55 protein-coding genes and 3 pseudogenes (1 of these 58 running past the window's edge) are annotated in these 55,820 nt (G+C 71.1%); 24 read left to right on the plus strand and 34 right to left on the minus strand.

What is annotated here, in order from left to right; translation table 11 throughout:
- The 9 genes and pseudogenes from ABT116_RS03715 to ssd form a co-directional block, all read right to left on the minus strand.
- Window positions 1-204 (minus strand): helix-turn-helix domain-containing protein (locus ABT116_RS03715; RefSeq protein ID WP_351627274.1); only part of this gene is annotated, 204 nt, incomplete at its 3' end.
- Window positions 205-219: 15 nt separating this feature from the next.
- The gene (locus ABT116_RS03720) at window positions 220-621 is read right to left on the minus strand and encodes a hypothetical protein (protein WP_351627277.1); all 402 of its coding nucleotides are present in this window, start codon (window positions 619-621) and stop codon (window positions 220-222) included.
- Window positions 622-703: 82 nt separating this feature from the next.
- Window positions 704-901, minus strand: a pseudogene (locus ABT116_RS03725) (Rv3654c family TadE-like protein); the annotation flags it as partial.
- 53 nt (window positions 902-954) lie between these two features.
- Window positions 955-1,314, minus strand: coding sequence for a TadE family type IV pilus minor pilin (locus ABT116_RS03730; RefSeq protein ID WP_351627280.1), 360 nt, complete (start codon window positions 1,312-1,314; stop codon window positions 955-957).
- Window positions 1,301-1,510 (minus strand): DUF4244 domain-containing protein, encoded by a 210-nt coding sequence (locus ABT116_RS03735; RefSeq protein ID WP_351627428.1) that lies wholly within the window; start codon window positions 1,508-1,510, stop codon window positions 1,301-1,303. The genes ABT116_RS03730 and ABT116_RS03735 overlap by 14 nt, the downstream gene beginning before the upstream one ends.
- Before the next feature lie 71 nt (window positions 1,511-1,581).
- Window positions 1,582-2,373 carry a type II secretion system F family protein gene (locus ABT116_RS03740; protein ID WP_351627288.1) on the minus strand — a complete coding sequence of 264 codons (792 nt, stop codon included), beginning with the start codon at window positions 2,371-2,373 and terminating at the stop codon, window positions 1,582-1,584.
- Entirely contained in the window at window positions 2,370-3,242 is an 873-nt protein-coding gene (locus ABT116_RS03745; RefSeq protein WP_351627291.1) for a type II secretion system F family protein, read from the minus strand. Before ABT116_RS03745 ends, ABT116_RS03740 begins: the two co-directional genes overlap by 4 nt.
- Window positions 3,239-4,447 carry a TadA family conjugal transfer-associated ATPase gene (locus ABT116_RS03750; RefSeq protein ID WP_351627294.1) on the minus strand — a complete coding sequence of 403 codons (1,209 nt, stop codon included), beginning with the start codon at window positions 4,445-4,447 and terminating at the stop codon, window positions 3,239-3,241. The genes ABT116_RS03745 and ABT116_RS03750 overlap by 4 nt, the downstream gene beginning before the upstream one ends.
- On the minus strand, window positions 4,444-5,547 hold the full coding sequence (gene ssd, locus ABT116_RS03755; RefSeq protein WP_351627297.1) for a septum site-determining protein Ssd: 1,104 nt from the start codon (window positions 5,545-5,547) through the stop codon (window positions 4,444-4,446). Before ssd ends, ABT116_RS03750 begins: the two co-directional genes overlap by 4 nt.
- 583 nt (window positions 5,548-6,130) lie before the next feature.
- On the opposite strand from ssd, the gene ABT116_RS03760 reads away from it, so the two are divergent.
- On the plus strand, window positions 6,131-6,964 hold the full coding sequence (locus tag ABT116_RS03760) for an HAD family hydrolase (RefSeq protein WP_351627300.1): 834 nt from the start codon (window positions 6,131-6,133) through the stop codon (window positions 6,962-6,964).
- Between the two features lie 335 nt (window positions 6,965-7,299).
- Here ABT116_RS03760 and ABT116_RS03765 read toward each other — a convergent pair whose 3' ends face one another.
- Together ABT116_RS03765 and ABT116_RS03770 are read right to left on the minus strand one after the other, a co-directional pair.
- Window positions 7,300-8,124, minus strand: coding sequence for a Fic family protein (locus tag ABT116_RS03765; protein WP_351627303.1), 825 nt, complete (start codon window positions 8,122-8,124; stop codon window positions 7,300-7,302).
- A gap of 90 nt (window positions 8,125-8,214) precedes the next feature.
- Window positions 8,215-9,480, minus strand: coding sequence for a polysaccharide deacetylase family protein (locus ABT116_RS03770; RefSeq protein ID WP_351627306.1), 1,266 nt, complete (start codon window positions 9,478-9,480; stop codon window positions 8,215-8,217).
- A gap of 291 nt (window positions 9,481-9,771) precedes the next feature.
- Between ABT116_RS03770 and ABT116_RS03775 the strand changes: the two genes are divergently transcribed.
- The 6 genes from ABT116_RS03775 to ABT116_RS03800 all read left to right on the plus strand — a co-directional run bounded on the left by ABT116_RS03775 (window position 9,772) and on the right by ABT116_RS03800 (window position 18,028).
- Window positions 9,772-12,141 (plus strand): bifunctional SulP family inorganic anion transporter/carbonic anhydrase, encoded by a 2,370-nt coding sequence (locus ABT116_RS03775; protein WP_351627309.1) that lies wholly within the window; start codon window positions 9,772-9,774, stop codon window positions 12,139-12,141.
- Window positions 12,142-12,583: 442 nt separating this feature from the next.
- Window positions 12,584-14,539 carry an acetate--CoA ligase gene (acs, locus tag ABT116_RS03780; RefSeq protein WP_351627311.1) on the plus strand — a complete coding sequence of 652 codons (1,956 nt, stop codon included), beginning with the start codon at window positions 12,584-12,586 and terminating at the stop codon, window positions 14,537-14,539.
- 197 nt (window positions 14,540-14,736) lie between these two features.
- Window positions 14,737-16,173, plus strand: coding sequence for a Na+/H+ antiporter NhaA (gene nhaA / locus ABT116_RS03785; RefSeq protein ID WP_351627313.1), 1,437 nt, complete (start codon window positions 14,737-14,739; stop codon window positions 16,171-16,173).
- Between the two features lie 121 nt (window positions 16,174-16,294).
- Window positions 16,295-16,783: a phage holin family protein gene (locus ABT116_RS03790; RefSeq protein ID WP_351627315.1), complete on the plus strand. Its 489-nt coding sequence runs from the start codon at window positions 16,295-16,297 to the stop codon at window positions 16,781-16,783.
- On the plus strand, window positions 16,780-17,718 hold the full coding sequence (locus ABT116_RS03795) for an alpha/beta fold hydrolase (protein WP_351627317.1): 939 nt from the start codon (window positions 16,780-16,782) through the stop codon (window positions 17,716-17,718). Before ABT116_RS03790 ends, ABT116_RS03795 begins: the two co-directional genes overlap by 4 nt.
- Window positions 17,719-17,845: 127 nt before the next feature.
- Window positions 17,846-18,028, plus strand: a complete 183-nt coding sequence (locus tag ABT116_RS03800; protein ID WP_079129072.1) for a hypothetical protein — start codon at window positions 17,846-17,848, stop codon at window positions 18,026-18,028.
- Window positions 18,029-18,079: 51 nt separating this feature from the next.
- On the opposite strand, the gene ABT116_RS03805 is transcribed toward ABT116_RS03800, so the two are convergent.
- The 5 genes from ABT116_RS03805 to ABT116_RS03825 form a co-directional block, all read right to left on the minus strand.
- Window positions 18,080-19,279 (minus strand): MarP family serine protease, encoded by a 1,200-nt coding sequence (locus ABT116_RS03805; RefSeq protein WP_351627321.1) that lies wholly within the window; start codon window positions 19,277-19,279, stop codon window positions 18,080-18,082.
- A gap of 13 nt (window positions 19,280-19,292) precedes the next feature.
- Entirely contained in the window at window positions 19,293-19,934 is a 642-nt protein-coding gene (locus tag ABT116_RS03810) for an NUDIX hydrolase (protein WP_351627323.1), read from the minus strand.
- A 172-nt stretch (window positions 19,935-20,106) separates the two neighbouring features.
- Window positions 20,107-22,257 carry a SpoIIE family protein phosphatase gene (locus tag ABT116_RS03815; protein WP_351627326.1) on the minus strand — a complete coding sequence of 717 codons (2,151 nt, stop codon included), beginning with the start codon at window positions 22,255-22,257 and terminating at the stop codon, window positions 20,107-20,109.
- A gap of 171 nt (window positions 22,258-22,428) precedes the next feature.
- Window positions 22,429-24,510, minus strand: a complete 2,082-nt coding sequence (locus ABT116_RS03820; RefSeq protein WP_351627329.1) for a SpoIIE family protein phosphatase — start codon at window positions 24,508-24,510, stop codon at window positions 22,429-22,431.
- 165 nt (window positions 24,511-24,675) lie between these two features.
- Window positions 24,676-26,088, minus strand: a complete 1,413-nt coding sequence (locus ABT116_RS03825; protein ID WP_502983813.1) for an MFS transporter — start codon at window positions 26,086-26,088, stop codon at window positions 24,676-24,678.
- 431 nt (window positions 26,089-26,519) lie between these two features.
- Between ABT116_RS03825 and ABT116_RS03830 the strand changes: the two genes are divergently transcribed.
- Together ABT116_RS03830 and ABT116_RS03835 are read left to right on the plus strand one after the other, a co-directional pair.
- A complete protein-coding gene (locus ABT116_RS03830; RefSeq protein WP_351627332.1) occupies window positions 26,520-26,753 on the plus strand; it encodes a hypothetical protein in 234 nt (77 codons plus the stop codon).
- An 87-nt stretch (window positions 26,754-26,840) separates the two neighbouring features.
- Window positions 26,841-27,374: a GNAT family N-acetyltransferase gene (locus tag ABT116_RS03835; RefSeq protein ID WP_351627334.1), complete on the plus strand. Its 534-nt coding sequence runs from the start codon at window positions 26,841-26,843 to the stop codon at window positions 27,372-27,374.
- A 155-nt stretch (window positions 27,375-27,529) separates the two neighbouring features.
- Here the strand turns inward: ABT116_RS03835 and ABT116_RS03840 are convergent, their stop codons facing one another.
- On the minus strand, window positions 27,530-28,123 hold the full coding sequence (locus ABT116_RS03840; protein WP_351627336.1) for a TetR/AcrR family transcriptional regulator: 594 nt from the start codon (window positions 28,121-28,123) through the stop codon (window positions 27,530-27,532).
- A gap of 145 nt (window positions 28,124-28,268) precedes the next feature.
- Here ABT116_RS03840 and ABT116_RS03845 point away from each other — a divergent pair, with 145 nt between their 5' ends.
- The gene (locus ABT116_RS03845; protein ID WP_351627339.1) at window positions 28,269-29,153 is read left to right on the plus strand and encodes an NAD(P)-dependent oxidoreductase; all 885 of its coding nucleotides are present in this window, start codon (window positions 28,269-28,271) and stop codon (window positions 29,151-29,153) included.
- Between the two features lie 190 nt (window positions 29,154-29,343).
- Here ABT116_RS03845 and ABT116_RS03850 read toward each other — a convergent pair whose 3' ends face one another.
- From ABT116_RS03850 to ABT116_RS03860, 3 genes and pseudogenes are all read right to left on the minus strand, one after another.
- Window positions 29,344-30,105: a ZIP family metal transporter gene (locus ABT116_RS03850; RefSeq protein WP_351627433.1), complete on the minus strand. Its 762-nt coding sequence runs from the start codon at window positions 30,103-30,105 to the stop codon at window positions 29,344-29,346.
- Between the two features lie 159 nt (window positions 30,106-30,264).
- Window positions 30,265-30,792: pseudogene (locus ABT116_RS03855) on the minus strand (Type 1 glutamine amidotransferase-like domain-containing protein); the annotation flags it as partial.
- A 147-nt stretch (window positions 30,793-30,939) separates the two neighbouring features.
- Window positions 30,940-32,036, minus strand: a pseudogene (locus ABT116_RS03860) (barstar family protein).
- A 223-nt stretch (window positions 32,037-32,259) separates the two neighbouring features.
- Between ABT116_RS03860 and ABT116_RS03865 the strand changes: the two are divergent.
- Complete coding sequence (locus ABT116_RS03865; protein WP_351627342.1) at window positions 32,260-32,853, plus strand: dihydrofolate reductase family protein; 594 nt, start codon at window positions 32,260-32,262, stop codon at window positions 32,851-32,853.
- 15 nt (window positions 32,854-32,868) lie between these two features.
- Here the strand turns inward: ABT116_RS03865 and ABT116_RS03870 are convergent, their stop codons facing one another.
- Entirely contained in the window at window positions 32,869-33,162 is a 294-nt protein-coding gene (locus ABT116_RS03870; RefSeq protein WP_351627344.1) for a hypothetical protein, read from the minus strand.
- A gap of 174 nt (window positions 33,163-33,336) precedes the next feature.
- On the opposite strand from ABT116_RS03870, the gene ABT116_RS03875 reads away from it, so the two are divergent.
- A complete protein-coding gene (locus tag ABT116_RS03875) occupies window positions 33,337-35,913 on the plus strand; it encodes a hypothetical protein (RefSeq protein WP_351627346.1) in 2,577 nt (858 codons plus the stop codon).
- On the opposite strand, the gene ABT116_RS03880 is transcribed toward ABT116_RS03875, so the two are convergent.
- The 4 genes from ABT116_RS03880 to ABT116_RS03895 form a co-directional block, all read right to left on the minus strand.
- The gene (locus ABT116_RS03880; RefSeq protein WP_351627349.1) at window positions 35,873-36,505 is read right to left on the minus strand and encodes a hypothetical protein; all 633 of its coding nucleotides are present in this window, start codon (window positions 36,503-36,505) and stop codon (window positions 35,873-35,875) included. The two genes, ABT116_RS03875 and ABT116_RS03880, sit on opposite strands and share 41 nt — an antisense overlap.
- 42 nt (window positions 36,506-36,547) lie before the next feature.
- Complete coding sequence (locus tag ABT116_RS03885; RefSeq protein ID WP_351627351.1) at window positions 36,548-37,255, minus strand: hypothetical protein; 708 nt, start codon at window positions 37,253-37,255, stop codon at window positions 36,548-36,550.
- Window positions 37,256-37,353: 98 nt separating this feature from the next.
- A complete protein-coding gene (locus ABT116_RS03890; protein ID WP_351627354.1) occupies window positions 37,354-38,121 on the minus strand; it encodes a class I SAM-dependent methyltransferase in 768 nt (255 codons plus the stop codon).
- Window positions 38,122-38,361: 240 nt separating this feature from the next.
- Complete coding sequence (locus ABT116_RS03895) at window positions 38,362-38,658, minus strand: hypothetical protein (RefSeq protein ID WP_351627356.1); 297 nt, start codon at window positions 38,656-38,658, stop codon at window positions 38,362-38,364.
- A 101-nt stretch (window positions 38,659-38,759) separates the two neighbouring features.
- Between ABT116_RS03895 and ABT116_RS03900 the strand changes: the two genes are divergently transcribed.
- Window positions 38,760-39,158 carry a YybH family protein gene (locus ABT116_RS03900; protein ID WP_351627359.1) on the plus strand — a complete coding sequence of 133 codons (399 nt, stop codon included), beginning with the start codon at window positions 38,760-38,762 and terminating at the stop codon, window positions 39,156-39,158.
- A gap of 60 nt (window positions 39,159-39,218) precedes the next feature.
- Here ABT116_RS03900 and ABT116_RS03905 read toward each other — a convergent pair whose 3' ends face one another.
- The 3 genes from ABT116_RS03905 to ABT116_RS03915 form a co-directional block, all read right to left on the minus strand.
- Window positions 39,219-39,566 carry an antibiotic biosynthesis monooxygenase family protein gene (locus ABT116_RS03905; RefSeq protein WP_351627361.1) on the minus strand — a complete coding sequence of 116 codons (348 nt, stop codon included), beginning with the start codon at window positions 39,564-39,566 and terminating at the stop codon, window positions 39,219-39,221.
- A 252-nt stretch (window positions 39,567-39,818) separates the two neighbouring features.
- Window positions 39,819-40,289: a DUF488 family protein, N3 subclade gene (locus ABT116_RS03910; protein WP_351627364.1), complete on the minus strand. Its 471-nt coding sequence runs from the start codon at window positions 40,287-40,289 to the stop codon at window positions 39,819-39,821.
- 83 nt (window positions 40,290-40,372) lie between these two features.
- Complete coding sequence (locus tag ABT116_RS03915; RefSeq protein WP_351627366.1) at window positions 40,373-40,768, minus strand: RidA family protein; 396 nt, start codon at window positions 40,766-40,768, stop codon at window positions 40,373-40,375.
- 135 nt (window positions 40,769-40,903) lie between these two features.
- Between ABT116_RS03915 and ABT116_RS03920 the strand changes: the two genes are divergently transcribed.
- Window positions 40,904-41,875 carry a helix-turn-helix transcriptional regulator gene (locus ABT116_RS03920; protein WP_351627368.1) on the plus strand — a complete coding sequence of 324 codons (972 nt, stop codon included), beginning with the start codon at window positions 40,904-40,906 and terminating at the stop codon, window positions 41,873-41,875.
- 236 nt (window positions 41,876-42,111) lie between these two features.
- On the plus strand, window positions 42,112-42,639 hold the full coding sequence (locus ABT116_RS03925; protein WP_351627376.1) for a DUF4232 domain-containing protein: 528 nt from the start codon (window positions 42,112-42,114) through the stop codon (window positions 42,637-42,639).
- A 309-nt stretch (window positions 42,640-42,948) separates the two neighbouring features.
- Here ABT116_RS03925 and ABT116_RS03930 read toward each other — a convergent pair whose 3' ends face one another.
- The gene (locus tag ABT116_RS03930) at window positions 42,949-43,164 is read right to left on the minus strand and encodes a hypothetical protein (protein ID WP_351627379.1); all 216 of its coding nucleotides are present in this window, start codon (window positions 43,162-43,164) and stop codon (window positions 42,949-42,951) included.
- Between the two features lie 466 nt (window positions 43,165-43,630).
- On the opposite strand from ABT116_RS03930, the gene ABT116_RS03935 reads away from it, so the two are divergent.
- From ABT116_RS03935 to ABT116_RS03945, 3 genes are all read left to right on the plus strand, one after another.
- Entirely contained in the window at window positions 43,631-44,419 is a 789-nt protein-coding gene (locus ABT116_RS03935; RefSeq protein WP_351627381.1) for a restriction endonuclease, read from the plus strand.
- A 108-nt stretch (window positions 44,420-44,527) separates the two neighbouring features.
- A complete protein-coding gene (locus tag ABT116_RS03940) occupies window positions 44,528-45,895 on the plus strand; it encodes a Fic family protein (RefSeq protein WP_351627383.1) in 1,368 nt (455 codons plus the stop codon).
- A gap of 80 nt (window positions 45,896-45,975) precedes the next feature.
- Complete coding sequence (locus ABT116_RS03945; protein WP_351627386.1) at window positions 45,976-46,401, plus strand: DUF6003 family protein; 426 nt, start codon at window positions 45,976-45,978, stop codon at window positions 46,399-46,401.
- A 146-nt stretch (window positions 46,402-46,547) separates the two neighbouring features.
- On the opposite strand, the gene ABT116_RS03950 is transcribed toward ABT116_RS03945, so the two are convergent.
- From ABT116_RS03950 to ABT116_RS03960, 3 genes are all read right to left on the minus strand, one after another.
- A complete protein-coding gene (locus ABT116_RS03950; RefSeq protein ID WP_351627388.1) occupies window positions 46,548-47,153 on the minus strand; it encodes a hypothetical protein in 606 nt (201 codons plus the stop codon).
- A 181-nt stretch (window positions 47,154-47,334) separates the two neighbouring features.
- The gene (locus tag ABT116_RS03955; protein WP_351627391.1) at window positions 47,335-48,540 is read right to left on the minus strand and encodes a glycoside hydrolase family 64 protein; all 1,206 of its coding nucleotides are present in this window, start codon (window positions 48,538-48,540) and stop codon (window positions 47,335-47,337) included.
- A gap of 91 nt (window positions 48,541-48,631) precedes the next feature.
- Window positions 48,632-49,231, minus strand: coding sequence for a DUF998 domain-containing protein (locus ABT116_RS03960; RefSeq protein WP_351627393.1), 600 nt, complete (start codon window positions 49,229-49,231; stop codon window positions 48,632-48,634).
- 138 nt (window positions 49,232-49,369) lie between these two features.
- Between ABT116_RS03960 and ABT116_RS03965 the strand changes: the two genes are divergently transcribed.
- The 6 genes from ABT116_RS03965 to ABT116_RS03990 all read left to right on the plus strand — a co-directional run bounded on the left by ABT116_RS03965 (window position 49,370) and on the right by ABT116_RS03990 (window position 54,386).
- Window positions 49,370-50,368: an inorganic phosphate transporter gene (locus tag ABT116_RS03965; protein ID WP_351627396.1), complete on the plus strand. Its 999-nt coding sequence runs from the start codon at window positions 49,370-49,372 to the stop codon at window positions 50,366-50,368.
- Between the two features lie 19 nt (window positions 50,369-50,387).
- On the plus strand, window positions 50,388-51,002 hold the full coding sequence (locus ABT116_RS03970; RefSeq protein ID WP_351627399.1) for a hypothetical protein: 615 nt from the start codon (window positions 50,388-50,390) through the stop codon (window positions 51,000-51,002).
- A gap of 27 nt (window positions 51,003-51,029) precedes the next feature.
- Window positions 51,030-51,833: a DUF817 domain-containing protein gene (locus tag ABT116_RS03975; RefSeq protein ID WP_351627402.1), complete on the plus strand. Its 804-nt coding sequence runs from the start codon at window positions 51,030-51,032 to the stop codon at window positions 51,831-51,833.
- Between the two features lie 124 nt (window positions 51,834-51,957).
- Window positions 51,958-52,788 (plus strand): PP2C family protein-serine/threonine phosphatase, encoded by an 831-nt coding sequence (locus ABT116_RS03980; protein WP_351627405.1) that lies wholly within the window; start codon window positions 51,958-51,960, stop codon window positions 52,786-52,788.
- Window positions 52,789-52,839: 51 nt separating this feature from the next.
- Window positions 52,840-53,850, plus strand: coding sequence for an MASE1 domain-containing protein (locus ABT116_RS03985; protein ID WP_351627407.1), 1,011 nt, complete (start codon window positions 52,840-52,842; stop codon window positions 53,848-53,850).
- 38 nt (window positions 53,851-53,888) lie between these two features.
- Entirely contained in the window at window positions 53,889-54,386 is a 498-nt protein-coding gene (locus ABT116_RS03990; RefSeq protein ID WP_351627410.1) for a molybdenum cofactor biosysynthesis protein, read from the plus strand.
- 15 nt (window positions 54,387-54,401) lie between these two features.
- Here ABT116_RS03990 and ABT116_RS03995 read toward each other — a convergent pair whose 3' ends face one another.
- Together ABT116_RS03995 and ABT116_RS04000 are read right to left on the minus strand one after the other, a co-directional pair.
- On the minus strand, window positions 54,402-55,061 hold the full coding sequence (locus tag ABT116_RS03995) for a YceI family protein (RefSeq protein WP_351627412.1): 660 nt from the start codon (window positions 55,059-55,061) through the stop codon (window positions 54,402-54,404).
- Between the two features lie 191 nt (window positions 55,062-55,252).
- Window positions 55,253-55,820: the 3' portion of a transferase gene (locus ABT116_RS04000; protein WP_351627435.1), read on the minus strand. Its footprint extends 245 nt past the window's final position; the window shows 568 of its 813 coding nt (coding positions 246-813); the start codon falls outside the window, past its right edge; it ends in the stop codon at window positions 55,253-55,255.

The raw sequence follows: 55,820 nt of genomic DNA on the forward strand, positions 1-55,820 counted from the left end.
CCAAGATTTGGTGGCAGTGCGCCGGGCAGGGACACGACTACCAGGCCACCGTCGCACGAAATAGACACTCTGCACCGACACGCCCGCCGCCGCGGCGAGCTGCTTGATCGTGGCGGCCGCGTAGCCGGGATCGACAAAAACTTCGCGCGCTGCCTCGATGATCTTGCGCCGCGCCGACGTGTCTTCCCGAAGTACCTCAGTCATGATTAGAGTTTAACTCTAGAGTCGAACTCTAGCGACTCGGGAGGCGAAATAATGACGAAGGTTCTGGTACTCGGTGGCTACGGTGCCGTCGGGGTTCCCCTGATGAAACAACTCGCGAAGGTCCCCGAAATCTCCGCGTACTCCGCCGGGCGCGATCGTGCTCGCGCTGACGTCGTCGTTGATCTTAAAGAGCCCGGCGCGTATTCGGCTGTGGTTCGAGACTTCGATGTCGTGGTGAATGCCTCGGGTTTCGAGGACCTTCGCCTGGCAGAAGAAGCGGTACGCAGTGGGGCGGCATTCGTCGACGTCACCGCGACCTCGAACTACTGCGAAGAACTGGAAGCGGTCGACGGACCTGTCCTGATGGGCGTCGGGTTGGCGCCCGGATTGACCAGTGTCCTTGCCGCCGAGGCGCATCGACTCGGCGACGGACCCGTGGACATCATGATCGGCCTCGGCGGAGGAGAACTACACGGACCGGCCGCGACGGCGTGGACGTACGGGATGTTGGGGCGGCGCCATCGGCCCAGTGGTCCGCAGCGGCGAGCGCCGCGAGGTCGGCACCGCCCGCCGCACGATGCCGGACGACGACGGCCTGCCCGAGCGCGAGAACGACACCGAACACCACGCACAGGACGGCGACGGCCCCGATACTCCAAACGGTGGCGGACCCCCGATCCGAACCCGCGCCCCACACCCGGCCCGCGCCGGCCCGCCCTCGGCGCCCGGGCTCGGCGGCGACGCGCCCACTCACGTGCCCACCGCCTCCTCCACCGACGCCACGGCCTCCTCGCGCACGGCGAAGGACAGACCCCGCAGCACCGGCGGCTCGGCCACGACGGTCACCCGGACGTGCTCCGCGTCCCGGCTGACCGTCACCTTCGCGCCGGGCGGCGCCGCCTCGCGAGTCAGTTTCACGACCGCGCCCGGCGGGTCCTGGCGGGCCGCCGCACGCGCGCCCGTCCGCGCCGCGTCCACACACTGGATCTGCGCGGCCACGACCAGCAGCCCCCACACCAGCGCCATCGCGAACATCACCAGCACCGGCAGCACCACGGCCGACTCCGCCGTGACGAACCCCCGGTCCGCGCCCCGCTCACATCCGCGCACTGAGGGCGTCCTTCACGATGTTCTGCAGTTCCGCGCTGACCGGGCCGCTCGTGACGACCTTGTAGAGCACCACGGCGAACGCCACCGCCGCGACGATTCCCATCGCGTACTCGGAGGTGACCATCCCCGCGTCCCGCCGCGCCGCACGCATCCCACACACCAGGGCACACAGCCGTGCCCGTACCGCCTGATACATCTCAACCCCCATGAGGAAAGAGTTCGAACCATCACTGTTTGTCGCTCACTTGCTCCGCGTCCGTCGCCGCGTCACCCACCACCCCCTCCGAGCACCCCGCCCGCGAGTCCGATCACCACGGGCAGCACACCGACGGCGATGAACGCGGGCAGGAAGCACAACCCGACCGGTGCGCTGACCATCACGCCCGCTCGACGGGCCCTGGCCGTGGCGGCGCGGCCCCAGTCGGCCCGGGCCTCAGCGGCGAGCCGCGCGACCGGCACTGCCGCGGGCAGCCCGGAAACATCGGCCCGTTCGAGCAGCCGGGCCAGCCCTTCGGCGCCCGGCACGGCACCCAACCGCCGCCAGGCCGAGCCCGGTTCGCCGCCCAACCGCACCTCCGCCGCGCCCCGGGCCAGGGCATCGCCGACGGGGCCGCCCAAGGCCTCACCCACCGCCTGCGCCGCGATCACCGGGCCGGCGCCCGCCGCGATGCAGGCCGCCAGCAGGTCGGCGGCGAGGGGCAGTTGCCGCGCCGCCTCTGCGAGGTCGGGGGCGCCCGGGTCCGCGTCCGCCGTCTCCTGACTCGATCGCCACCGCCACACCCCCACCGCCCCGGCCAGTCCCACGGCGGCCCCGGCGAGGCCTCCGATCAGCACCCATCCGGCACACGCCACGCCCGCCGGGGCCAGCCACGTCCGTGCGGCCCCACGCCATGCCGGCCGCGGGACACGCACAGGTGCCTCCCGTACCCCTGACAGCTCGGTCAGTCGCCGGCGCATCCTCCGACGGCGGCGCGCCCGTACCAGCCGGCGCGCCAGCCATCCGGCGGCCGTCACGATCCCCACGGCCGCCCACAGCCTGTGGACGACGTCCCCGCTCATGCCGCCGCCTCCGCGCCCCGCACGATCCGCCGCACCCACCACAGCCCCAGGCCCTCCAGCACCCCGCCGGCCGCCAGACAGCCCAGACCCGCCCCGGTGTGCAGCAGGACGTGGAGGGGGTCGGCGCCGAGCGCTGTCCCGATGAGAAGCCCCAGGGCAGGCAACCCGGCGAGCATCACCGCCGTGGCCCGGGCCCCGGCCAGCTGGGCTCGGAGATCGCACCGCTGGTCGCGTTCGGCGCGCAGGGCGGCGGCGAGCCGGTCGAGTCCGGCCGCGAGCCCCGCGCCCTGGTCCACGGCCACCCGCCAGCACGCCGCGAGCCCGCGCAGGCCCTCGGCGCCCGGTTGCCGTGCCGCCGTGGCGAGCGTGTCCGGCACGTCACCGCCGAACCGCGCCGCGGCCAGCACCGTGGACTGCGCGTCCGCGAGTCCGCCGCAGTCCCGGGCGGCCCGGAGCAGCGCCTCACCCGGCTGGCGTCCCGCCCGCACCTCGCCGGCGAGCGCCCCGCACAACGCGATCACCGCGTCGGTCCGGCGCTCTTGGTGCCGTCGCGCCCGGCCGGCCAGCCGGGCCCGCCGCAGCAACGGCACCCCGGCCGCCCCCAGGACGACCGGCAGCACCGACGTCCCGAGCACCGCCAGTACCAGCCCGGCCGCCGCCGACCACCACTCGGCCCGCAGCCGCCCACGGACGCGCCGCAGCTCACCGGCCGTGCGCCGCCATCCGAGGGGCTCGCTCCCGACGGGGCCGCCCTCCGCGAGCAGCAACCGCGCCCGCCGTGCCGTCTCCTCCCGCTCGGCCAGCAGCCAGACAGCCGCCCCCATGCACGCCACGGCCGCACCCACCGTCATCTCAGGCGCCCCCGTCATGACTCTTCCCCCTCGCCCTCACCCGGCTCGATCCCACTCGTCCCGCCCCGCAGCAGCCCCCTCAGCCGCTCCCATCCGCGCTCGCGCACGAACGCCTCCGCTCCCCACCGCAGCGCCGGCACCGTCCGCACCAGCCCGGACGCGTCCCGCTCCAGCACGTGCACCTCGGCGATCCGCCGCCGCCCGGCCCGGTCGCGCACCAGGTGCAGCACGATGGAGAGGGCGGCCGCCAACTGGCTGTGCAGTGCGGCCCGGTCGAGTCCCGCGGCCGTGCCGAGTGCCTCCAGCCGGGCCGGCACATCGGCGGCGGCGTTGGCGTGCACGGTCCCGCAGCCGCCCTCGTGGCCGGTGTTCAACGCGGCCAGCAGGTGCACCACTTCGGGCCCGCGCACCTCGCCCACGACCAGCCGGTCGGGCCGCATCCGCAGCGCCTGGCGCACGAGGTCCTCCAGGGTGACGAGGCCCGCGCCCTCCTGGTTGGCGGGTCTGGTCTCCAGTCGCACGACGTGCGGGTGATCGGGCCGCAGTTCCGCCGAGTCCTCGGCGAGGACGATCCGCTCCCCCGGCCCCACCAGCCCCAGCAGGGCACTCAGCAGCGTGGTCTTGCCGGTGCCCGTGCCGCCGCTGACGAGGAAGGACAGCCGGGCGTCGAGCAGGGCGCGCAGCAGGCGGTCCCCGCCCGGCGGCACCGTGCCCGCCGCGACCAGCTCGCCGAGCGTGAAGGCACGCGGCCTCACGACCCGCAGCGACAGGCAGGCACAGCCCACGGCCACCGGCGGCAGCACCGCGTGCAGCCGCGTGCCATCGGGCAGCCGGGCGTCGGCCCAGGGCCGGGCGTCGTCCAGACGGCGTCCGGCCACGGCGGCGAGCCGCTGGGCGAGCCGTCGCACGGCCGCGGCGTCCGCGAACCGCACCTGCGTCAGTTCCAGTCCGCCGCCCCGGTCCACCCAGATCCGGTCCGGGGCCGACACCAGCACGTCCGTCACCGACGGATCGGCGAGGAGCGGCTCCAGGGGCCCGCTGCCGACCAGCTCGGACCGCAACTGCGCGGCGGCCCCCAGGACTTCGGTGTCCCCGAGGACCCGTCCTTGCTCCCGCAGGGCCTGCGCCACGCGCGCGGGGGTCGGCTCGGCCCCGCTCTCGGCCAGCCACCGCCGCACCCCGTCGAGCAGCGCCGCGCCCTCGAGTCCGGCCAAGGTGCTCATGCCGTCCCCGCCTCGACGAGCGCGCGCTCCCAGAACCCCTTGCAGAACCGGGCCAGCGGTCCCCGCGCGGCGGCGCCCGGGGGTGCCGTGCCCTGGTCCGGGCGCGACAGCCCCGGCTCGAGCGGCACCTCGCCGACCAGGGGCAGTCCGAGCAGCCGGGCCACCTCGCGGTCGTCGAGCCCCGGCGGGTACGGCCCGCGGACCGCCACCCGCAGGTCCCGGAGAACCATGCCGACCGCGGAGGCGACCCGCCCCGCGGCCGCGACGGCCCGCAGCTCGGCGGGCACCACCAGCACGCCCACATCCAGCTGGGAGAGGACCTCGGCGACGCCGTCGTCGATCCGGCGCGGCAGGTCGACCACGACGGTGCCGCCCCGGCGTCGGGCCGCCGCGAGCACCGCGCGCACCGCCTGCGGCGGGACCGCGATCCGGTCGCCGCGGTCCCAGCTGAGCACCCGCAATGCGTGCAGTTCGGGCAGCGACTCCTCCAGGGCTCCGCCGCCGACCCGTCCGCGCGAGGACGCGAACGCGGGCCAGCGCAGCCCTTCGGCCGTCTCACCGCCGAGGAGTACGTCGAGTCCGCCGCCCAGCGGATCGGCGTCCACGAGGAGGGTGCGCAGTCCCTCCCGCGCGGAGGTGACGGCGAGGGCGCACGCGAGCGTGGACGCTCCGGCCCCGCCCCGGCCTCCGATGACGCCGACGGTGAGGGCGGGCCGGCCGACGCCCTCGGCCACGTCGGCGATCCGGTCGACCAGCCACTGCTCGCCGTCGGGCAGCATGAGGACGTGCTCGGCGCCGATCTCGACGGCCCGCCGCCACACCCCGGAGTCGTCCTGGTCCCGGCCGACGAGGACGACGCCCCTTCTGCGGGCAGCCCCGCGCACCCGCCGCGCGGCGTCGTCGCCGACCAGGACGAGCGGTGCGGTCTCCCAGCTGCCTCTGCGCTCCGGCACCCCGTGGTGCACCTCGGGTGTGGCGCCGGCTGCCGCGCACAGGCGCAGCAGATCGTCGAGGAGTTCGGTGTCCTCGGTGACGATCAGCGGTCCTCCCTGCCGCCCTCCGGCGGCCGGTGGCGGATCGTGTGTGACGGTTCCGGCCACGGTTTCCAACCCCCTTCGCTGCACGACTCGCGTGGCCCCTGCGGCCCCGCGATTCCCATACGTGGGAAGAACCGACAAGCGGCCTCCCTGTGAACGGCCGACAGAAACCGGCCAAACGCCCCCGGGTACTCGGAACCGGCCATGAACTCGCCGCGAGCGGGACGCGTTGGAATCACGGTGCAGCGATCCCGGAAATCGTGTGGATCTTGGTGGATAACTGTGGACGTCCCGGGAGTTGTGAATATCGCCATCACCCATACCGGTGAGCCGCCCAGGCCCTGTGTACGACCCTCACAGAGCAGCCCGACAGCTACACACCGTAATAAGGCATGAGCATGACAAAATAGCCACGCGAGCCGCATCGGATCAGCTGCCAGGCCGCGCGAAAGAAGGAAAAACCCACCCGGACATGCGACGACCCCCGCCGGGGGGGAGAGCGGGGGTCGTCCCCACGGCCGACTCGGGGGGGGAGGAGTCGGGCCGGGTTAGCACGGTCGCGAACGATCCGTGACTTCCATGGTGTACCCGAGAGCCTTCTCAGGCAAACCCACGCGCCCCACCTTACGCCGAATGGGCTGCCCCTATGCTCTGGGGCGTGGAAAACCACTCGTTGCCCCGCACAGCCGCCTTCTTTGACCTGGACAAGACGGTCATTGCGAAGTCGAGCACGCTCACGTTCAGCAAGTCGTTCTACCAAGGCGGTCTGATCAACCGCCGGGCCGTCTTGCGCACCGCATATGCCCAGTTCGTCTTCCTCGCCGGCGGCGCCGACCACGACCAGATGGAGCGCATGCGCGCATATCTGTCCGCCCTGTGCCGCGGCTGGAACGTGCAGCAGGTCAAGGAGATCGTCGCCGAGACGCTGCACGGCCTGATCGACCCGATCATCTACGACGAGGCCGCCTCCCTCATCGAGGAGCACCACACCGCCGGCCGCGACGTGGTGATCGTGTCCACGTCGGGCGCGGAGGTGGTCGAGCCGATCGGCGAGCTGCTGGGCGCCGACCGCGTGGTCGCCACCCGCATGGTCGTGGGCGACGACGGCTGCTTCACCGGCGAGGTGGAGTACTACGCGTACGGCCCGACCAAGGCGGAGGCCGTCAGGGAGCTCGCCGAGTCCGAGGGGTACGACCTCAGCCGCTGCTACGCCTACAGCGACTCGGCGACCGATGTGCCGATGCTGGAGTCCGTGGGCAACCCGCACGCCGTGAACCCGGACAGGGCACTGCGTCGCGAGGCCCTCGCGCGCGGGTGGCCGATCCTGGACTTCCACCGCCCGGTCCGGCTCAAGCAGCGCATCCCCGCGTTCTCGGTACCGCCGCGCCCGGCGCTCGTCGCGGTCGCCGCGATAGGCGCCGCCGCGGCCACCGCGGGACTCGTCTGGTATGCGAACCGGCGCCGGGCGACGGTCGCTTGACCTGTGGCGATTGCCCTTTCTATGTGAAGCCGAAAGTAAAGAAGTAGGGCCTGGACTTCCGCTTGCTGCGGGGCAGGAGTACAAAGGACTCAACGGCCCGCGAGACCAAGGACATCCGAGAGGATCACCTTTTAACGCATTTGGCCCCACGGACCGAGCATGAACACCGGGCACCCACGCGACGTCGACCCGTCGAATACGGGCCAGCCACACCAGGGGACGGGCAAAGCTCCCGACCTGATGGGCATATATCGAGGACGCTTGGTAACCCGATGCTCATGCCAGCGGCGGTACGAGTTCTCGTACCGCCGCATCATTTTTCCGGCCGGGCGATGTCACGCCGCTCCGCGCTGCAGTGCCTCGCACACCGCCATGGACTCGCGCGCCCCCAGTTCGACCGCCCTGCCGCAGTGGGCGATCCAGGCGGCGACGCCGGCCGGGGTACCGGAGACGTACCCGGCGAGGGCCTCCAGGTACGCGTCACGTCCCAGTTCGGCGTGACCGACCTCGGCCGCGCAGACCGACTTCGGGTCCAGCCCGCTGCCGACCAGGACGATGCGCTCGGCCGTGCGCGCGACCAGGCCGTTGTGGGACGTGAAGGGACGCAGCGCGAGGAGCTCGCCGTGCACGACGGCGGCCGTCACCAGCGCCGGAGCGGAGCCGCCCGCGATGATCAGCCCGGCCAGTCCGTCCAGCCTGCCGTGCGTTTCGGTGGCGCTCGGCAGCGGCAGTCCGACGAGCGGCTCGTCGACCGGCTCGCCCTCCTTGCGGGGCCGTCCCACCTGGTCGCCCTTGTCCGCGGCAGCCACCAGGTGCAGCCGGGCAAGCACCCGCAGGGGTGACTGCCGCCAGATCGACAGCAGCTGGCCCGCCTCCGCGGTGAGCCGCAGGGCGGCACCCACGGTGCGCGCCTCGTCGTCACCGCTGAAGTCCGTGCGCCGGCGCACCTCCTCCAGGGCCCAGTCCGCGCCGGACAGCGCGGCCGAGCCGCGGGCGCCGCGCAGCGCGGCCTCGGAGGTGATCGCATTGCTGCGCCGCCGCATGACACGGTGTCCGTAGACCCGGTCGACGGCCTTGCGTACGGACTCCACGGAATCGGCCACTCCGGGCAGCGCCCCCAGGGCCGCGAGGGGATCGGCGGTCGCGCCTGCTGTACTCATGAGTACGACCCTACGCACCCCTGGGCTCCGTCCCATGGCGGAGTGGCCTTCTTCACGCGCGCGTGCGCCACCCGACAGCCGCCCGAAGGGCTACCTCCCGGCCGCCGGAGCCCCGGGCACGCCCCTGGGTGCCGGGGCGGGCCGGTCGGACAGGAACGACGCCCAGCCCGCCTTGGGCGCCTGGCCTACCGGCAGGGTGCGCAGTTTTTCCAGCGTCTTCGGGTCCTGGGCGTCGAGCCAGTCCACGAGCTGCCGGAACGAGACGCAGCGCACCTCCTCCTTCGTGCACACCGTCTCGATGACCTCCTCGACGGCCCGCATGTAGGTGCCGCCGTTCCAGGACTCGAAGTGGTTGCCGATGATCAGGGGTGCGCGGTTGCCGTTGTAGGCCCGTGAGAAGCCCTTGAGCAGGCCGTCGCGCATCTGGTCGCCCCACGAGTCGAACTTGGCGGGGTTGCCCTGGGTGGTGGTGCCCGACTGGTTGACCATGAAGTTGTAGTCCATGGTGAGCTGCTCGAAGGAGTGGCCGGGGAACGGCACGAGCTGCATGGAGACGTCCCACAGGCCCATCTTCTTCTTCGGCCAGACCTGGTCGTTCACGCCGCTGGTGTCGTAGCGGAAGCCCATGTCGCGGGCCGCCCTCATGAAGTTGCGCTGGCCCTCGAGGCAGGGTGTGCGGGCGCCGATGAGCTCCTTGTCGTAGTCGAAGGGCAGCGGGGAAGCGCCTTTCAGGCCGCTGTTGGTCTTCCAGGTCTTCACGAACTGCTTTGCCTGACGGATCTCGTCCTTCCAGTCCCGCACCGACCACTCGCCGACGCCGCCGCCGCTGCCGCAGAAGTGGCCGTTGAAGTGGGTGCCGATCTCGTTGCCCTCCAACCACGCCAGGCGCAGTTGCTTCGCGGTGGCGGCGATGCCGCGGCGGTCGTTGAAGCCGATGTCGGAGCGGCCCGGGGAGTGCTGCGGCGGCCGGTACCGGTCGCGCTTGTCCTCCGGCAGCATGTACACGCCGCTCAGGAAGTACGTCATGGTCGCGTTGTTCTTCCTGGCGACCTTGCGGAAGTGCGAGAACAGCTTCTGGCTGTCCTCGCCCGCGCCGTCCCAGGAGAAGACGACGAACTGAGGGGGCTTCTGGCCGGGCCGCAGGCGTTCGGGGCGGGGCAGGTGCGGCTGGGCCCCTGTGTAGGCGGTGGAGCCGTCTCCGATCAGCCGGACCGCGCTCTTCGGCGCCTGTGCGGGCGTCGCCTTCTGCGGCTCGGGGGTTCCTTGCCGGGGGGTGTCGGTCGCGCAGCCGGCGAGCGATGCGGCGCAGACCGCGGCGATCACGGAACCCGCGGCGATCCTGTGGGTGGCGGCCATGTTCCGCCCACCTTCTTCCTTCTCTCGGGTGCGGACAGCGCCGCCAAATTCGCACGAGACCGAGAAGGAATTAGTAGGACAAGCCGATCAAATGGCCACTTCACCCTTCAGGGTGATCTATTCGCCCATTTGCCCGTAAAGTCTATGCTCGTCCTTTACTCTGCATTACGATCCGTTTACCGAGCGTTGATTCATCCCGCCGATTTACGCCGTGACCGCCGCGACCGATACCCCGCCCCGAGCGGGACCCCCAGTTACGCGACCGCGCAGCCCCGGAGGAGACGGGAAACCATGTCAGCCTGCGTCCCCACACGCGCCACCGACCCGAACCAAACCGAGCGCACCCATCCGCCCCACAGTCCGCCGCCGGCCGGGCCCCGCCGATTCCGGATCGCGGGTGCCGACGTGTCGGCCTCGATCGCGGTCTTCCTGATCGCGCTGCCCCTGTCCCTGGGCATCGCCCTGGCCACCGGCGCCCCCCTCCAGGCCGGCCTCGTCGCCGCCGCCGTGGGCGGGCTGGTCGCCGGGCGGCTCGGTGGCTCCCCGCTCCAGGTGAGCGGACCGGCCGCCGGACTCACCGTCGTCACCGCCGACCTCATCCAGCGTTACGGCTGGCGGACGACCTGCGCCATCACCGTCCTCGCGGGCCTCGCCCAACTGGGCCTGGGCTGCCTGCGCGTGGCCCGTGGCGCCCTAGCCGTCAGCCCCGCGATCGTGCACGGCATGCTCGCCGGGATCGGCGTCACCATCGCCGTCGCCCAGCTGCACATCGTGCTCGGCGGCACCCCGCAGAGCTCCGTCCCGGACAACCTCCGCGCGCTGCCCGCCCAGCTGGCGGACATGCGCCCCGCGGCGGTGTCGGTGAGCGTGCTGACCCTGGCGCTGCTGCTGCTCTGGCCGCGACTGCCCGGCCGGACGGGACGCCTGCTGCGCAAGGTCCCGGCGGCGCTCGTCGCCGTCGCCGGAGCCACCGCGGCCGCCGCCCTCGCCGGGCTGCGCCTGCCCAAGGTCGACCTGCCGTCCTGGAGCAACCACGCCCTGGCCGGTCTGCCCGAGGGCCCCGTGCTGGGCCTGGTCGCCGCCGTGCTCACGACCACGCTGGTGTGCAGCGTGCAGTCGCTGCTCGGCGCGGTCGCCGTGGACAAGCTGGTGGCCGGCCGCCCCGCTGCGTCGCCGCGCGTCGGTCGCTCGAACCTCGACCGCGAACTGCTCGGGCAGGGCGCCGCCAACATCGTCTCCGGTTCGCTCGGCGGACTGCCCATCGCCGGCGTGGCCGTGCGGAGTTCGGCGAATGTGCACGCGGGTGCGGTCAGCCGGAACTCCACGATGCTGCACGGCGTTCTCGTAGTGATCGCCACACTGCTGATGGTCCCGATCCTGGAGCTCATCCCACTCGCCTCACTCGCCGCCCTGGTGATGGCCGTCGGCATCCAGATGGTGTCCCTGAACCACATCCGCACGGTGACCCGCCACCGCGAAGTGTGGGTCTACACCGTCACCACCCTCGGCGTGGTCTCCCTCGGCGTCCTGGAGGGCGTGGCGCTCGGCATCGCCACGGCCGTCGGTGTCGCCCTGCACCGCCTCACCCGCACCCGCATCACGCACGAAGAGAGGGAAGGAGTCCATCACGTACACGTCAGAGGACAGTTGACGTTCCTCGCGGTGCCGCGGCTCAGCCGGGCCCTGCATCTCGTGCCCCACGGTGCCGACACCGTCGTCGAGCTGGACGGGTCGTTCATGGACCACGCGGCGTACGAGACGCTGCAGGACTGGCAGAAGACGCACACCGCGCAGGGCGGCACCGTCGAGATCACCGGCCGGCACCCCGGCACCCGCATCTCCGAGCCCCAGCCCTCCGGCGACTGCCGTTGCCGGCCCTGGACGCCTTGGCGCAACCACCAGTGCGACGACCCCCGGTCCGCACCTCCTGCCGAGAGGAACGCGGAGGGGCCGGACCGTTGCGAGCCGGACCCGACGGGCATCGGCGGGGCCAGCGGGCACGAACTGGCGCGTGGCATCAGCGCGTTCCAGCGCAACACCGCGCCCCTGGTGCGCAGCGAGCTGGCGCGGCTGGCCAGAGAGGGCCAGCAGCCTTCGCAGCTGTTCCTGACCTGCGCCGACTCCCGGCTGGTCACATCGATGATCACCTCCAGTGGTCCGGGCGACCTGTTCGTCGTGCGCAACGTGGGCAACCTCGTCCCGCGCCCGGGCCAGGAGAGCGGTGACGACTCGGTGGCGGCGGCGATCGAGTACGCCGTGGACGTGCTCCGGGTGCGCTCCATCACGGTGTGCGGGCACTCGGGTTGCGGCGCCATGCAGGCGCTGCTCAACTCCGAGCCCGGAGGCGCCCGGAGCCCGCTGAAGCGGTGGCTGCGGCACGGACTGCCCAGCCTGGAGCGCATGGCCGACGACAGTCTGCCCTGGGGCAGACTGGCCGGGCGTTCCCCCGCGGACGCGGTCGAGCAGCTCTGCCTGACCAACGTGGTCCAGCAGTTGGAGCACCTGCGCGCCCACGACTCGGTGGCCCGGGCCATCGAGGAGGGCAGCCTGGAGCTGCACGGGATGTACTTCCACGTGGGCGAGGCGGAGGCGTACCTGCTCACCGAGACGGACGCAGGTGGCGTCTTCGACCGGGTCCGGGAGTCGGACCTGACGGCGTGAACCAGGCGCCGGGCCGGGGTGTGTTCCCGCCCGGCACCGGATGAGGGGCTGCCCCCGGTCGTCTGCGGGGGCACGCCCCAGGGCCCGCCGGACCGGACCGCGCCCGGCCAGGGCTGCCGACGGGCCTGCCGCCCCCGCCCAACCGCCACCGCCGCCGACGCCACCGCCACCCGCCACCGCCGGAGATCCTCGTCACCGGCGGCCGTCGCGGTCTCCGGGAACCACCACCGCTGCTCCCCCGGCTCCGTCACGACGCGGATGAGGGGCGGCACTCGCACTGAACTTTCCCTGGTCGGCGTCCGTGGGTACGGATGACCCCGGTCCCCGACAGCACCGCCCCGACAGGTCTAAACCAATCCGCGGTCGGCCCTTGTCATCGCACCCCCGGGTCTGATGAGCTGTGGCCTGGGACACAACGGACACCCTGGGAAAGGCAGATGCCGTGAGCAACGAGAGCCTGGCCAACCTGCTCAAGGAAGAGCGCAGGTTCGCACCCCCCGCCGACCTGGCCGCCAACGCCAACGTCACGGCGGAGGCGTATGAACAGGCCAAGGCTGACAGGCTCGGCTTCTGGGCCGAGCAGGCCCGCCGGCTGACCTGGGCCAAGGAGCCCACCGAGACCCTCGACTGGTCGAACCCGCCGTTCGCCAAGTGGTTCAAGGACGGCGAGCTCAACGTCGCGTACAACTGCGTGGACCGCCATGTGGAGGCCGGGCACGGCGACCGGGTCGCCATCCACTTCGAGGGCGAGCCCGGCGACAGCCGCGCGATCACCTACGCCGAGCTCAAGGACGAGGTCTCCAAGGCCGCCAACGCCCTGCTGGAGCTGGGAGTCCAGGCGGGCGACCGGGTCGCCGTCTACATGCCGATGATCCCCGAGACGGCGATCGCGATGCTGGCCTGCGCCCGGATCGGCGCCGCCCACTCGGTCGTCTTCGGCGGCTTCTCCTCGGACGCGCTCGCCACCCGCATCCAGGACGCCGACGCGCGCGTGATCATCACCTCCGACGGCGGTTACCGGCGCGGCAAGCCGTCCGCGCTCAAGCCGGCCGTGGACGAGGCCGTCGAGAAGGCCGGCATCGTCGAACACGTCCTGGTCGTACGCCGCACGGGCCAGGAGGTCGCCTTCGCCGAGGGCCGCGACGTCTGGTGGCACGACCTGGTGGGACGGCAGAGCACGGAGCACACCCCGCAGGCCTTCGACGCCGAGCACCCGTTGTTCATCCTCTACACCTCGGGCACCACGGGTAAGCCCAAGGGCATCCTGCACACCTCCGGCGGCTACCTCACCCAGACCGCCTACACCCACCACGCGGTCTTCGACCTCAAGCCGGAGACGGACGTGTACTGGTGCACGGCCGACGTCGGCTGGGTCACCGGCCACTCGTACATCGTCTACGGCCCGCTGGCCAACGGCGCGACGCAGGTCATGTACGAGGGCACGCCCGACACCCCGCACCAGGGCCGCTTCTGGGAGATCGTCCAAAAGTACGGCGTGACGATCCTCTACACCGCGCCGACCGCGATCCGCACGTTCATGAAGTGGGGCGACGACATCCCCGCCAAGTTCGACCTGTCCAGCCTGCGCGTGCTGGGCTCGGTGGGCGAGCCGATCAACCCCGAGGCGTGGATCTGGTACCGCAAGAACATCGGCGGCGACCGCACCCCGGTCGTGGACACCTGGTGGCAGACAGAGACCGGCGCGATGATGATCACCCCGCTGCCGGGCGTGACCGCGACCAAGCCCGGTTCGGCGCAGACGCCGCTGCCCGGCATCTCCGCGACGGTCGTGGACGACGAGGCGGGCGAGGTGCCCAACGGCGGTGGCGGCTACCTGGTGCTGACCGAACCGTGGCCGTCGATGCTGCGCACCATCTGGGGCGACGACCAGCGGTTCATCGACACCTACTGGTCGCGCTTCGAGGGCAAGTACTTCGCCGGTGACGGTGCCAAGAAGGACGACGACGGCGACATCTGGCTGCTCGGCCGGGTCGACGACGTCATGCTCGTCTCCGGGCACAACATCTCCACCACGGAGGTCGAGTCGGCCCTGGTCTCCCACCCCACGGTGGCCGAGGCGGCCGTGGTCGGCGCTGCGGACGAGACGACCGGGCAGGCGATCGTCGCGTTCGTGATCCTGCGCGGCACGGCATCGGAGACCGAGGACCTGGTCGCCGAGCTGCGTACGCACGTCGGCAACACCCTCGGCCCGATCGCCAAGCCCAAGCGGGTCCTGCCGGTGGCCGAGCTGCCCAAGACCCGCTCCGGCAAGATCATGCGCCGGCTGCTGCGGGACGTCGCCGAGAACCGCCAGCTGGGTGACGTCACCACGCTGACCGACTCCACGGTCATGGATCTCATCCAGTCCAAGCTGCCCGCCGCGCCCAGCGAGGACTGAGCACGGCACCGGCATGAGCAAGCTGACGGAGGGCACCCACGTCCGGGTGCCCTCGGTCAGGGCGCACCGGCGGCGGAGACCGCCGGATGCGCACAGCCGTAGGTTTACCTAAAATCAGCAGAACAAGTGCTCCATGGTGCGCCGGGAAGTCTGGTCGGCATGTGTTCCGTCCTGCCCACCGACCGGAGGTCTCCCTCGTGACCGCGCCCCGCCCCACCGCCCCCCGCAAGGTCCTCGGCCGGCTGTCGCTGCCCGAGCGGACCTATGTGGCCAACGCGCTGCGCACCGAGACCGTCGGTGGGGTGCTGCTGCTCGCCGCCGCCGTCATCGCGCTGCTCTGGGCGAACATCCCCGCGCTGCACGACAGCTACGAGAGCGTCTCCGACTATCACCTGGGCCCTGCCGCCCTCGGCCTCGACCTGTCCGTCGCGCACTGGGCCGCCGACGGACTGCTGGCGATCTTCTTCTTCGTCGCCGGTATCGAACTCAAGCGGGAACTCGTGGCGGGCGACCTGCGCGACCCGAAGGCCGCCGCGCTGCCGGTCGTCGCCGCGCTGTGCGGCATGGCCGTACCGGCGCTCGTCTACACCCTCACCGCCGTCACCGGCGGCGGCTCCCTGGACGGCTGGGCCGTGCCGACCGCCACCGACATCGCGTTCGCGCTCGCCGTACTCGCCGTGATCGGCTCCTCCCTGCCGAGCGCGCTGCGGGCCTTCCTGCTCACGCTCGCCGTCGTCGACGACCTCTTCGCGATCCTGATCATCGCGGTGTTCTTCACCGCCGACCTGAACTTCGCCGCGCTCGGCGGTGCCGTCGCAGGCCTGGTGCTCTTCTGGCTGCTGCTGCGCACGGGCGTGCGCGGCTGGTACGTGTACGTGCCGCTGGGCCTCGTCGTCTGGGCGCTGATGTACAACAGCGGCATCCACGCCACCGTCGCCGGTGTCGCCATGGGCCTGATGCTGCGCTGCCACCGCCACGAGGGCGAGGACCGCTCCCCCGGCGAACGCATCGAGCACCTGGTGCGGCCCCTGTCGGCGGGGCTCGCGGTGCCGCTGTTCGCGCTGTTCAGTGCGGGCGTCGCGGTGTCCGGCGGGGCGCTCGCCGATGTGTTCACCCAGCCGGAGACCCTCGGTGTGGTCCTCGGGCTGGTCGTCGGCAAGGCGGTCGGCATCTTCGGCGGGACGTGGCTGGCGGCCCGATTCACCCGCGCCTCGCTCAGCGACGACCTCGCCTGGGCGGACGTCTTCGCGGTGGCGACCCTCGCCGGCATCGGCTTCACCGTGTCGCTGCTCATCGACGAACTCGCCTTCGCCGGCGACCGGGCGCTGACCGACCAGGTCAAGGCAGCCGTCCTGCTGGGCTCGCTCATCGCCGCGACACTCGCGACCGTCCTGCTGAAGATCCGCAACGCCAAGTACCGACGGCTGTGGGAGGACGAGGAGCGCGACGAGGACGCCGACGGCATCCCGGACGTGTACGAGGAGGACGATCCGGCGTACCACCTGCGGCTCGCCGCCCTCTACGAGCGCAAGGCCGCCGAACACCGCAGGATCGCCCAGGAGAAGGCAGCGGCGCGCCACGGGCTTGCCGAAGTACCGGGCGGGGCAGGCGAGGACCACCACCGTCCGGCATGATCTGACGAGACGGTACAAAAGACGGGACCGTACGCAGTCAGGCCGTACCCAGTCGGACGACTGCGGCGGGTCAGGAACAAGACGCGGAAAACGGACCGTACGCAGAAGAGGGAGACCCGCGATGAGCGCACCCGACGGCAGCCCGGTCGGCGCCGAACGCAGCATCGGCCAGCTGTTCGCCTCGGCGACGGCGGAAATGTCGGCGCTGGTGCACGACGAGATCGCGCTGGCGAAGGCTCAGCTCAAGCAGGACGTGAAGCGCGGTGCGACCAGCGGCGGCGCCTTCTCGGCGGCCGGCGCGGTGCTGATCTTCTCCCTGCCGATGCTGAACTTCGCGCTGGCGTACGGCATCCGCACCTGGAGCGACTGGAACCTCGCGGTCTGCTTCCTGCTGTCGTTCGCGGCGAACGTGCTGGTCGCCGGAGTGCTCGCGCTGATCGGCGTGGCCTTCGCGAAGAAGGCCAAGAAGAGCAAGGGCCCGCAGAAGGTCGCCGCGTCGATGAAGGAGACCGCGGTCGTGCTGCAGAAGGCCAAGCCGCACCCGCGGCCGGAGCTCCAGCGGGACCGGGTCCCCGAGGCCATCGAGGCTGTGGCACGCTCGTCGTCATGACGGACCCCGCCCCTGCCCCGGCACAACCGGCCCCGGCCGTACTCCTGGACGGCCCCTGGAGCCATCGCGACGTCGCCGCCAACGGCGCCCGCTTCCACATCGCCGAGCTGGGCGACGGGCCGCTGGTGCTGCTGCTGCACGGCTTCCCGCAGTTCTGGTGGACCTGGCGGCACCAGCTGGTGGCACTCGCCGACGCGGGCTTCCGGGCCGTCGCCATGGACCTCAGGGGCGTCGGCGGCAGCGACCGCACACCGCGCGGCTACGACCCCGCCAACCTCGCGCTCGACGTCACCGGCGTCATCCGCTCCCTCGGCGAGCCTGACGCCGCGCTGGTCGGCCACGACCTGGGCGGATACCTCGCGTGGACGGCGGCCGCGATGCGCCCCAAGCTGGTGCGGCGCCTGGCGGTCGCGTCCATGCCGCACCCGCGGCGCTGGCGCTCGGCCATGCTGCGGGACGTCAAACAGACCCGCGCCGGTTCACACATCTGGGGGTTCCAGCGGCCCTGGATCCCGGAGCGGCAGCTCACCGCCGACGACGGGGCGCTCGTGGCGGAACTGATCCAGGAGTGGTCCGGGCCGCGCCCGCCCGAGGACGAGGCGCTGCAGACGTACCGCCGCGCCATGTGCATCCCGTCCGCGGCGCACTGTGCGGTCGAGCCGTACCGCTGGATGGTGCGCTCCCTGGCCCGCCCGGACGGCATCCAGTTCAACCGGCGGATGAAGCGGCCGGTGCGGGTGCCGACCCTCCATCTGCACGGCTCGCTCGATCCCGTGATGCGCACCCGCAGCGCGGCCGGGTCCGGCGAGTACGTCGAAGCCCCCTACCGCTGGCGTCTGTTCGACGGCCTCGGGCACTTCCCGCACGAGGAGGACCCGGTCGCGTTCTCCTCGGAACTCATCAACTGGCTGCGGGATCCCGAACCCGACCGGTGACCGTCCGGCTCCGCCCGGTACGGGCGCGTGAACGCTTGTCCTACGAACGGCCAATTGCCCGGCGCATAGGCCAATTGGACGCTCCGGGCGCGGTTATCGACCATGGGGCGGGGGCACACGTCGGGGTATGGGCTGGACGCACGACTACAGTGACGCAACCCGCAATCGCCGCTCGGCGAGCGGTACGAACCCCCACCAGCGAAGCGGCGCACCGCAGATGGTGACCGCGGATCCCAGGGTGGGGATCCCGCGTATCCTCCGTCGCCGGGCCCGCTGGGTCTCCGTACGTCTGCGCCACACACGCGACTGAGGCGTCACCCGCGCGAGTGACGCCCCGACATCTGCCGCCTCAGCACGGCGCCTAGAGGGCGCAGCTGTCGCTGCCCACCTGCTGGTCGGCGGTGCGCCCCTTGGTGATGTCCTCCTGGATCTCGTCCACGGTCAGCGCGTACCCGGTCTTGGCGTCGTCGAGGGACTTGGCGAACACCACGCCGTAGACCTTGCCGTCGGGGGTGAGCAGCGGACCGCCGGAGTTGCCCTGGCGGACGGTCGCGAACAGGGAGTAGACGTCGCGGCGGACCGTGCCGCGGTGGTAGATGTCCGGGCCGTTGGCCGAGATGCGGCCACGCACGCGTGCGGCCCGCACGTCGTACGCCCCGTTCTCCGGGAAGCCCGCGACGATCGCGCCGTCGCCGCTGCTCGCGTCCTTCTCGGTGAACCGCAGCACGGGCGCCTTGAGATTCGGCACGTCGAGGACGGCGATGTCGCGCCGCCAGTCGTAGAGCACGACCTTGGCGTCGTACTTCCGGCCCTCGCCGCCTATCTGCACGGTCGGCTCGTCGACTCCGCCCACCACGTGCGCGTTGGTCATCACGCGGCGGTCGGAGAAGACGAAGCCGGTGCCCTCAAGGACCTTGCCGCAGCTCGGGGCCGTGCCCATGACCTTGACGATGGAGCGCTGGGCGCGGTTGGCCACGGGGCTGTTCGCGAGCGCGGGGTCGGGCGGCTGGACGTCGGTGATCGGCTCGTTCGAGAACGGGCTGAAGACCTGCGGGAAGCCGTTCTGCGCGAGGACGGAGGAGAAGTCCGCGAACCAGGTGGCCGCCTGGTCCGGCAGGGCCTGCGAGACGCCCAGCAGGACCTTGGAGTTGCGCACCTCCTTGCCGACCGTCGGCAGTGTGGTGCCCGCGAGGGCGGAGCCGATCAGCCAGGCGACCAGGAGCATCGCCACGACGTTGACCAGGGCACCGCCGGTGGCGTCGAGGGCCCGGGCCGGGGACCAGGTGATGTGCCGGCGCAGCTTGTTGCCGAGGTGGGTGGTGAGGGCCTGGCCGACGGAGGCGCAGACGATGACGACGACGACCGCGACGACGGCGGCGGTCGTGCTCACCTCCGCGTTGTCCGTCAGCGCGTCCCAGATGAGGGGCAGCACGTAGACCGCGACGAGGCCGCCACCCAGGAAGCCGATCACCGACAGGATGCCGACGACGAACCCCTGGCGGTACCCCACGACCGCGAACCACACGGCGGCGACCAGCAACAAGATGTCCAGCACGTTCACGGAGGCCACCCTGTCATGCGCGCCAGTCGAGGGGGACCTGCTTCTCGCGGTCCCAGGGCCGCTCCCAGCCCGCGAAGTGCAGCAGCCGGTCGATGATTCCGGCCGTGAAACCCCAAACAAGGGCCGATTCGACCAGAAATGCCGGACCTCGGTGGCCGCTGGGGTGGACGGTGGTCGCCCGGTTGGCCGGATCCGTGAGATCCACCACGGGGACGGTGAAGACCCTGGCGGTCTCGTTCGGATCGACGACTCCGACCGGGCTCGGCTCGCGCCACCAGCCGAGCACGGGTGTGACGACGAAGCCGCTGACCGGGATGTAGAGCCGCGGCAGGACGCCGAAGAGCTGGACGCCGGAGGGGTCGAGGCCGGTCTCCTCCTCCGCCTCGCGCAGGGCGGCCCGCAGCGGGCCGTCGCCGCTGGGGTCGCCGTCCTCGGGGCGTTCTCCAACCCCGACTCCTGGCACCCCGACGTACTGCTCGCGCACCCCGGGGGGACCCGCGTGCTGGAGTACATGGAGCAGACGATGCCCGACGGGTGGCCGTCGGGGCTGCTGGACTACAGCCGGGACAGCTACACCAGCGGCAACCGGGGAGGCGCGGCGGTGTTCGACATCCTGCGGCGGGCACATGACGCGGGGCGGTTGAAGCCGGGACATCGCGCCGTTCTGTACGCGGCGGCACCGGGACTCACCGCGACCGCCCTGGAAGGGCAGTGGCTGTAATGCGCCGTTGGGTGTCACCCACTCCGTCGGCGGCGGCCGGGGCGCACTCCTGTCGTGCCTTCCCCGCACTCCCGTAGGCCGGCCGCATCGGCGGACGAGTGCCGCGTCACCTCGCGACTTCCGCCCAGACGACCTTCCCGTCGTCCGTCCACCGCACCCCCCACCGGGTGGTGAGCCGGTGCACGATGCTCAGGCCACGACCGCCGTTGTCGAGCAGGTCGCCGCGCCTCAGGCGTGGCCTGCCGTTGCCGGTGTCGCCCACCTCGCACAGCAGGCCGTGACCGGACCTGATCAGCCGTACCGTGACGGGACCGGTGGCGAAGCGCACGGCGTTCGTGACCAGCTCGCTGACCAGTAGCAGCGTCTTGTCCCTGGTGTCGTCCCTGGTGCCCCACTGCCTCAGCAGGGCGGCGACGCGCTCGCGGGCGTGGGCGGGGGCGTCGCTGCGGGCGGGCAGCCGCCAGGTCGCCGTGTCGCCCTTGCGGTAGCCGATCATCCGTGCGAGCAGCAGGGTCACGTCGTCACGCTGGGGCGCGGGCGCCAGTGCGGAGACGACGTCGCGTGCCGTCTGCTGCAGGGCGTCCCAGGGGTGGACCGTGGAGACGACGTCCGCCAGCCGGTCGATGCCCTCGTCGATGGAGAGCGCGGGATCCTCCACCAGCCCGTCGGTGTACAGGGCGAGCACGGAGCCCGGAGGTACGCCGATCGTGTACACGTCGAACGGCTCCCGCAGCGCGAACTCGGCGCCCAGGCCGGGGTGAGGGCGGATCGAGAGCGCCTCCGCCTGTCCGTCCGGGGAGACCAGGATCGGGGGGAGGTGGCCGGCGCTGGACAGCGTCACATGGTGGCCCACCGGGTCGTACAGGGCGATGCAGCAGGTCGACCCCAGGGCGCTGTAGCCGGCCGCCAGTCCGGACTCCGCGTCGTCCAGCAGCGTCACGGTCTCGTCCAGGTGCTCCAGCACCTGGTCGGGCGCGAGCCCCGCGGACAGCAGCGCGCGGGCCTCCATGCTCAGCTGCCCCATGGTCGCGGCGGCTCCCAGGCCGTGCCCGACCACGTCACCGACCACCAGCGCGGTACGGCCGTCGGGCAGCGGGAAACTGTTCACCCAGTCGCCGCCGACACCGGCGCTGTCGGGGGTGGCGGGCTGGTAGACGCTGGCGATCTCGATCGTATCGCCGCCTGACCGGGGCAGGAGCCGGCGCTGCAGGGCCAGCACCTGTGTGTGCTCGCGCTGGTGCTGGCGAGCCAGGTCCACGTGGTGGGCGGTCCTGGCCACCAGTTCCTGCAGGTCGAACAGCTCGCTGTCGCGGAAGGGGCAGTCCGCCCGCCGCCACACCTCCGCCACGCCCAGTACGACGGGCGGCGCGCCGTCCAGGACCAGGGGGATGCATGCCACGCCCGCCGACCGGCCGCCGGGCACCAGGGCACGTACCACTCGGGGGCTGCCGAAGACCCGCTCGACCGCCTGGCGGTCGGGGATGACGATGGTCTGCGGGGCATCGTCGCGCAGGACCGCCTGCGCCAGCAGACGACTCGCGTCGCCGGGAAGATCGTCGCCCGGGGTCATGTAGCCCTCCGGCCACGCCCGGTCCGGGACCAGGGCCGCCCGCCGGAGGTGGATACGCCCCTGGGCCTTTCCGGTGACCCCCTCGCCCGTCCACACGGCGAAGTCGAGGTCGACGGCGGCGACGTCTCCCCAGGCCAGCAGGGACTCCGCCAGCGACTGTGCGGTCTCGCCGATGTCCAGCGAGGTGCCGATCGCGGTCTCGGCGGCGTAGAGGTGCAGCCTCCTGGCCATGGCGATCAGGGAGACGGTCAGGCCCTCCTCCGGCGACGCGGCGGGCAGGATGCTCATCGACACGACCAGCTCGGACCCGTCGTACCGCCTCAGCCGCTGAATCCGGGCGACGTGCGCCTCACCGCTCTCCAAGACCTGTCGCAACCTGCGGGTGACCGTCGGTACGTCGCCCGGGGGCAGGAGATCGACGAACCGTTTCCCGGCGCCGGCCTCCAGACCGGCGAACACCGGGGCGCCGAGGTTGCAGCGGGTGATGATCAGATCCGTGTCCAGGTTGACCGCGCCGAGGATCTGCTCCTGTTGGCCGGCCGCCGGAGGGTCGGGAACCCGCTGACGGGCGGCACGGTCGCCCCGCGCGTCGGCCGCTGACGCTCCGCCTTGCGGGATGTAGCGGCCAAGAGCGCGGCTGACCAGCTCGAACGCCGAGGAGGACGAGGGCGAGGGTGTGGAGTCCATGCGGCTCTCTCAGCAGTCCCCGGCGCGGGTGCCGGGGCTTTGTTCGGACCCGTGCGGTGAGGCCCCGAGTCCCTGACCGCACACCTCATTGAATAACACCGGGGGCCGCTTCGCACACACCAGCGATTGCTCGATGCGCCGGGCACGGGGCGGCGGGGACCTGTCCGGCACTCAGAGCGAGGTCAGTGGCTGTGCGTGAGCGATGAGGAGCGCGACATCGTCGTGATCGGCGGGATGGCGCAGTTCGCGGAGCAGCCGGTCGCAGGTTTCCTCCGCGGATCGGCACGGCGGAGACAGCAGGCGCAGGAGCTCGTCCAGGCGCTTGTCGATGGGGTCGTCCCGGGTCTCGACCAGTCCGTCGGTGTACAGGACGAATTGATCACCGGGGTTCATGGTGACCGTAGAGGTCTCGAAAGGACCGCTGCCGACTCCCAGCGGTGTGCCGGTCGGCAGGTCGAGCAGTTCGGGCGGTCGGCCGGCCCGCACCAGAACCGGGGGCAGGTGGCCTGCGCAGGCCACCTGCAAGCGGCCGGCGTGCGGATCGTGGACGGCGTACACGCACGTGGCGATGTAGGGGTCCAGGCCCTGTGTGATCTTGTCGAGGTGGGTGAGGATGCGACTCGGCGCGAGGTCGAGGTCGGCGAGGGTGGAGGTCGCGGTGCGCAGCCGGCCCATGGCGGTGGCGGCCGGGATGCCGCTGCCCATGACGTCGCCCACGGCCAGGGCGGTTCGGTCGCCGCTGAGCGGGATGATGTCGTACCAGTCGCCGCCGACCTCGCTGAAGGCCTGCGCGGGCCGGTACCGGGTGGCGATCTCCAGGCCTGGGCGGCGTGGCGAGGGGCGGGGCAGCAGGCTGCGCTGCAGGGTTTCGGCGGCGCTGCGGATGTGCTGGTGCAGGACGGCGTTGTCGATGCTCAGCGCGGCGGAGGACGCCAGCTCGCAGGCGAGGGTGAGATCGTCCTCGTCGAAGGGCTGCGGGTTGCGCGCGCGGGCCAGGCCCATCACGCCGATGATCTGTCCGCGGGCGATGAGGGGGACGGCCATGTCGGTGTGGACACCGGCCTGTGCGAGCAGTCCGGCCGCGGCGTCGTCGGCCGCGATACGGCTGAGCTCGCCGCTGTCGAGGTGGGTGATCAGCAGCGGTTTGCGGGTGCGCAGGCAGTGGGCCGCCGGATGGTCCGCGTGGTAGGTGGTGAGGTGGCCGGGCGCGATGATCGCCTCGGAGGCCCCGGTGGGGTAGGCGGTCTTCACCGCCAGCGCCCGGAACAGCGGCGGGCCGTCTCCGCGGTCCGGGCGGCCCGTCCGCAGGACGGAGTCCAGGATGTCCACGGCGATCATGTCGGCCAGGTCGGGAACCAGGACGTCCGCCAGTTCCTGGGCGGTCCGCTCCACCTCCAGGGTGGTCCCGATGCGCGCCGAGCCGTCGGCCATCAGGCGCAGGCGCTGCTGGGCCCGGTCGGCTTGCCTGGCTGCCTCGTACCGGTCGGTGACGTCCACCACCACGTTGGCGATGCCCAGCACGTGCCCGCTCTGGTCCTCCAGCCGGTAGAGCGACACGGCCCAGGCGTGGTCGTGGTCCGGGTCGGCCCGGGTCCGGCCCACCATCTGCTCGTCCACCAGGGGCAGGCCGGTCTCCAGGACCTCCCGCATCTGGTTCTCCGCGGTCATGAAGGGAGCGCCGGGCAGGATCTCGCGGAAGTGGCGGCCCACGTGGTCGGCCTCGGGAACGCCGTGCATCGAGGCCAGGGCGCCGTTGACCGCCACGTACCGCAACTCGGTGTCCAGGACGGACACTCCGATCGGCGCCTGGGTGACCAGTTGGCTGGAGAGGGCCACCTTGCGCTCCACCTGCCGCACCGTGGCCCGGTCGGTGGCGAGCCCGAGGGCGTAGTGATCGCCGACGTTGTCCGTCAGCCGCATGTTGCGGAATTCGATCGTCCGGGTGCTGCCGTCCTTGAGCCGGACGGGGAACGGTCCGGCCCAGCCTCGGCCGGTCGCCATCACGTCGGCGAACAGCCCCGTCCCCGCTTCCCGGTGTTCGGGATGGAGCAGCAGGGCGGCCGCGTACTGCCCGACCGCTTCGTCACCGGTGTAGCCGAACAGCTCCTCGGCCTGCGGACTCCACATGTCGATCCGGCCGTCGGCCTCCACCAGCACCGCGGCGACACCCAGGAGGTCCATCAGCCCGCTCGGGTCGGATGCCGGTTCCTGCGGATCACCCGCCTGCTCCGAAGGCTGGTTCGCTCGGCTCATCACATTCGCCCCTCAGGCCTGTCGACCCCACCGGCGCACCGTCTGCCCGAGCAGTTGCTCACGGCGGCCGGTTGCAGGTCGGCGGCCGTTCACGATCCGGGTCCGGCTCGCAGGTCGGTCCTTACCCATCCAGCCTTCCACAGGTCTCGGCCCCGACCGAGGAGATCATGGTCCGCCGGGGCCGGTCTCTTCAAGTCGGTCCGGCGAGTGAGGTCCGATGCCTCGGTGCGGCACGGCCGCCGTGGTGGCCCCGTCTGCCTCAGGGTGGGTGGCCGTCTGCAGCCCGTCGTGCGGGGCGGGGAGCTGCCGCCCCAGGCGTGCGAGCGGGGACAGGGCCATGACCACGGGCGACAGCATCATGCCTGCGGCGGTCACCAGCAGGCCGGTACGCAGCCCCCACTCCCCCGCGAGGAATCCGCCGGCCAGGGAACCGACCGGGGTGAGCCCCATGCCCGCACACGTGATCGTCGCCGCCGCGCGGCCCTGCATCCCGTCCGGGGTGACGGCCTGCCGGACGGCCATGAGCGTGACATTCACCAGCTGGCCGCCCAACCCGAACACGAAGCCCACGGCGAGGAGCACGGGAACCGTGACGGCGGAGGAGCCGTGCAGCGCGGGCACACACAGGAACACACCGTCGCCGAGGGCCGCTGCACACATGACCACCGTGCCGTGACCTAATCGGCCCGGCAGGCGGGCGGCCAGCAGCGAGCCCAGGAGCGCGCCCGGCCCCGCCGCCGCGAGCGCCAGCCCCACGACGGTGCCGGACAGGTGCAGTTCCCGGGGCAGGAACAAGAGGTAGACGGTCATCATGGCCGCGAAGGAGAACTGGAACGCCGCCGAGGCCAGGCACACGGCTCGAAGGAAGGTGTCGCCGACGACGAAGCGCAGGCCCTCATGGATCCGCCGCCAGACCCGCGGGGGCTTCTCCTGGCGCGCCGGCATCGATTCGGCTCGGCGGATGCGCCGGATCGACAGGAACGACAACGCGAAGAACAGCGCGCTGAAGGCGGCGGCAAGGGGTGCCGACAGCAGGGACACCAGCGCACCGCCGAGAGCGGGGCCGCCGATCTGCGCCGCGGACCGGCTGCCTTCGAGCGCGCTGTTGCCCCGCACCAGTTGGTCGCGTTCCACCAGTCGCACGAGAGACGCCTGGTACGCCACGTCGAAGAACACGGACAGGGCCCCGACGGCGAAGGTGAGCGCGAGCAGGCCGGGCATGCCGAGCCCGCCGACGAGGCCGGCCAGGGCGACAGCGCCCAGAGCCAGGGCCCGGCCGGCGTCGGTGAGCACCATCGCCGTGCGGGTACGCCATCTGTCGATCCACGCGCCGACGAACAGCGAGAGCAACAGGACCGGCGCCTGCCCCACCGCGCGGAGGACACCCAGCCGGCCGGCACTGGCGTCCAGCGTCAGGACGGCAAGGAGCGGCAGAATCACCAGAGTTGCGTGTTCGCCGAGTTGGGACGCCGTCTGGCCCCACCAGAGTCTGCGAAAGTCGGCGTCCCGCCACAGACTGGACGGAACATGTCGAGCGGAACCGGATGCGGCTGAAGAAGCAGGGGGAGTGGACGGCACGGGTATCCCTTGTGTTGCCGACAACGAGGCCCGCCACCGGGCACGGCAAAGGTGCTTCAGCGGTTCGGGCAGGAGAAGGCTCGCTGTGCCGCAACATCAGGGGCAGCACGCGATGACAGGCCGTCATACGGCCTACGGTGTCAACGCGCGCCAGGGAGACCGACCATGTCTCAGCTCCTCGTGGGTGACCAGCTGCGCCCGAACCCTAACCGGCTGGGGGCCGGTACGGAAGGCGGCGGCTTTCGAGGTGGTGCCAGGGGTCGAGCGGTGTCGGCCGTGGTAGCCCGCCCGCAGCCATCGGTCGCGTGTCCCGGCCGTGGTGCGGTGCTGGCGGCCATGGTTTTCGGCCGGACTCGTCTGCGAGGCCGTCCTGCTGGCGTGCGCCGGTGCGCTGGCCCTGGCGGGACACGGCACCGGGGCCGTCCCCGCCGATGACGACCGCGGAGTCGTCGCACTCGTCGCGCCGGCCATGGGAGTACGGGCTTCCAGCGCCCTGGACGGCCACCGTGGGCGGAATCTTCACCGGTGGTGTGCTCGGCACGCTGTTGCTGGTGCCGCTGGGCACGGGTCGAGCGCTGCTCGTCATCGCGGCGGCGGTGCTGCTCCTCGCGGTGGCGGGCATGGTCGCACCGCCCGGTGAGACGGAACAGGTCGAGGCCGGTTGAGTCGGGCGGACGAATCCGTCTGCGCGGCACGAGCCGAGGGCGGTCCCTGATTCGCGATCCCACTGCCGCGTCGGCAGGATGTAGGCCATGACCGAGATCCGCACTCCCCGTCTCCTGCTGCGCCGATGGCTCGACGACGACCTCGTCCCCCTGTCCGAGATCCACGCCGATCCGGTGGTGATGCAACGCGTCGGCGACGGCTCGCCGCGCTCCCTGGATCAGACGGCCGAGGACATCGAGGTCTGGGAGGAGGAGTGGGACGAGGAAGGCTTCGGGATGTTCGCCGTCGAGCTCCTGGGATCCGGTGAGCTGGCGGGCGCCGTCGGCCTGTCCGTGGCTGAGGCGCCGGCCGAGATCGCCGGCCAGGTGGCGATCAGCTGGCGGCTCGGGCGGGTTTTCTGGGGGCAGGGATACGCCTCCGAAGCGGCGCACGCCACCCTGGAGTTCGCCGTGCAGGACCGCGGCCTCGACCGGGTGGTGGCCGTCTGCCGCACGGGCGACAGGGCTTCCGCGAACGTGCTCGACAAGCTCGGCATGCAGACGGAGGGAGCCGCGCGGCATCCGGACCACGATCACGACCTAGCGGTGTACGGCATCGACCTGACGCAGTACCAGGGATAGAGCACCCGCGACCGGCTCAGCCCAGGCCGGGTCGTCGGCGACGACCGGACACACACGGTTCCGGACGCCAAGGGTCAGTGCGCCGCCGGGTACGGACCGCTGGACGGCGTGTGGTTCGGCGAGCACGGCACCAACTGCGGTGGACCTGACCGCCGTCAGCGGGGGCGCACGGCCGTGTCGAGCAGAGGGCCCAGCTCCCGGGCCACGGTCGTCAGGGCCCGGACGTCCTGCTCGGCGCGGGCGAGGAGGATCGCCCCCTCAAGGCTGCTGACCATGAGCGTGGCCAGCGCGCCGGCCCGTTCCGCGGGCACGCCCATCCCGGTGAGGGCCGCGGAGACCGCACCGGTCCACGTCGCGAATGCCGCGGATGCGGCCGTCCGCGTGGAGGGGACCGACTCCGCGCAGTCCACTGTGGCGGCCGCCACCGGGCATCCGCCGGCGAAGCCGGCGGTTGCGTACTCGTCGGTCCACTGACGCACCATCTCGGCGAAGAGTCCGCTCGGCGTCGGCTCCGGCAGCGCGGCCAGGAAACGGGCGACACGGCCTGCGGCGTATCCGCCTGCCCACCCCACCGCCTCGTCGACCAGCTGCGTCTTGCCGCCGGGGAAGTAGTGCTGGAGGGATCCGCGTGGTGCTGCGGCGTCGACGGCGACTTCGCGCATACCGGTGGAGTGGACTCCGTCGCGGCGAATGAGCTGGGCCGCGCTGAAGACCATCCGCTCGCGCGGTCCCCGTTCGGCCTTCGCCATCGTCGGCCTCCGTCCGCTCGCTCGCGCCTCTTTTCAGGGTCACCAGTCTATGACCGCGGTCATAACGCAGCTACTATGACCGCCGTCATAGTCGAGGGTGAGGGTGACAGCCCGACCCCGCCCGGGCCCGGGAAGGCGGTACGCCATGTACGTCGGTTTCATCGGTCTGGGGGTCATGGGGCAGCCCATGGCACTGAACCTCGCCCGGGCCGGGACACCTCTGGTGGTCTGGAACCGCACTCCCGAGCGATGCGAAGTGCTGCGCGCCGCCGGCGCCGAGGTGGCGGCGAGCACTGCCGAGGTCTTTCACCGGGCGGCGACCGTGTTTCTCATGCTGGCCGACGAGGAGGCCGTGGACGCGGTGCTGGGGCGCGGCACACCGGACTTCGCCCGGCGCGTCGCCGGCCACGCCGTCGTCCACATGGGCACGACCTCGGCCGCGTACTCCCACGACCTCCAGGAGGAAATCCGGGCGGCGGGCGGACGTTACGTCGAGGCCCCGGTCTCCGGCAGCCGTGTCCCCGCCGAGCGGGGCGAACTGGTGGGGATGCTGGCGGGCGACGACGACGCCCTGGCGACCGTATGGCCCCTGTTCGCCCCGATGTGCCGTGAGACGTTCGCATGCGGAGCCGTCCCGGGCGCGCTGCTGCTGAAGTTCTCGGTGAACCTGTTCCTGATCACCCTGGTCACGGGTCTCGCCGAGGCGTTCCACTTCGCCGAGCGGCACGGGCTCGACCAGCATCTCCTCCGGGACGTCCTGGACGCCGGTCCCATGGCCAGTGCCGTCTCCCGGGGCAAGGCGCCGAAGCTGCTGGAGCGCGACTTCTCCGTCCAGGCGGCCGCCGCGGACGTCCTGAAGAACAACCGCCTGATCGCCGACGCCGCCCGCGCGGCAGACCTGACGTCCCCGCTCCTCGACGTGTGTCACGCCCTGTACGACGAGACCGTCCAGCAGGGCCATGGCGACGAGGACATGGTGGCCGTCCTGCGCGCCTTGGAGGCCCGGACCGCGCAAGGGCGACGCTGCTGAGCGAACGCCGGTTCAGTTCCGCATGCCCAAGACGACGATCGGCTGGTGAAGAACGTAGAGCGGCGGCAGTAGGGCGGTGGCGAGGCAGCCGTAGACGCGTTGACGCGGGGTCCGATCCGCTGACGTCACCGGCCGCTGTGGCAGCTGTATCAGTCCGACCCGCACATGCGAGCCGTTCGAGGAGGTGACGTCAGGCGTGGGACAGCGCGAAGGAGACCAGGAAGCCGCTGACCGTGACCAGGCCGATCGCCAGCTGAGCCTCCTGGAACGCCTCGGGGATCATGGTGTCGGCGATCATGGCCAGGATCGCACCGGCGGCCACGGCCGTCACGCCCGCGATCACCGTGGACGAGAAGCCACCCAGAACGGCGTACCCGAGCATGGCGGACACGGTGCTCGCGACCGCGATGGCACCCCACACGGCGAAGACATATCCCTTGCCGCGCCCGGACTTCTTCATTCCAGCCGAACTGGACAGACCTTCCGGGATGTTGCTGATGAACACGGCCGCGACGGTCACGAGGCTGACTGCCCCACCGTTGAGCAGGCTGACGCCGATCACCGCCGACTCGGGCACTCCGTCCAGCAGGGCGCCCAGCGCCAGCGCCGCGCCCGAGCCGCTCTGTTGCTCCTCGGACGGCTGCGTCTGGTCGGTGTGATGGCCCGACCGCTTGCGATGGCGAGCGCCTCGGCCGGCCAGCCAGAGATTGCCTCCCGTGTAGGCCGCGGCTCCGGCCAGCGTCCCCACAGCCGCCGGAACCAGTCCGCCCTGTTCGTAGGCCTCGCCGACCAGTTCGAAGGAGACGGCCGAGAGAAGCACGCCGGCACCGAAGGCCATCACCAGCGCGATGACCTTTTGCGACACGTGCATCCCGTAGCCGATCACCGCTCCCAGCAGGAGAGCACTTCCTGCCAGCAACCCCCAACCACCTGCTTGGATCACTTCGGACATGCCGCGCGTGTACCCACGAGAGCGTGATCGGCACCTCTCGGCCGAGCAGATCCCTGGCCGAGCCGGAATACGTCCCCGCTGCGCGTCAGCTGGAACCGGCAAGCAGTCGACACGGCAGCGCCCGCTCCTCGACCCCGCATTCCGGCAGCCCGGTCTCTCCCGGTAGGAAGTGCGGCGTCCCGGTTCGCTGTCGTAGTGCGGGCATGTCGACCCCGGCAGGAGGCCCAGTCCGTCCCGCAGGAATGTCAGCGGGCCGAAGGAGTCGGTGTGCGAGCCTTCGGCCCAGCAGTTGGCCCCGGCGCTGATTCCGCACAGCAGCGTCCCGCGGTCGTAGGCGTCGCGCAGTATCCGGTCGACTCCGTGCGCGCGCCACACCGCCAGCAGGTTCGCGGTGTTGCCACCGCCGACGTAGACGACGTCCTGGCCGAGCAGGAACGTCCGCAGAGCCTCGTCGTCCAGCTCTCGCCGGAACAGCGGCAGGACGGAGGGCTCGCAGTCGCGCGACTCGAACACCCGCGAGAACTGATCGATGTATGCGGGCGCGTCGCCGCTGGCCGTAGGGACGAAGCACACCTTGGGGCGGTCACCCCTCGCGTGGTCGAGCAGCCAGTCGTCCAGCAGACCGTCCTCGTCCGTCGAGAAGCCTCCCCCGAGGAGAGCCACCTGACGATTCGTCGCGACCACCAGCTGCCTCCTGAAGCGTGGGTGCTGCGAAACTCGTCACGCGCACAGTGCCGTGGGGCGAGGGCCGTCGGCAAGCGGATTGCGGCCCTTCCTGTCTCCGCCGCCGTACCGGAGGGGGTGGTATGTGGGTCTCGGATGGACCTACGTGGGTCACTCGAGGACGACGCGCATCCGGCCCTCGGCCGGGACGTCGAGCACCAGGGCGACCAGGTCGTACGGTTCGCCGTCCGCTGTCAGGACGTTGGACAGATGCTCCCGTGCGGTTCGACGTCCCGCCAGAGCAGGGTTGCGGGGGCCGTGTATCCGAAATGGCCGCGCAGGCAGTCCGCGAGTGCGTCCACGCAGCCGCCGAAGTAGCCACCCGGCCCGTTGACGGCCTCGCCGAGTGCCAGGAAGAGGCTCGGCCGGTCGGTGACGTTGTCGGCCATCCAGCTCGTACACGCCTCCGGCAGGGTGGCTCTCGTGGTCGAGCCGGCAGCCTCGATCGCGGACCAGTTCGAGCCACGCCTCGCGCTCCCGGGTGTCCAGGCCCGCCCAGGCCCCGGGTGTCTCCGGCGGACCGCCGAGCCAGCGGTCGAAGACGGGGCGGGCGTATCCGGGGACGGGCCTGTCGAGCTCTTCGTCGAGTTCCAGGTCGATCAGATCCGGCCCGTGGGAGGACGGGCGCCAGGCGCGGACCTTGGGCCGCAGCAGCCGGTCGGTGAGCGGCCGGCCGTGGTCGTCCCGTATCTCCAGCCAGGCCTGGTCCAGGTCCAGGGCGCGTCGAGCGCCCTTCGCAAGGGCCTGCCGCAGCCGGCTGCTGGGCGAGAGGCCGCGCAGGATGAGCGGGGGGGCAGCCTGCTCGTCGGGCAGGACACGGGCGAACTCCCGGCACGATCCCAGCCACCGGTACTCGTCATGCAGACGTACCGGGCCCCGGTGTCCCTCCGGCGGGCCCATGGAGTCGTCCGTTCCCATGAGGACGAGGGCGTTCGATCGCGGCTGCCGGCCGAGACTCTCCGCGTCTTCCAGCAGCCAGGGGTCGAGCGTCCCGTCCTCCGGTACGAGCCACACGCGGCATCCGACCCAGCCACGCACCTCGGCATCGTCGGGCAGCCAGTCGAGGACTTCGTAGAGGGCGCGCCTCGGCTCCCTGAAGAGTCCCTCCACCTCGTCACAGACGCCCCAGACATGGCCGTGCTCCGACTCCGTCAGGGCGTACCGTCCCTGTCCGCGCTGCTCCCTGCCCCGTGCACGGTGGGAATCATGCCCGGATCAGGAGTCGATCGCGAAGCCGTTTTCAGGCACGGGCCGGGAGTGCGGGTGCTTCGCGTGTCTTCCGCCGTTCGAGGGGTTCGAGACCACGTGTGGTGGTCAGGGCGATGAGTTCTGCGAGCGCGCCGGGTCCGTGGGTGCAACGGTCGCCGAGACCAACCCGGAGTCAGCGCCGGTTCGTCCGCACACCGATCAACCGCTCGCAAGGAGATCTACATGGCCGCCACCTACACCTTCGACGTCTTCTCCAGCCTCGACGGCTACGGCGCCGCCGGCGCCGACTGGACCGGCTACTGGGGCAGGCAAGGACCCGAGCTGCTCGACCACCGCCTCGCCCAGTACAGCGAGGAGCAGCGGATGGTCTACGGGGCCAACACCTATCGGGCCTTCGTGCGGATGCTGGCCACGAGCACCGAGGAGTCCGACGTGCGAGACCCCTGGGTGACGCGGATGAGGAACCTGCCGACGACGGTGGTGTCGAGGACGCTCGAAGGCCCCCTCGACTGGCCGGACGCGACCGTCGCGAACGGTGACGCCGTCGACGTCGTCGCCCGGCTGAAGGAGGAGTCCGATGTGCCGCTGCGTTCGCACGGCAGCCTGTCGTTGAACCGGGCGCTGATGGCCGCCGGCCTGGTCGACCGCTTGCAGGTGACCCTCTTCCCCGTCATCACCGGTCGGACCGGGCTGGACCCGGTCTTCCGGGATGCGGCGGACTTCGACCTGGAGCTGGTCGAGCACCGGACGCTCGACAGTCACATCCAGGAGCTCGTCTACCGCCCCACGCTGCATCGACCTCTCGTGCGGCGGTAGCCCCGGCGGTCTGCCTCAGGCGCTTGCGTGGCGACGCCACGCCGCCCTGCGCGGAGCCGCGTGGTGTACGGGCTCGTCCGTCTGGTCGGCCTGGTTGCGCCTCAGCCACAGGGACGTCATGGCCAGCAGGGAGGCGAACACCACCAGGAGCACCACCGAGACCCACATCTGCCTGCTTCCCGGGTCGGCCCATCCCACCGATGCGGCCGAAACAGCCCACAGGACGGCTCCCCCGGCGTAGAAGGTGCGCATCCGGCGCAGCTGCCGCAGGGCTCGTACGGACTCAGCGTGATCAGTTTGGGAAGCCATGCCGACGCAGGTACCCCGATCCGCGCCGCCTATCAGCCCTCGGTCATACGAGCATTCCCGAGGGCGCCATCGAGCTCGGATCAGATGGAATCGCTCCTGACCCGTTGGCGGGTGGGTCATAGTTAAGGGTTGCCATGGAGGGGCCGGGGCGTCCGGCAGGGGGGGCGGGGGCTTGTGAGCGAGTTTGACCGGATCTTCGATCCCCGGTACTCCGCGACGGAGTTGTTCACCAACCGGGTCGACGAGTACACGGCCTTCGCCACAGCACTGCGTGTGCACGGCGAACGCGTCCGCGCCGGCTCCGCGACCCTGGGCCATGCCGCTCGCCGGAACGTCATGTCCTTCTACGGCGTCGGCGGCATCGGCAAGACGGAGCTGTCGCGGCGCCTGGAGTCGTGGGCGCGGGACGAGTTGCCCGATCCCGGGGATTGGTCGGGGAACGTCCCGCCCGAGGGCCCGCTGCACTCGGTGCGGATCGACTTCCACGGCAGCCGGGTCGTCAACGCGGTGGACATCGTGCTGCGTCTGCGCGCGGCGGTCGCCGCCCGGGGACGTCGGTTTCCCGCCTTCGACCTCGGCCTGGCCGCCTGGTGGTCGCTGGCCCGCCCGGGAACAGCACTGCCCGACGTGTCGGCCGGCGGATTCGATGTGCGAGGGCAGATCACCGACACCCTCAATGAGACGCTCAGTGATGCCGGGGCGAGCTTCGGACTCGGCCCTCTGACGGTCCGCACCGGGATCCGCATCGTGGAGGCGGTACGGGAAAACCGGCTCCGCAACCGCACCCTGCGCCGGTGCGAGCCACTCGTCCACATCATGAACCAGACGCAGCAGGACCCGTCGGACTATGTCGCGGCGACGCTGGCCGGGCTGCTGTCGTGGGACCTGGAGAACCTTGCCGCCGACAGGCGGCCCGTCGCCGTGGCCTTCGCCGACGCCGCCGAGTACGTCCAGGACTACGACCGTACCCAGGAACGTCTGTTCAACCGCATCGTGCACCTCACGCCGGGAGTGCTGTGGGTGGTCACGTCCCGCAACCGGCTGGACTGGGATTCCCCTCATCTCAACCAGCTCCTTCCGGCGACGGGGCCGCAGACCTGGCCGGGTCTGCGGCTGGAGACGCAGGAGGACCCCCGGCAGCATCTCGTGGGCAAGCTCTCCGACACCGATGTCGAGCAGTACCTGCGCACCGCGTCGGGGACGGCGGGCAATCCGGAGCTGTCGCCCGACGTCATCGCCCGTATCCGCAGCGGGGCACACGGCCTCCCCCTGTACCTCAGCCTGTCCCTGTCCATCGCCCGGTCCGGGCACGGGGATCCGCTCACCGCGGCGGCTTTCGGCGGCCCCCTGCCGGAACTCGCCACCCGGGTCTTCGCCAACCTCCCCGAGAGGGAACGCGAGATCGCTCGTGCCGCCAGCCTCGTCCCCCGCTTCGACGAGGACCTCATCAACCAGGCCACGGACGGGCTGCTCGGGGACACGCACCGATTCTGCGGGCGCACGCTGGTCACCCGGGACGACCACCCGCTGTTCCCCTACCGGTTGCACGACGCGGTCCGCGCGGCCATCGCCCACGAGCCGGTCACCGAGCCCGGAGCGTGGGCACCCGACGACCGTACGGCCATGGCCCGGCGACTCGTGGACACCCTCGGGCGGCGCAGCAGGGCGCTGCTGGGAGACAGCAACCGACGGCTGGACGTACTGGAACTCGCAGCCGGGCTGTGTGCGGAGCACGACCTGATCGCCCCCTGGCTGGCCGACGCCCTCACCGACCTGCCGGGTTTCGCCCGGACCGCCGAACGGTTGCCGCCTCCCGCGCATGACACCTGGATGGGCCAGCTGTCCGGCATGTTCGAAGCGTGGCGTCACGGCAGAGCCGGGCTGCGGCGGATCGCCTGCCTGGAAGAGTTCCTCACGGGGCCCCTGCGAGCCGATGTCCGAGCCCGTGCAGAGCTGCGGCTGGCCTATCTGCACAGAAACCGCTCCGCCTTCGGCTCCTCCCTGCGGTTGCTGAAGGGTCTGCTGGCCGAGGACCCGCAGTCGCAGTTCCTGCGCTACCAGGTCGCGCGCGGACTGCAGGCCAAGGGTGACTTCGCCGCCCTGCACCGGCACCTGTCCGACTACCCCCTCGTCGATCCCACCACGGCGGTGCGCATCAAGAGCGACCTGGCCTACGTCCGTGGCCTCCTGGACGAATCCGTCGTCGGGCCGGTGACCCGCGGCGCCTACCTCCGTGAGCGGGGCAAGCACCAGCTGGCGCTGGACAACGACGCGACGGCCTTGTGGCGCAGAACCCTGATGGGCCGCAGCACGGTGGACGAGTGCGATGCCGTTCTCTCCGAGGCCGACCGGTACGGCGAAACGCTCACCATGCGCACCGCCCTCGCCGCCAAGCTGATCTGCCGGGCGGACGACGCCGCCGCGGCCCGGGACGTCATCGCCCAGACCGACAGCGTCATCCGGACCGCGTCGGGCCTTCGAGGTTGGCGCGAATGGACGAGCCGAACGCTGTTCGGCCTGTGCCAGGGCGATCGCGCCTACCTCGATGAGCTCCATGAGACATGGCTCTCGCGGGACACGCCATGGAGTCTCAACTCACACGTGGTCGATCGCTTCTTCGTGTTCGCCGGCTACTCACCCCGCTACGAGCCCGTGCAGGTCACCAGCACGGAGGACCCTGCGACGGCCGATGAGCGATGGCACGCCACCATCACCTCCCTTCTGGAGACCTCGCAGCACGGGCCGGGCTGACGGCCTGCCCGGGTTGCTCTGCGCTCTGCAGTCCAGCCGCCTCGATCAGCATGGCCCGTTCGTCCTCGCCCAAGTGGAGGCCGGCCAGCAGTTCGTCGTCGGCCAGGAGTCGTCGCACCCATGCCGCGTCGGCGACGAATGCCGCGCGGCACAGGGCCCGTTCAGGGTGGTCCTCCTCGGGGCCGCTGACCGCCATGTCCCACGGGCTGTCCGGATCGGTCGGTGCGGACAGGGCGGCGGCCACGAGCACGATCCCGAACAGCTCGTCGCGGCGCGGAGTCGATGGATCGGCGGCCAGTCGCAGCAGGTACGGGACGACCGCCGGCATCGTGGCACTGATGGACATCGGTCCCGACATCACGAGCCAGTCCAGTGCTCGTTCGGCCATCTCGGCCGCATCTGGATCGAGCAGCCCGCGCAGGACGACCGGCACGTCGACCGGGCAGCCAGGAACGGACGACCACTCCACGTCCTCGCACCCTTCCAGTGCCGGATGCGGAGCAGTCTCTTGCGTCAGGTGCGGGTAGGCCGCCGTCAGAGCCGCTGTCGCGGTCACCGCTGCGGCCTCGTGATCCACCGTGCACACCAGCATGCCTCCCAAGATCGTTCATGTTCACGGCAGAATGTGCTGAGTTCATCCCGCCTGATGGAGATCATTGCCCGCCCAGTGGTGTTCGAGGAGGTACGGGTCATCGAGACGAGTGTCGTCGGCGCGGTCGCGCACGTCGTTCAGGAGCCAGCTCAGCAGTTCCTTGGAGGCGTCGTACTCGTCGTAGAAGCCCATGTGCAGGTCGGTGATCTCGTACTCGATCAACACGTCGTCGATGAAGTCGGCCAGTTGTGTGTCGGCGGCCGGGGCGCGGGTGGCGGTCCATGTGTCCAGCCAGGGGCGCAGGGTGCCCGTGGCGACGGTGATGAGGCTGAGGGTCTCCCTGACGGAGACGGGGCTCGGGCTGGTGTGCAGGGTGGCTCGCCACCAGGCGGACCAGACCTCGTGAAGTGCCTGCGCCAAGGGCGCGTCCCAGGTGGTCCAGCCCGCTTCGCGCAGGCGTGAGGCGATGAGGTTCTCGTCGACATGGAGCCGGCCGGTGACGGCGGCGCGGACGATGCGGGGGGTGAGGCGGCGGTAGAGACGCGGGAAGTCGTCCCAGTGACTGGGGACCTCTGCTGCGACGGCGGACACCAGGTCGTCGGACATCAGGTCGAGGGGTCCGGAGAGTTCGGCCAGATCCTTCGCGCCGTAGCAGTGCGTGCACCCGGCCACGGGGAAGGGCTCTTGCGAGGCGAAGGCGCCATCCAGGGCGTCGAGCGCTGTCATGAGCTGCTGCTGGTGGCGAGACATGGCAACCTGCCGAGGGACTCCGACCGGGTGACCGGCGAAGGTCGCAGGCTATCAGTCGCTGGCGCGCACCGGTGAACCCCGGCGGCTTGCGGTCGTGATCAATCCTCGTGGCGTCGACGCGCGAGATGGACGGTGATGTCGGCGGTCATCTCGACCCGGTTCGGAAGAACCCGCATGATCCGGTTGAACACCTGCTCTCGCTGCGAGGCCGGCAGGACGAGATAGGCCGAGACGGTGGAGAGGTGTCCGAGGTAGTCGCGCGCGCTCGTCGTCAAGCGCCGTTCGGTCGTGGACTGCTGAGTGTCGGTGAACCACTGGGACCGCTGCAGCTCGGTACCCGGCCACTGCATCTCATGTTCCGGAGGCGTCCCGTCGGGCGACGGTATCTCGTCGCTCTCCAAGAACGGTGCTCTCGCCGCACGAACGGCTTCCTCCACGGCCGGGTCGGCCAGCCGGAACGGGCCGCCGAACGAGGCGAACACGCCACCCGGCTCCAGCAGCGCGGCAATGCGTGACCACCGGCCCTCGGGGTTCGTCCAGTGCAGCGCGGCGGCCGCGTAGACCAGCCCGTACCGCTCGCCCGGTCGCAGGTCCTCGAAGGCGGCTTGCATCGTCCCGACGGTGGCCGGTACGTGCTTGCGCAGCTCGGCGAGCATCGACCGGTCGGGCTCCGTCGCGGTGACCACGACCCCCCGCCGAGCGAAGAGCCGGGTTGCTTTGCCGGTCCCGGCGCCGATCTCGAGGGCGGTCCGGACCGGATGGCCCGCGTACTCCATCACCTTGTCGAACAGCTCCACGGGATACCCCGGCCTGAACCGCTCGTACGCTTCCGCCACCGCTCCGAAGCTCAACGCGCGATCAGGCATGCCGAGCATCCTGACACGAGCCGCACCGCCGGTGGTGGTCTTTTACGAAGCCCTGACCAAGGTCGACCATGCCGGGCCTCAGAGGGTCCGGCAGGGGGGTGAGCAGCTGCAGGAAGTGATCGCGGTCCCGTGGGGGTGAGGGCCCGGAGGCCTGCACCGCCTCCTGTCCAGGATGTCTCGGCCGCACCCTGGCCGAGAGCTGACGCCTACGCCTCGACGTCCCGCCGTGGTCGGGAGCGGTCAGGGAGCGTCCCCGCGGTAGTGGAAGCGGCACGTCACTCCGGGGCCCGGTGTGCGTGGTGCGCCGGGGCCGGGGTCGTACAGCGCGCGGCCGTCGGGGAACTGTCCGAGTTCGGTGGGCAGGGCGGCCCCCGTGCCGATCTCGTCCGGCGTCCAACCCGTGACGTCCAGCAGCAGCCCGTCCAGCGGCCCTCCGATGAGCTGGGCATAGGTCCGACCGGAGCGCGGGCCCGGATCGGGGTCGTCGTGGTCGTGGCCGTAGACCCGGCCGCGCAGCAGTTGCTCGTCGCCGTTCATCCGTCCAGCCTCTCAGCCACCACTGACAACGCGGACGCGGAGCGACCGCGGCCACCGGTCGAATGCGCGGGCATCTCGTACGCCGGGGCCATGATGAGCGTATGCCCGATCGTGACGAATTCCTGGAGTGGGTCAGGACCGCTCTGTACGAGGCGGAGCGTGCACTGCACAACGGTGATGCGGCTCCCCGCCGCGCGCTCTGGTCGCGCCACGAGCCCGTGAGTGTCCTGGGGGCATGGCGCAGCGCCCACGGGCAAGAGGAGCTGGACAGGCTCTTCAGGACCCTCGGGAGGAGCTTTTCCGACTGCACGTCGTACGTGTTCGAGCTGCAGGCGTACGACGTCTCAGGAGACATGGCCTACACGGCCGGTCTCGAGCACACCTCCGCCTCCGTCGACGGGGAACCACGCACCTACACGTTGCGGGCCACCCAGGTGTACCGCCGTGAGGACGGCGAGTGGAGGGTGGCCCACCGTCATGGCGACACGGTGACCGAGTGACATGCCCGCGGAGGCTTCCACACGCCGCGCCTGTCGGCGACCCGGGTGGCGCGGCGCCACTCACACATCCGCCGGGCGGGTATGGCCGTAGGCCCGTTCGACCTTTGCCACGTGCAGCGAGAACGAGGCGTACCACTGCTCGCGGCCGCGCGCACGGGCCAGTGTGTGCTCTGCGTGTTCCCGCCAAGCGGCGATCGAGGCCTCGTCCCTCCAGTACGACACCGTGACCCCCAGGCCGTTCGCGCCGCGTGCGGCATCGACGCCGAGGAACCCTGGCTGGTCGGCGGCCAGTTTCATCAACCGCTCGTCCGTCTCCGCATAGCCGTTGTCGCCGGGGGTCCGCAGAGCGGTGAACACCACGGCGTAGTAGGGCGGGGCGGGCAGCGACGCGGGCGCAGGATCGGTCACCAAGGTCCTCCAGCAGACGGCACCGGCAGCATCACCTCAAAGGTCTCGCGTACCCACCAGAACCCACAAGCCCGCCGACCGCTCCCGGACCGTCGCGATCGGCGGCCGCACAGCGATCTTCGCGGCAGCGTCACCGGGGAGGCGTGACCCCCGTCCACGACTCCCCGGTGCGCTCCGCCCACTCCCGGGCCGCCTCCGCGACCGTGCCGGGCATCGGGCTCACTCCCCCTCAGGCATCGGGCTCGGTCCCCGTCACGGGCGCAGATGCTCGATCGTGACGCCGTGCCGCTCGGCCAACCGCTGGGCGATCAGCGAGCGGTGGCATGCCTCCGGATCGCGCTCGACACAGAACAGCGCCGCTGTTCCGCTGCTCGGCAGCGCCGACACGATCGGCGTGAGGTCGGCGCGGTCGAGGATCTCGGTGGTGTAGCGGCGGGTGTACTCGGCGGCAAGCTCGTGGCGCGAGCGCTTGCCGACACCGAGGCGGTCGTCCTCGGCGTACTGGAGCCGCCTGAGTTCGGTGGTCGGGGCGAGCTCGGGGTGATGCTCGTAGGCGATCCGGGCGTGAGCGAGGGCCGCCTGAAGCCGGAGCGAGTTCGCCCAGGCGTACTCGGGTCCCCGAACGCCGCGGCGCTGACGGACGTCGAACAGAAGACGGACGTCGGCGTGGCGCAGCACTTGCAGGAAGGACTCGCCGTCGAAGCCGTAGACGCCGATTGTCACCAAGTGGAGCATCGGACATCACCCATCTGCCCGCTGCTCGTGCCGGTTCGTCCGGCACGAGCAGCTGCGGCGGCGAGGTCGCGTCACGCGACGGCGGTCCCCTCGAGTTCGACCATCTGGCCGGGGACGGCCAACCGTGTCACCCCGAGCAGCGTGGTGGTCGGTGCCACTCCGGCGGCGCCCAGCCGCGACGCCAGCACGCCGTAGTGCGGGAGCAGCAGATCGACGTCGGTGGTGTAGACGTTGAGCCGGACGAGGTTCGCGAGGGACATGCCGGCCTCGCCGAGCACGGCCTCCACGTTGTCGAGGCTCAGCGCCAGCTGTGCGGCCATGTCACCGTCATGGCATGGCTTGCCTGCGCCACTCATCGCGGTCTGCCCGGAGCAGTAGAGGGTCCGGGTGTGACCTGAGACGATCTCGCCCTGGTTGAACCCCATCGCCATCGACCACGTCACCGGGTTGACCGCTGTTCGTTCCACTGCCACATCAGCTCCGTTCGAGTCACGGGATCACGTGCGTCCGTCGGGGCGGTAGCCGCCCTCAACGACGTCGGTGCTCATGAGCCTGCCGAGAAATCACGACACCCTCGGTCATGTATTCGATACGGTTCTTCCATGCGCGCCGATCGGCTGGTATCGCTGGTGCTGCTGCTGCGTCAGCGCGGTCGGTTGACCGCCGAGACGCTGGCCCGCGAGTTGGAGGTGTCCACCCGTACCGTGCTGCGCGACATCGAGGCGCTGTCCGCGGCCGGCGTCCCGGTCTACGCCGAACGCGGACGGCACGGCGGGTTCGCGCTGTTGCCCGGTTTCCGGACCGAGCTCACCGGGCTGAACCACGACGAGGCCCTTGCTCTGCTGACCACCGGATCGGGGCGCGGCGAGCAGGCGTTCGGCCTCGGTCCGGCGCTCGCTTCGGCGCTGCGCAAAGTGGCTGACGCGCTGCCCGAGAGCCATCGGGCCACCGCGAACGACGCCGCCCGGCGCCTTCTCGTCGAGCCGGAGACCGATCTGCTCTCACGTCGGCCGGCCACGGAGGACGTGCCCGGCACGACGATGATCGAGATTCGTCGCGCGGTGCTCGCCGGACACAAGCTGCGCATCCACTACGCCGCCACGGCCCGGACGCCGCAGTGGCGCACAGTGGATCCGATCGGCCTGGTCACCGTACGCGACCGGGGTTATCTGCTGGCCACGAGATCCGGCGCGGACCGCACCTACCGGCTGTCGCGGGTCCTGGCCGCCGAAGAGCTGCCCGAACCGGCACAGCGGCAGAGTCAGGTCGATCTGGACCGGGTCTGGCGGGAACGCTGCGCGCGGTTTCTGTCCACTGATCACATCGCCGTGCGGGTGCGGGTGCTCCCGGGGCGGCGAGAGGAACTGCTGAGCAGTGCGGTAGCGGTACGCGCCGCAGAACGCGATGCCGACGGCTGGTTGCGGCTGGAGGTGACGTTCGAGGATCTACGACACGCCGAGTGGGCGCTGTGGCGGCTCGGCACGGACGCGGAAGCACTGACCCCGGTGGCGTTGCGCGCCTCCCTGCGCGACCGGGCCGCCGCGATGTCGGCCCACTACGCAGAACCCTCCTGACAGTGGCAGTTGGCTGCCGGCTCTTGGCCTGCTCGGTGGTCGAAGGCCCTTTCCCTCCACCCTCCGCGTCCCGGTGCACCGTTCCAGGCTGCAGGCGTCTGTGCTGGTCAGACGCGTTCCAGCGTTCCGGCGTCCCGAACCGACCGCGTGTTGTGGCGGATGGGACGAAACACGGAAGAGGCTGAGGCCGTCCAAGCAACCCGCTGGGCAACCCACTTCGCACCATGGAGATCACGATGCGTTCGCGCTTTGCCGCCCCCTCCGCCCGCCTCGCCCTGGCCGCGGTCGCCGCACTGGCCGTCACCGCCACCGCGACCACCACGGCCGCGGCCACGACCGACGGCCGGAGCAACGCCGTGCGGGCCTGCGCAACGAAGGACCTGAGCTTCAAGGTCAGCGTGAAGACGCAGGCGGGCGGCTACTTCCTCGTCACCGCCAAGGCCAAGCCGGGCATCACCTGTTACCTGGAAGGCGTCTTCCCCTCCGCCTCCTTCGGCTCCTCCGCCGACACCGAGGTGGCGCCGGCCGAGCACAGCGTCGGCGAGCGGGTCACCCTGTCCGGCTCCACCGCCGCGTACGCCGGTATCAACCCCAAGACCACGAACGGCGATCACGGCAAGCAGTTCGACTTCCTGCACCTGTCCGTCGCCGGCGACGAGACCAACGCCGTCACCCTCACTCTTCCGGAGACCGCCACGGTGGACCGGCCCGTCGCCACCAACTGGCACGCCGATCCCGCCGACGCCGTCCCCTTCTCGAACTGACGCCGCACCGAACGCCCCCGGCAGACGGACACCGTCGGCCGGGGGTTCGGCACGTCTTCGACCGCCCGGGGTCTGCCGGAACCGCAACCTCGAGTGCCGAGCCGTGGAGGCCTGGCAGGACTGGGGCCAACCGACACGAGGGGCGCGTGACCGCCGTCGACATCTCGGCCGGCCTGCCGTTGTCACCGCGTTCCCTCAGGACGAACCGGCGCCCTTGCCGAAACAGTCCCACTCACGACGACGTCGCCGCCCTCCTGCGCTGTCACCAGTAGGAAGGACTTGCCCGTCGTGGTGGCCGTGTGGCGGCGACTATGCGTGCCAGAGCGAGCTGCGCCGATGACGCGTCGGCGGGATGTCCACCGAGTCCGCGGCTTCGAGGGCGACTTCGTCGACGCCGGCATGCACCAGCCCCATCAGAGTCCCCACCTGGGTCCGCAGCCGCTGCCGCGCCCGGCGTTCCTCCAGTGCGGACCACTCGGCGATGGAGCGGTCCCTCCGGCGCCGAGCGAACGAGTAGACCTCCACCGTGCGACGGACCGGGCGAGGTTGAGGCCTTCGGGACTCTCGCGCCGCATCGGTGAAGCTGCGCGCGCTGTACCTCAGGCCGTGGAGAACCGCCGAACGGCAGGGGGCTTTTGACGGGCGGTCGTGTGCACTTCGGCCGAGTGAAGGGGGCAGATGGTGGGCGGTGCGTGTCACGGGGGCTCCGATCGCAGCAACCGCCAGGCGTCTCCTGGCGGGCTACCTGAAGCCCGTCGGACCGGTCGAACGTGCGTCTCCCATACGCTCAACCCTATCCCGCTGCGTCCGTGTGCGGGCCTGCCGCGGCAATCCCTGGCATCGCTCGAGTCGCTTCCTGCGCTCCCCTTTCCCTTGCCGCGGTGCCGGTGCGTCGACGCCGGTGCCCTCATGAAGGTGGTGATCTTGGGAAGACGGTGGGGGTGATCTTGCTGTCGTCCCCATGAGGAGGGCTCCGATGAGGGGGGATGTCGTGACAACGCCTACGCGTCGTAAGCCGTTTGAGAAGCGGCGCCGCTATGGGTTCGATCTTCGGTCGACGGCCCTGTTCTTCGTGTTTCTCGCCGTACTCGTGATGGTCCTGGGACTCGCCGCTCGCGTGGCGGCTGGCGCCGTCGAGCGGCGTCCCGCCTGGATGTTCGTGCTGGTCGTGATAGCTGTCGCAGGCTACCTGGGCCTGCGGCGCCGCTATCGCTTGGCGGGAGTGGCACGCCGGGCCGCCACAGCGCTCGACGAGGCGGCCAGGGAAGCGGCCGAGGTGCTGGAAGCTCCCGCGGTCCCCACTCAGCGGGCGTCCGCCCCCGCTCCCGCCGACACCGTCGCCGTGGCCGTCGACCACGACGCCCTGACGCCGGAGGAGTTCGAGGAGGCGATCGCCGGACTCTGCGAACGCGACGGCTGCACCGAGGTCGAAGTCGTGGGAGGAGCCGGGGACTTGGGCGCCGACGTCCTGGCCGTGACGCCCGACGGACGCCGGATCGTCCTCCAGTGCAAGCACTACGGCGAGGCGCATCGGGTCGGATCCCAGGACCTGCAGCGCTTCGGGGGCACATGCTTCACCGTGCACGAGGCCGATGTCGCCGTACTGGTCTGCACGAGCGATTTCACGGCGCCGGCGGTGGAGTACGCCGAGCAGTGCGGGATCGTGTGCGTGAACCGGGAGGCCCTGGAGGCATGGACGGACGGCACCGGCCCGCGCCCCTGGGAGACCACCCCGGAAGGTGGGGAAGCAGGCTGGGAGACCGTCGGGGCCGGGATCTGAGCGGGGCGGACCGGCGGACGGGCCACTTGCCCGCACGCACGGAGGTCGGTGCGGCTCCGTCAGCAAATCGCTTGATCGAGCCCGGGACGGGTGTGGCAGGCTGGCGCGGTGATACCTGCGCTGGCCCCTGGGTTTCTGAGCTGGGACGAGGTGGACCCCGCCCGCCACCCCTTCGACGCCGCGTCGGCGGCACAGGTCGTTCACTCGCTCGGTCCGGCCCGGTGTGTGCCACGTCGGCCGGACGTCCCCTTCGCCGACCCGGCGATGAGCACCTGGGACCGGGACGAGGCCACGCTGTGGGCCGATGCCATGTCGCACGCCTTGGTGGAGCACTACGGCCGCTGGGCAGCGGGCTGGCGCTGGTCGCACGACGAAGGGGACTTCGACGGCGGACCGGTCGGGCACTGGTGCTGCCCGCGCGACTCGATCACCACCCCCGAGGAGACGCTCACCCGGGTCGTCGCGGCGCTGTGTGAATGGCGTGCATGGCTCGAAAGTCTCGCCGGATGGATCGAGGCGTACCCGCTGGACCTGCGCACCGTCGAGGACGACCGGATCCTGTGGGACCGGGCGGCCCGCAACCTGATCCTTCAGGTGACCGACCGCACCGGGTGCGGCAGCGGCTGGCACGGGCACTGCCGACAGGTACTCACCTGGTTCCTCGACCGCTGGAACGTCGCGGCCGATGTCGCCGGGAAGCTGGTCGACCGCGCGATCGGCGGACGTTTCGAGAGCTGGACCGGTCCTGACCACACCCTGGTCGACGATGTCGCGGAGCGGCTCGCGCGGTCCCTGCGGCCGGCCGACCGCGCGCAGTCCGCCGAGCCGCTGCCGGACCACCTCGAGCGCTGGCTCGCGGTGCGTGAGGGCGTGCCGTGGCAGCAGGCCCGGGGCAGTGGCGTGAACGGACCGGTGACCCCGTGTCGCGACGGCGCGGCGGAAGACATCCGCGGCTTCGACGGTGCCCTTGACCCGGCCCGGGCCCACGGCCTGCTCGCCGCCCTGGAAGTGCTGCGGGCCGACGCCGCACGCGGCGCCCGCCTCGACTTCGCCCTGCTGCAGCGCTGGCAGCAGCACGTCCTGAGCACCCCGCAGCCCCCGTCGTTGCGCAGCAGGCCTGCCTTCGCGAAGGGCGGCCGGGAACGCTACGGCATCACCCCCGGCATCGAGGGCCGACTGGATGCCTGCCTGACGGAGAGCGCACGCGACGCCGACCGGCCCCTCCCCCTGACTGCTCGCGCCGCCCGTGCCTACCTCGACGTCTGCTTCTTCCACCCCTTCGACGACGGCAACGCCCGCTGCGCCTTCCTCACCCTGCTCTTCGTCCTCGCCCGCGAAGGCATCGCCCTCGACGATGTCCTCCTGCTGCGCCGGGTCGCCTTCCAGGCCGACGAACCCCGGGACGCGCTGACTCTCGCCTCGTACATAGACCTCCACATCACCGAGACCCGGCGCCGTGCCGTCTCACTCGATTGAGTGCCTTGCGATCCGGCGGTAATCCGGGCTCGGCGGGGTAATGGGATGTCGTTCAACACACTGTGGAGAAGGAGCCGAGGATGACCGACGACGCCTACCTGTTCCTGCTTGACGACGCGTCCGCGCAGCTCGGTGTGTCGCCGGCCGCCGTCGGTGAACTCGCGTGCATGGAAACTCCCGCCGTCCGTGCCTGGCTTGATGCCCAGGGAAGCACGCCGGCCTCACCCCACCTGCGCCTGCTGCCTCCGGAGGAGACGGCCGCCGTGCCCGAGGGAGCGGAACGGCTGCCCGTCCCGCTGAGTGAGGAGGAGCTGAGCCGCCTGCGCCACCAGATGGTCCCGGAGCCGCTGGCCCGGGTCGAGCAGGAGCTGCTCGCCTACCGTGACTGCACCGACGGGCGGGACGGCCTGATCGGGAAGGCACTCGCCGCCGGTGTGGCACCGCACCGCATCGTCGAGTTGACCGGGGTGGACCCCGCGACCGTGACCGCCGCCGCGAGCCGGTGACGACACCGCGGGCACCCCATCCCGCCCGCTCCTGCATTCGGCCCCGCCGGGCGAGAACCATCCGGCGGGGCCGATCAGCGTGACCGTCTGTCTTCCGTCGCGGCCCGAAGCAGCCACGGCGAGCCCCACTTCCAGGGCGGGCCGGATCAGCGGCTGCGGGTGAAGACCTTGTTCCGGGTGGAGCCGCCGACGCACAGCTTCTTCTCGTCGGCCGTCATCGTGCGGGACTTGACCACGACCGCGCTGTGCTTGCCGTCCGTGCCGTTCGGGGCCGGGCCGGTGACGGTGTCGGGCACGAACCAGTAGTAGTGGCCCCACTTGGGGTCGTCGTAGTGGGTCTGCCACGTGCCGGATATCTGCTGCATCACCTGGGCACGGGAGATCCAGCCCACTTCTCCCGGCTTCACGGTCACGGTGAAGGAACTCGTCTCCGTGTGAGAGCTCTGCCAGCTGTAATTGTAGGTCGCAGTCACGCTCGCCGTGATGATGCCTTCGATGCCGCCGCCCACCGTGACCGAGCCTCCCACCGAATGGGAGGAGCCCACGGTGTCGGCCCATGACATCGACTGGGAGGCAGGTGACTCGGTGCAGTTGAAGAGCAGTTCGGAGACCTGACGGGGCTCACCGAGATAGGCCTTGCCGAGTTGCGGGGAATTGAAGCTGCACTTGCCTTCTCCGGAGGCACAGTCGGCCATGATCTGTTCCGCGGTGGGCTGTTCCCCGGCCGCGGCCGGCACGGCCGTCGTGATCACCCCTTGTTTCGGCAGGGCTTGCAGTCACCCGTGATGCCCATGAGGCTCACGCAATCGACGGTCCGGCTACACCGGCCAACTTTGCTGAGTCGAGGCAGCGTTGACGACGGATCCGGTCAGGTCCATCGAAAGGCCGCTGGTGCCACGTCACTTCGTGGCACCAGCGGCGTGGGGGGACTGGTCAGTTGAGGGGTTCGAGCGTGAGATAGGCCTGGCGGGGGTTGCCGTCGTGGACGAGCGATTCATGGTGGCCGACGTCGTCGAAGGCGAAGGCGTAAGCCTTTCCGTCCGCCATCTGGGCGTGGATCTTGCGCGCGTAGTGGTTGGTGACGTTGTCCTTGTAGAAGTCGGTGGCGCCGGCGTCGGGCTGGTTGGGGTTCACCAGCAGAGTGGCGCGGTTGAATCCGGCACACAACGTGCGGGAAATCGGGCCGCGTACCTGGTCGTTCGGGGCGTCGAGCCTTCCGTGGCAGCCGAAGACGGAGGAGGCGTCCGGCTTCTGGAAGCTGGTGACGACCGCGCCGGCACTGTTCGTGAAGTTCATGACGCCACCGGAGACCCGGCCGTAGTACTTGGTGCCGGGCCGGTCGGCGAAGGGGGTGACCGTCAGGGTCGAGGTGGAGTACCTCTGCCAGACGCGGTTGACGTAGTCGTCCATGACGGTGGCCGGCAGGGCGCCGGTCTCGACACCGTACAGCGGCGACAGAGCACGCAGTACGGTGCCGTCCGGACGGGTCTGGATCAGGTTGGCCCAGCCTCCGGGCTGCCCCCTGAGGGCGTTGAAGAAGCCGGTGTACCCGCCGGTCTTGAGCCGTCCGGTGCTGGCGGTGCTGCCGTCGGCTCGCTGTACTCCCACCGCGTAGGGAGCGGAGAACATGTCGACCTGTGTGCTGTTGATCCACAGGCCCGAGTCGTTGAGCGTGTACTCCGACCAGTTGAACAGGATGTTCCGGTTGGGGTCGGTCGGGTTCTGCACGGCGGGCTGTACCAGGCCTCCGGTGGTGAGCTTGAAGACCAGTTTCTGACCGTAGGAGAAGTACACGCGTCCGGAGAACTTCGGCATGCGGATCGTGGTCGACTGCCCTGCCGCCGGGCCCGGGATCGAGGCGTCGGGGGCGGGAGCCGGCGGGTTGCCGCCGGCCGGCCAGGGGTGGAAGGTGCCGCCCGCGTCGGCCCAGCCCTGCCGTCCGGTCGAGAGTTCCGTGCCGAGGTTGTAGATGTACAGCTGCTCGCCGCGGGACGAATTGTTGGTGATCTTCAAAGGAATCGTCGCCGGCACGGCGGCATGGGCCGGCGCACCCGTTCCGGTCGCCAGCAGTGATCCGGCGAGGACCGTGGCCAGGGACAGCCCCGCGGCCGTGGCCCGGCGCCTGAGAGTTCGCAACACGCTCTGCCTCCGTTCGACGTTCGGCCGATTCTGAGAGCGCTCTCAGAGTTGCGCTTTGGTCCGTACCTGTCAACACATCGGGAGCGCTCGGTCAGCTCGGGCACCCGTCGTGCAGGGATCCGCGCAGGCAGGAGACGACGACCACGAAGGGCCAGACCGACTGGAGGGTCGTCACGGCGCGCTCGGCGACACCGGCCACGCCATGGAGGTGCAGCTCGATCAGGAACCAGGCCGCGCCGGCCGCCATGACCGCGGTCGCCCCCAGGGAGGGGAAGGGGCGCAGGGCCCACGGCACGGCGGTACCGGCCCGGGCGGCCAGCACGGGCCATGCCGCCAGGACGGCGAATCCCACGGCGGCCACCGAACCGTGGCTCAGCGAACCGCCGCTGCTCGGCGCCGGGAACACGGCCACCGCCAGCGCCGACACGCCTCCGGCCGCCAAGGCCATCCGCCCCGCGGTCGCGGCCGGGCGCAGGCCCCAGGCCGTCAGCAGGTGGCAGAACCCCAGGGCGACGAACGCCGCCGTCATCACCCAGGATCCCGAGTTTCCGGGAGCCGCCAGGACGCTGATCGTCTGGGCGGCCGGGTCGTAGGGGCGGCCTTGCAGCGATGCCGCCATCAGCCAGCCCGTGATCAGGAAGACCGGGGCGCACCCCGACGACACCAGCGCCCATGTAGGTACAGATCGCATCGGGACACCGTAAAGCCGGACATCCGTGTCCTCCGGTTCCGTCCCGCGGGCCGCCTCACGTGGCGTAGTCGCACGGCCCGCTCCGCCCGGGAAGCGCAGGATGGAACCGTGCGGCCGGGCGTCGAAAGGTGATCGGGCATGGAGCTCACTCTCGTGGTGCTGATCATCATCGTGGGTCTGACGTTCGACTTCACCAACGGCTTCCACGACGCCGCGAACGCGATCGCCACCTCGATCTCCACCAGGGCCCTGACGCCCCGCGTGGCGCTGGTCATGGCCGCGGTGATGAACTTCTGCGGCGCCTTCCTGGGAACGGGGGTAGCCCAGACCGTCGGCAGCGGCATCATCGGGGCGCCCGAGGCGACCTCCGGGCTGCTGCTCGTCCTGTGCGCGCTCCTGGGCGCCATCGGGTGGAACGTCTTCACCTGGTGGCGCGGGCTGCCCACCTCGTCCTCGCACGCCCTGATCGGCGGGCTGGTCGGTGCCGCGCTCGCCGCGTCCGCCACGGTGCACTGGTCGGGCATCCTGGACAAGGTCGTCCTGCCGATGCTGCTGTCCCCGCTGGTCGGCGTGGTGCTGGGATACCTCTTGCACACGGGCATCCTGTGGGTGTTCCGGCGTTCGGCACCCCGGCGCACCATGCGGCGATTCCGTATGGCGCAGACCGTCTCCGCCGCCGCCATGGGTCTGGGGCACGGGTTGCAGGACGCGCAGAAGACCATGGGGGTCATCGTGCTGGCGCTGGTCACGGCCGGCTGGCAGGACGACTTCTCGGTGCCGGTGTGGGTGATCGCCGCCGTGGCGGCCGCCATGGCGGCCGGTACGTACAGCGGCGGGCGTCGCATCATCACGACTCTGGGGCGGCGCATCGTGCACCTCGATCCGCCGCGCGGTTTCGCCGCCGAGACCGCTGCCGCGGCCGTCCTCTACACGACCGCGTTCCTGGTGAAGGCGCCGATCTCCACCACGCAGACCATCACCGCCGCCATTCTGGGTTCCGGTGCCACCCGGCGCTTCTCCGCCGTACGCTGGCAGGTGGCCCGTTCGATCGGCACCGCCTGGATCCTCACCTTTCCCGGCGCGGGGATCCCGGCCGCGGCGCTCTACCTCTTCCTGCACGCCGTCACCCCTCTGTGAGCACAGCCGGAGGCCGTCCATGACCGCTCTTCCCGGCCGTCCGCGGTCCGTGGAGCCCCCCGCCCGGGCCCCGGACGGCCTTCCGCTGCCCGGGCGCTTCGCCCATCTGCACCCGGACGACGGGGCGTGCCTGATGGAGGCCGCAGCCCTGCTGGCCTCCGCCCGCTTCACCGACAGCCCGGCCGGGACGCATCCGGCGCTCGCGGCCCTGGCCCGGGTGGTCAACGACAGCGTCGGTGACGGCGCCCGGTACGCCTTGTGGCCGCTGGCCGCCGACCTCGCGGACGCCCACCCCTCGGGCCGTGACTACGCACCGCTGCTGGTCGGCACGGTCGTGGACGCGGCACGCCTGGTGCGCCCCGCGTCGCGGCCTCTGGCCCGGTACAGCCGGGCGTGCCGCCGGAGGGCGGCGAGACTCAGCTACGTGTCGGCGGGAGGCGCGGCGGCCCGGATCGCCGATCTGCTGTGGTGGCGCGGGCCGGGGCGTCGGCACTTGGAACACGCCGTGCGGGTGCTGTGCGCCGCCCCGGACGCCGAGCGGCGGCTGTCCGGGCTGTTGCGGCAGGCCGTGGCGCAGGCACGGGAGGACCCGGACGACCGGGCTCCGGGCAGGGAGGTTCCCTGCAACCGTTAGGCACGAGGGGCCGTCCTACAGGCCACCATGATCCCCGCCGACATCACCGGCCCCTCGGCCGCACCGGTTCGCCGGCTGCTCGCCTTCGCCTGGACCCAGACGCGTGCCTGCGCCTTCGCCCTCGCCCTGCTGTCCGGCGTGGCCGTCTCCGCGCTGCTGCCCGACCTGCCCGTGGCACGTTACGACGTGCTGGTCGTCTACGGCGTGCTGCTCACGCTGGTGTTCTGGGCGCGCGGCTGGGAGAACGGGCGGGACGTCGCCGTCATCACGGTCTGCCATGTCATCGGCCTGGCCTTCGAACTGGTGAAGGTGTCGCTCGGCTCGTGGAGCTACCCGGAACCGGCCGTGCTGAAGTTCGCCGGTGTTCCGCTGTACGGCGGGTTCCTGTACGCGGCGGTGGGCAGCTACGTCTGCCGGGCCTGGCATCTGTTCGATCTGGGGCTCGTGCGCTACCGGCCGCGTGCGACCGCCGTGGTCGCCGCGGCCATATACGTCAACTTCTTCACCCATCACTGGCTGCCCGACATGCGCTGGGCGCTGGCCGGGCTGCTCGTTGCCGTGACGCTGGGGACATCGGTGCGGTTCACGGTGCGCGGGGCGCGCCTGCGGATGCCGCTGGCGTTGTCGTTCGTGCTGATCGGGTTCTTCCTGTGGGTGGCGGAGAATCTGGCGACCTTGGCCGGCACGTGGCGGTACCCGTATCAGGAGCACGGCTGGGAGCCGGTGGGGGTGGAGAAGTTCGGAGCCTGGGCGTTGCTCATCAGCGTGACGTTCGTGCTGGCGGCAGTGGGGCGGCGTACGGATTCCGGGGCTTCGCCGGAAGGGGGCTGAGGACTGCCGGACGCCGTGAAGTCGTCGTGGAGGCGTTCGCCTGAGTATCATCCTATGGACGTAAATTGGGTGATTTGCCTTCGCGGGTCGTCACCCACCGTGGCCATCCTCGCCGGAGTGAACCATGTCCCGCACCGGCACGACGGACGACGGCGACGAGCTGCTGACCAGGCTCGGGGCCCTGACGGCTCAGGCGCGTGCGCAGGCCGAGATGCAGCGGTCCCGGGTCGAGCTGGCGATCGCGCTGCAGCGCGGCATGTTGCCGCGGGACCTGCCCATGGCCCGCCGACTGCACCTGGCCGTGCGGTACGCGCCCGCGTACCGGGGCCTCAACGTGGGCGGCGACTGGTACGACGCCTTCACCCTGGGCGACGGCCGGATCGGCCTGTCCATCGGCGACGTCCAGGGCCACAACATCGAGGCCGCGGCCTTCATGGGGCAGGTGCGGGCCGGGCTGCGGGCACTGGCGTCGGTCACCGGCGATCCGGGTGAGGTACTGGCCCGGACCAACGATCTGCTGTTGTCCCTGGGCTCCGACCTCTTCGCCACCTGCACGTTCATGCGGCTCGACCCGTGCGCCGGGGTGCTGGAGAGCGCCCGGGCCGGGCATCTGCCCTGTGTCTGGGCCACAGCGGAAGGGAAGTCCGGCCTCACCGAGGACGAGGGCGGGCCGCCCCTCGGGGTGCAGGCCGGGACGCGCTACCCGGTGACCCGGTACGAGCTCACGACGGGCGGCGTGTTCGTCCTGCTCACGGACGGTGTCGTGGAGGGGCCGTCCATGCGGCTGGAGGAGGGCCTCGACCAGGTGACACGGCTCGCGGGCATCGCGGCCGTGGCGGGCATGGACGTGGACGCGCTCGCGGCCGCCGTGATCAAGGGCGCCGAGCGCGTGGGGCACGACGACGATGCCGCCGTCCTGGTGGTCGGTCTCGACGGGCCGGACGCTCAGCCATAGGGCGGCACGACGCCCGCGCCCGCCTCGCCGAGGCGTCGGCCCCGGTGTCTCATGGCTGCTGTGGTGGGTAGCCGGGATCTGCGTACGCCGGTCGTCGTCGCTCTGCAGACGTCGGCCGTCGCCGCCTGCTACTACGTGTCCGCGCAATTGGGTCTGTTGCGGGAACTGGTCGTCGAGGGCGCGGTCGTCACGCCCATCTGGCCCCCCACCGGCGTCTCCGTGGCCTGCCTGCTGATCCTGGGACTGCGCTGCTGGCCCGGGATCGCCCTGGGTGCCTTCTTCGTCATCCTGTCCCTCACCTCCCTGACGCCCTCGGCTCTCTGCGTCCTGGCGGGCAACACGGCCGCACCCGTGGCCGGGTATCTGCTGCTGCGGCGGGCCGGTTTCCGCACCGACCTCGCACGGCTGCGGGACGGTCTCGCCCTGGTGTTCCTGGGCGCCTTCACCGCCATGCTGATCAGCTCGACCACGGGCGCCGGCATCCTGATCGCCACGGACCGCCTCGAGTGGCCCGGCTTCTGGGCGGTGTGGCTGGCCTGGTGGGTCGGGGACGCGATGGGCGTGCTCATCGTCACGCCGATGCTGCTCCTGCTGTCCCGCGTGCGCCTCCCGCTGCCCCTGTCGCGCTGGAAGGAGGCCGCGGGGCTGGCGGTCATCGCCTGTTGTCTCGTGCCGGTGGCCGCGCACAGCTCGGTCAGTCTGCTGTTCCTCGTCTATCCCCTGCTGATCTGGGCCGCTCTGCGGTTCCAGCTGGCGGGCAGCCTGCTGTGCGCTCTGTTCGCCTCGGTCATGACCACGGTGGCGGCGACCGACCGGGTCGGGCCGTTCGAACGGCTCAGCCGGGTCGAGGTGATGATGAAGCTGCAGGCCTTCAACGGGGCCATGGCGCTCACGGCCCTGATCCTCTCGGCGGTGATCGCCGAGCAGATCTACACACGGCGTTCCGTGGAGCGCGCCTGCCAGGAACTGGTCGAGGTACTGGAGCACCTCACCGCGTTCGAGACGGCGGACGGCCGGGCACCCGTGGACGACGGCGGGCTCGGGCGACGGCCGGAGGAGTGACTGCCGACCCGCTGATCCCGGGGCCTAGGCTGGGCGTCATGACCCAGGTCGAGGTGCTGCAGCTGCTGGTCTCACCCGCGCACCGGCTGGCCGGGCGGCCGTCCGACGGGCCCTCCCCCGGCCCGTCCGACGAGCGCGTCACCCGGGTGGAGGTACGCCGTGAGCTGGGGCTGGTCGGCGACCGCTACTACGCCCGGCCCGCCCACCGGAACGCGGCGGTGACCATCATGGCCTCCGAAAGCCTCCCGGCCTGCGCCGATCTGCGGCACACCCGGCGGAACATCCTGCTCAGGGGCGTCGACATCGACTCCTTCGTCGGTGCGACGATCTCACTCGACTGCGGTACCGGGCCGGTGACGTTCGCCGTGAAGCGTCCCGCGCGGCCCTGTGCCTGGATGGATGTGACCATCGGCCCGGGCGCGCAGCGCGCCCTGAGTGGCCGTGGCGGTGTGCGGTGCACGCCGCTGAGCGACGGGGTGCTCACGCTCGGCCCGGCCACGTTCCGGGTCGTGGCCGGGGCCGACGCGGGGTCCTGAAGCGCTCCGGGGCGGTCAGCCGCCCGACGGTGGCGTGCGGATGGCAGCGATGTCGAGCTGCAGGCGCACCTTCTCGCTCACCATCGCGCCGCCCTCGGCCAGCCTGCTGTTGTAGGTCAGACCCCAGTCCGAGCGGTTGATCGTGGTGGTGCCGTCGAAGCCGACCCGGTCGTAGCCGAAGGGGTCGGTGACATTTCCGATGTACGTCATGTCGAGCACCACCGGGCGGGAGACGCCTTTGATGGTCAGCTCGCCGGACATGCTGAACAGGTCGGCGCCCGCCTGCTCCACCGCCGTGCTGGTGAAGCGCATATGCGGATAGGTCGCGGCGTCGAGGAAGTCACGGCCCACCAGATGCGCATCCCGCTGTTCCACACCGGTGTCGACGCTGGCGGTGAACAGAGTGATGTCGGCCCGTGACCGTGCGGGGTCGTACGCGTCGAAGTAGAGGCGACTTTCGTACTCCAGGAAACAACCGCGCACGGTGGTCACCATGGCATGCCGGACGGAGAAGCCGATCCTGCTGTGCGCGGGGTCGACGACCCATTCACCGGACAGATTCGCCAGGTGAGGGTCCGGCAGCACGGCAGTGGAGGATGCCGGTGCGCCGGTGGGGCGCTGTGGGGGGAGCGGTGCCTGCCGGCGGGACGGCACAACGCGGTTGAACAGGTTCATGATTCATCTAGGTACTTGAGTTTGGTTATAGCCGCAAGTCCCCTTCCGTTTTGCGGCTGTTGAGAACGTACCCCTGCCCCCCTTTTGCCGCCGCTTTGCACAAAATCCACACACGGCTGCCGCGGCGCATCACCGAAACGACCATCCGAAACTCCACGGATTTTCATTTCGGGCATTTCGGCGAATCGGTCTTACGTCGCCTCTATCGCGAGGTCGTTGTCGACGGTGTAGTAAGGGCGAAGAGCGGTTCCGTCCGCCTCGACCGGCGGGTAGACGTACACGTGCTTGCGGTCCGCCACGTCGTCGAGCAGCCGGCCCACCCGGACGGGCCGTGCGCCGGCGGTGGGACGGACGAAGACGTCCCAGATCCGGGTCGCTCCCCCGCCGTCGCCCGTCAGGTCCCCGGGACCGGCGGTGAAGGAGAAGCCCCTGCCGTCGTCGTCGAGCCGGGGGGCGAGGGTGCGTACGGTGTCGGTGCCTCGCAGGCGCAGACGCACGGTGGCGTCCTCGTGGAGCTCGGCACCGTGCAGGCGGGCCGTGATCGTCATGGTGCGGCCCGTGAGGTCGATGCCGCGGGCCTCCGCGTGGGCGGTGCGCCGCCATGCCCTCAGGGCGAGGAAGCCGTCCTTCGTGGCGTACGGGATCCGGACCGCGACCGGCGAGGGGCGGTCGCGCAGGTGGCCGTCGACGAGGGTGCGCAGGTCCCGCAGGCCGGGGCGCAGGCGTCGGCGCTCGGCGCCGGGTTCCGGCAGCAGGTAC

Source organism: Streptomyces sp. NPDC002130 (assembly GCF_040296465.1).
In the GTDB taxonomy this organism is placed as follows: domain Bacteria; phylum Actinomycetota; class Actinomycetes; order Streptomycetales; family Streptomycetaceae; genus Streptomyces.

Bases quoted from the DNA above. Each gene is read 5' to 3' on its own strand.
- ABT116_RS03850 (WP_351627433.1), bottom strand. From the start codon at position 30,105: ATGTCCGAAGTGATCCAAGCAGGTGGTTGGGGGTTGCTGGCAGGAAGT.
- ABT116_RS03745 (WP_351627291.1), bottom strand. From the start codon at position 3,242: ATGACGGGGGCGCCTGAGATGACGGTGGGTGCGGCCGTGGCGTGCATG.
- ABT116_RS03795 (WP_351627317.1), top strand. From the start codon at position 16,780: ATGACGGACCCCGCCCCTGCCCCGGCACAACCGGCCCCGGCCGTACTC.
- ABT116_RS03815 (WP_351627326.1), bottom strand. From the start codon at position 22,257: ATGGACTCCACACCCTCGCCCTCGTCCTCCTCGGCGTTCGAGCTGGTC.
- ABT116_RS03865 (WP_351627342.1), top strand. From the start codon at position 32,260: ATGGCCGCCACCTACACCTTCGACGTCTTCTCCAGCCTCGACGGCTAC.
- ABT116_RS03840 (WP_351627336.1), bottom strand. From the start codon at position 28,123: ATGGCGAAGGCCGAACGGGGACCGCGCGAGCGGATGGTCTTCAGCGCG.
- ABT116_RS03765 (WP_351627303.1), bottom strand. From the start codon at position 8,124: ATGAGTACAGCAGGCGCGACCGCCGATCCCCTCGCGGCCCTGGGGGCG.
- ABT116_RS03760 (WP_351627300.1), top strand. From the start codon at position 6,131: ATGCTCTGGGGCGTGGAAAACCACTCGTTGCCCCGCACAGCCGCCTTC.
- ABT116_RS03870 (WP_351627344.1), bottom strand. From the start codon at position 33,162: ATGGCTTCCCAAACTGATCACGCTGAGTCCGTACGAGCCCTGCGGCAG.
- ABT116_RS03995 (WP_351627412.1), bottom strand. From the start codon at position 55,061: ATGAACCTGTTCAACCGCGTTGTGCCGTCCCGCCGGCAGGCACCGCTC.
- ABT116_RS03880 (WP_351627349.1), bottom strand. From the start codon at position 36,505: ATGCTGGTGTGCACGGTGGATCACGAGGCCGCAGCGGTGACCGCGACA.
- ABT116_RS03735 (WP_351627428.1), bottom strand. From the start codon at position 1,510: ATGTATCAGGCGGTACGGGCACGGCTGTGTGCCCTGGTGTGTGGGATG.
- ABT116_RS03965 (WP_351627396.1), top strand. From the start codon at position 49,370: ATGGAGCTCACTCTCGTGGTGCTGATCATCATCGTGGGTCTGACGTTC.
- ABT116_RS03835 (WP_351627334.1), top strand. From the start codon at position 26,841: ATGACCGAGATCCGCACTCCCCGTCTCCTGCTGCGCCGATGGCTCGAC.
- ABT116_RS03890 (WP_351627354.1), bottom strand. From the start codon at position 38,121: ATGCCTGATCGCGCGTTGAGCTTCGGAGCGGTGGCGGAAGCGTACGAG.
- ABT116_RS03945 (WP_351627386.1), top strand. From the start codon at position 45,976: ATGACCGACGACGCCTACCTGTTCCTGCTTGACGACGCGTCCGCGCAG.
- ABT116_RS03720 (WP_351627277.1), bottom strand. From the start codon at position 621: ATGCGCCTCGGCGGCAAGGACACTGGTCAATCCGGGCGCCAACCCGAC.
- ABT116_RS03925 (WP_351627376.1), top strand. From the start codon at position 42,112: ATGCGTTCGCGCTTTGCCGCCCCCTCCGCCCGCCTCGCCCTGGCCGCG.
- ABT116_RS03740 (WP_351627288.1), bottom strand. From the start codon at position 2,373: ATGAGCGGGGACGTCGTCCACAGGCTGTGGGCGGCCGTGGGGATCGTG.
- ABT116_RS03900 (WP_351627359.1), top strand. From the start codon at position 38,760: ATGCCCGATCGTGACGAATTCCTGGAGTGGGTCAGGACCGCTCTGTAC.
- ABT116_RS03830 (WP_351627332.1), top strand. From the start codon at position 26,520: ATGACGACCGCGGAGTCGTCGCACTCGTCGCGCCGGCCATGGGAGTAC.
- ABT116_RS03980 (WP_351627405.1), top strand. From the start codon at position 51,958: ATGTCCCGCACCGGCACGACGGACGACGGCGACGAGCTGCTGACCAGG.
- ABT116_RS03985 (WP_351627407.1), top strand. From the start codon at position 52,840: ATGGCTGCTGTGGTGGGTAGCCGGGATCTGCGTACGCCGGTCGTCGTC.
- ABT116_RS03790 (WP_351627315.1), top strand. From the start codon at position 16,295: ATGAGCGCACCCGACGGCAGCCCGGTCGGCGCCGAACGCAGCATCGGC.
- ABT116_RS03990 (WP_351627410.1), top strand. From the start codon at position 53,889: ATGACCCAGGTCGAGGTGCTGCAGCTGCTGGTCTCACCCGCGCACCGG.
- ABT116_RS03885 (WP_351627351.1), bottom strand. From the start codon at position 37,255: ATGTCTCGCCACCAGCAGCAGCTCATGACAGCGCTCGACGCCCTGGAT.
- ABT116_RS03845 (WP_351627339.1), top strand. From the start codon at position 28,269: ATGTACGTCGGTTTCATCGGTCTGGGGGTCATGGGGCAGCCCATGGCA.
- ABT116_RS03800 (WP_079129072.1), top strand. From the start codon at position 17,846: ATGGGCTGGACGCACGACTACAGTGACGCAACCCGCAATCGCCGCTCG.
- ABT116_RS03920 (WP_351627368.1), top strand. From the start codon at position 40,904: ATGCGCGCCGATCGGCTGGTATCGCTGGTGCTGCTGCTGCGTCAGCGC.
- ABT116_RS03975 (WP_351627402.1), top strand. From the start codon at position 51,030: ATGATCCCCGCCGACATCACCGGCCCCTCGGCCGCACCGGTTCGCCGG.
- ABT116_RS03770 (WP_351627306.1), bottom strand. From the start codon at position 9,480: ATGGCCGCCACCCACAGGATCGCCGCGGGTTCCGTGATCGCCGCGGTC.
- ABT116_RS03895 (WP_351627356.1), bottom strand. From the start codon at position 38,658: ATGAACGGCGACGAGCAACTGCTGCGCGGCCGGGTCTACGGCCACGAC.
- ABT116_RS03810 (WP_351627323.1), bottom strand. From the start codon at position 19,934: ATGTCCCGGCTTCAACCGCCCCGCGTCATGTGCCCGCCGCAGGATGTC.
- ABT116_RS03775 (WP_351627309.1), top strand. From the start codon at position 9,772: ATGTCAGCCTGCGTCCCCACACGCGCCACCGACCCGAACCAAACCGAG.
- ABT116_RS03750 (WP_351627294.1), bottom strand. From the start codon at position 4,447: ATGAGCACCTTGGCCGGACTCGAGGGCGCGGCGCTGCTCGACGGGGTG.
- ABT116_RS03970 (WP_351627399.1), top strand. From the start codon at position 50,388: ATGACCGCTCTTCCCGGCCGTCCGCGGTCCGTGGAGCCCCCCGCCCGG.
- ABT116_RS03820 (WP_351627329.1), bottom strand. From the start codon at position 24,510: ATGAGCCGAGCGAACCAGCCTTCGGAGCAGGCGGGTGATCCGCAGGAA.
- ABT116_RS03960 (WP_351627393.1), bottom strand. From the start codon at position 49,231: ATGCGATCTGTACCTACATGGGCGCTGGTGTCGTCGGGGTGCGCCCCG.